Origin of the sequence: Curtobacterium sp. MCBA15_009 (assembly GCF_001864895.1) — a bacterium.
GTDB lineage: Bacteria > Actinomycetota > Actinomycetes > Actinomycetales > Microbacteriaceae > Curtobacterium.
In genome coordinates, this window is sequence record NZ_MJGO01000039.1 from 205,701 (window position 1) to 251,566 (window position 45,866).

Below are 45,866 nucleotides of genomic sequence, written 5' to 3' on the forward strand. Positions count from 1 at the left end.
GATCCGACCCGCTGGCGGACACCGGATGGATACCGCTGACCGCGGCATCGGGCCTGACCGGGACGAACTTCGCGTACCGCATCAAGCAGGGACGGGTCGAGTTCACCGGCCAAATCAAGATCAACTCCGGATCGTTCCCGAATGGCTACACAACCCTCGTGACGATGCCTGCCGGGGCCCGACCGCAGAACTACTTGCGCACCCCGATCGGGATGTTCAACGGCTACGTCGCGCTCCTCATCGTCAACACGAACGGCGCTGTGCAGCTCGGTGCTTCCGGCGACCGAACCGCCGACACCGTCTACCTCGGCGGGTCTGGATATCCCGCCGACCGATAGGAGATACATGGCCGACACAGATCCGGTCCCGGACGACCTCGAGTGGTCTGAGAGTAGCGAACCCGAAGCGCCTCCGGAGTACCCGGAAGGACCGATCGGCGACCTCATGCGGCAGCGTGATGCGGCACAAGCCGAAGCGGAACGCTATCGAGGGCTCGCGGCTATCTACGAGCAGCAGGCTGGCGTGAATCAGGCCACGGCCGACCAGCTACAGACAGCGATCCATATCCTCTCCCGCACCTGACCGACCGCCCCGCCAACCATCCACGCCGTCCCAGCCGGGGCGGCGTTCGTCGTCTCAGGAGACTTCATGCAGTGGAAGTTCAGCAGCATCTACAGCGTCGGCCCGTCGTCGTACGGGGACCGCCGCGGCCTCGAGCAGTTCGTCACGAGCGCCCGCGTCGCGCTGCAGGTGCTCACGATCGTCATCAAGTTCAACGCCTACCTCCGCCAGAAGGGCCGCTCCGGCTCCCTGTCGGTCAACGAGGGCAAGCGCACCCGGGTCCGCCAGTCGTACCTCTGGGTGAACCGCTTCGTGCTCGGCGTCGTCGTTGCGGAGCCGTTCACCTCCCCGCACGACGAGGTGAAGCACGGCAACGCGATCGACTTCGGCATCACCGAGGCGAACGGGTCGAACCGTGCGCTCAGCCCCGACGAGTTCACCGTCCTGCACAACCTCGTCGCCGCGCACGGCGGCATCTGGACCGGCGTCAACTTCGGCGAGCCCTGGCACCACGAGATGGCGACCGCCGCCGAGCGTGAGCTGCCATTCTTCGACGCCCGTGAACGGCTCGCCGGCACCCCGCCGCCGGGCAAGCCCAAGCCCACCCCAACCCCACCGCCGGCACCCGCGCCGGCACCCACCATCGAGGAGGACGACATGCCCCAGAAGGTCGAATCGAACGAGACGGGCAGCCGGTACCTGATCTGGCCGCTCAGCCTCAACACCATCCGGAAGACCGACAAGGACGCCGACGAGAAGGCCCGCGCCGCGTCGCAGGCGGACGGTGTCCCGTTCGTGAAGATGAGCTCGCCGCGGATCAAGCTGCTCCTCGCGATGCTCGACGAGCGCATCGACGCCGCGAACGCGTCCGACAAGGCGATCGTCAAGCGCGCGGTCACCGAGGCGATCCGGGCGGAGGGGGCGAAGTGACCGGGGACCACGAGGCGACCACGCCCAAGAAGCTCGACGTCGACACGATCTGGCACAAGGGCCAGCGCGTCCTCCGCACCGCGTTCACGACCATCCTGACGGTCCTGCCGATCATCCCGCAGATCGTGCAGATCGTGCAGGGGCAGTGGCCTGCGGCGACCGGCCTGACGGTGGTCGCCGTGCAGGCCGTCGCGATCAACGCCGCGCTCACCGCGATCATCGCGATCCCGACCGTGAACACGTGGCTCACCGCGATCGGCCTCGGGTCCGTGACCCGGAAGGCGGCGAAGCAGAACGCGGCCGCGAAGTCGCGCGAGCTGCAGCCGGCGCAGCACGAACCGTCCACCGTCGACTACCGGCTCGAGCAGGGCACCGCCGAGACGGAGAGCTGATGGTCGCGACGGATCCGAGGCTGAACCAGCGCCGTCTGTGGTGGGAGCGGGGCCTGTGGCTCGTCGACCTCGCCGCGTACGCCGTCGTCGGCGTCTCGGGCATCCTCGCCCTCGGCAACGTGTCGGACTACGTGTTCGACACCCTCCTCGGGTGGACGTGGCTGATCCGCCTGTTCGCATGGCTCATGATCGCCGGCGTCCTCGCGCTCGTCGGCCGCGCCACCAGGGTGTGGGCGCTCGAGTACGTCGGGAACGTCGCCGCCGGCTGGGGGGCGTTCGTCTACGCCGTCGTCCTCTGGCCGGGTGCCGCGTCCGGCGACGCGACCTTCGCCGCATTCGGCATGACCACCGTCGCCACCCTGTTCCTGATCCGCCGGTACGTGGAGCTCAAGATCTTCACCTCCGAGCCCGGCGACACTGACCGGGGCTGGTGGCGGACCGTCCTCGGCCGGCGAACGAAGAACGTCGTGCCGAGGCGACACTACTGAGGGGGCACGGAGTGAGCCAGATCGACCCCATCGTCCTCCTCGCCACCCTCGGCGGCGGCGCGGGCCTCTCGGCGGTCATCACGTCGCTTGGCACCGTCATCGCGAAGATCCGCCGCGGAGTCTCCCCGCGAGAGGGCAAGCGCCGCGTCGACATCGTCCAGCAGCGCGACGAAGCACTCGCCCGCCTCGAGCAGGCGAACGAGCGCGCGGACTGGGCGGACGCAAACCGGCAGGTCGCGGTCAACAACGAGCAGCGCGCCCGCGAGCACGCCGCCGAGCTCCGCGTCCAGCTGATCTCCGCCGCCGGCATCACCCGGGACGAGCTGCCCGACTGGCCGGACATGGACCACACCATCCCCCGCGACGAGTTCCGCCAGCTCCGCCGCGACGGACAAGCCTGACCCCGCCCGCCCGGTGGCGAGCGCCGCCAGTACGAACGAAGCCCCGCAGACCATCACGGTCTGCGGGGCTTTTCGTCGTTCTGTGGGTCAGCGGTTGGTGGGGGCGACGCCGGCCTTGTGGTTGATCTCGGCGATCTGCTTGTCGAGGGTGAAGACGTCGACGAGGGTGCCGATGCCGAACAGGCCGGCGGTGAAGGTGTAGAGGATGCCGGTGCCGATCTTCCCCATGTAGTAGCGGTGCGCACCGATGATGCCGAAGAAGTAGATCCACTTGTACGCGGTGCCGATGTGCTTCTGGGGCCGTGCGTCCGAGTAGGTCGGCGCTGCGGCGGGTGCGGTCTGCTGGTCGGTCATGGTGTTCCCCTCGGATCCTGCTGTGGACCGCCTGAGCGTATGGGCAGCGACCGCTTGGCCGCGACCCTCGAACGGGTCAGAACAGACGGAACGAGAACCCCTTGCCGAGCCGGATCGTCACATGCCCACGCGACGACACCGAGAACGGGCCCTTCCGTGCCGACACGGACGCACCGCAGCCGGAGACGTTCAGCCGGACACCGCGGCCGAGCTTTTTGCTACGGCGGAACAGGAGACCCATGCACGAAGTGTGCGCCTCATCGCCGGCAGATGCGAAGTCCCCGAACGGGGCATGGCGGCGTTCAGGCCCCGCCCCCTCAACCAAGGCTGGCGGAGCGTTCTTCGTCGTTGTGGGTGCGGCTACCAGTCTTTGATCACTGCGCAGGCGGTGATGAACTCGGCGTCCGGCATGCTCTGCGGAGGCGCTTCTGCAAGAGCCAGCTGGCGGAACCCGGCGGGCTGGTATAGGTGCTCGAAGACCTTCCGTTGCGCGTCCACCACGAGGAAGCGGCCAGCGATGAGCTCACGGCTGAGGCGGATAATTTGCTTCGCCTCATCGAGGATCACCGAGCCTGGAAGTTGCGCGCTCGTGTACCGGTCCGAGCGCGCGAGCTCTGCGATCGTGTACGCGCCAGTGTGATGAATCGAGATCTGCCCGCTTAGCTTGTTCCGAACACCCTTCGATGCGCTGCTGAGGTCCAGGCTCGTCATGCCGACGGTGAAGAAGGCTGGCACGTCGATCCCCTCGTCCTCATCAGCGCAGACGAGGACGTAGGTACGGCTGTGCCCGTGGTCCTCCCACTTACGCACTTGCCCTCGCGCGAAGTTCTCGAGGTGAGGCGAAAGCCGACAGTCAAACGCTGCAAGACGCTCCTCGACTGCCTCGCGGAGCGAGCTGTACTTCTCGTCCTTCAGGTCTGCTAGGGCGAAGACGGAGTAGTCAAGTCGGTCAGCGCTCTCCGTGCTCACTTCCGACGAGCGCCGGAGACCAGCCTCTGAAGTTCCGTCAGGCGGCGGTCACGCGACGCCTCGTCGACGGGGCGAGCGGACACGAACCCGGGGGTTGCAACCGGTGCGCTCCCGCGCGACTGGAGATCTGCGAGCTGAGCGACGCCTTCCGTGGAGAGTACGTAAACACTTCCGAGCGCAGCGGATGCCATGGCTTTCGGGTCCTTCGTGTGGCGGCGTGGTGGTGGTGCGTGCGAACTTGGGGCTCGTACGACCTTGCACGGGATGCTACGTCATTAACTATGAACGCGTCATTAACGCTGTTCGGTATCCACAAAATTGTGGGGATCCTTCGTCTGTCGTCTCCGATGAGCCTGTTGGGCGCTGTCCCGGAGATGTTGTTGTCCTCACTGAGGCCGAATCGCGTCGCGCCACACCCACGCGCAGTCCGCCGCCTGCCCGCGCCCCCATTCCACGAGCACGGCGCGCTCCGTGTACGCGATGACGTGCGCCTCGACCTCGAGGATCCGATCGGGGAACTGCACCCAGGCGAGCACGGGATCGGGCGACGGCAGGTCGAACACGGGGCCGCCGTGCGCCGCCTCCGGCAGCCCCAGCGCGGGACCGAGCGACCACCGGTCGCGGCGGCGTCGCGCCATCAGTCCCGCCGCGGCTTGAGCGTGCGCCGCGTGACGGTTGACCGCGGCACCCAGGCACGCTGCAGTCGCCCCTGCCACGCGATCTCCACGCACACGGCGACGTCGGACCGGGCGACAGCGAACGCCTTCACCTGGGTGAGCACGCCGATCTCCTCGAAGCGCAGGTTCGACACCCAGACGGGCTCCGGAGCGTCGAGCTCCTCAGGCTCGCCGATCTCCTCGACGGGCAGCGAATCGGCGACGTGGATCAAGACGTCCTGATGCTCGGGCGGTGCCCAACGGTGCTGAGGCATGGCCAGCAGTGTTGCGGGAGCGACCGACATTGCATCACGTCAACTCGAAGCAGGGTCCGCCCATCGCAGGCCGCACCTAGCGCACACCCGCTCGTCGTCCGGTTCGAGGCCGGCAGGTACCCATACATGCGCGCACTGCTCACGCAGCCGCCAGAGGTCGAAACGATCCTTGACCTCCCGCGCCTCGTGCCACCGGATCTCTTCGCTGATTGCCTCACGAGTGGACATCTCGTTCGCCAGCGCGAGGCTCGCCCGGAGCTTCCCAAGCGCCTCCAGGGTGATGTCGAGTTGCAACCGGGCGTTCGACAGCGGGGTAGTGAACACTGAGCTTCTCCGTCCCTGTCCGGAGCGCCCGGACTCAGTACCTACTATCGGCTCGACAGGCGAAGAAGTGGCCCGATCCAAGAGTTCGTGTGTGTACTGCTGTGTGCACCCGCCAACGAAAAATCCCCGGTTGACTCACTCTTGATGCGAGTCTGACCGGGGATTTTTGTGGAGCCGCCTGTCGGAATCGAACCGACGACCTATTCATTACGAGTGAATCGCTCTACCGACTGAGCTAAGGCGGCGGACGCTCCGTCTCCGGAGCGGCACGGTCAATGACTATACAGGCTCAGACGAGCGAACGCGAAACGAGCACGCCGAGCTCCGCGAACGAGCGCTCGAGCTCGTCGACGAGGTCCGTACCCGCCTCGGAGGCCGACCACTCCCACCACGCGTGCCGCAGCGCGGCCAGGGCGACGGACGACACGAGGCCGGCCCGCCGCCGCAGCGCGTCCGCGTCGGCGGCGAACCCCGGGTCGTCGCGTTCCAGCCGACGCGCGACCGCGGCCTGGATCGCTCCCTGGAACTCGCGCATCGACTCCATGCGACGGCTGAACAGCTCGGGGTTGGCCCGGAGCACCTGCTGCCGCTCGGCGATGAGCCCCCGCTCCTCGATGAGCTCACGCGCCGAGTGCACGAGCAGCGCCCCGAGGTCGGCCAGCACGTCGCCGACCGGCCCGCCGTCGACGAACGTCCGCAGCGACTCGTCCTCCGGCAGCCGTGGGTCGTCGCCGAGGATCGCCTGCTCCTTGCTCGGGAAGTAGTTGAAGAACGTCCGCGAGGACACGTCCGCACGCCGCGAGATCGCCTCCACGGTGACGGCGCCGAGCCCGTCCTCGAGCGCGATGCGGAGCGCGGCCTGCTGGATCGCACGGCGGGTGGCGCGGCGCTTGCGCTCGCGCAGGCCGGGTTCGGCATCGGGCATGCCGGAATTGTCGCACGCGGTGTTCGCCGGTCACCGTCCGGTCGGCCGGGAGGCCCGTCCAGCGTCCGCCACGCACCGTCACGTCCGGTGGTGTCACCGCCCATCGTGCGGTCCGGCGGATGATGGCGCTCGGGACCGATCCGGCGCGTCTGCCGGATCGGACCCGTCGGTCAGCGCGCTGCGCGGACGATGGTGACGAGCAGCGCCTCGAGCGCCAGCAGCGCCGCCACGTTCGCCGCGATCCGCTGCCGGGCGAGGGCGATCGCATCGAGCACCTCGAGCGCGGCCGCCGGCGAGACGGTCTGCAGGGCCTGGTCGAGCTGCTCCCGCATCGCCAGGTTCACGGGTTCCGCCGGTGCGCCGAGTCCGAGCAGCAGCAGGTCGCGGTACAGCGACGACACGTCGACCAGGATGCGGTCGAGCCCGTCGCGCAGGCTCCTGGTGGCGCGACGCTTCTGGTCGTCCTCGAGCGCGCGCAGCTGCGAACGCAACGCCGGCGGGACGGTCCCACCGGGTTCGACCCCGAGCGAGCGGAGCGCGGCGTCGCGTTCTTCGGCGTCCCGTTGCTCGGTGATGGCCTTGGCGTCCTCGTCCGCGACGGCGAGCAGGTCGGCCGCCGCCATCACGGCGTCGCCGACGCTGCGGACCCTGAGCACCGTCATGAGCGTCCGGCGGCGGCGGTCGCGGGCGTCAGCGCTCGTGGCGAGGCGCTGTGCCATGCCGATGTGGCTCTGCGCCTGGCGTGCGGCGTCCATCGCGAGCACCCGGTCGACGCCGGTGCGGGCGACGAGCAGGTCCGCCACGGACTCGATGCCGGGTACCCGGAGCCGCACCGACCGCACGCGCGACCGGATCGTCGGCAGCAGGTCGGCCTCGCTCGGGGCGCAGAGGATCCACACGGTGCGCTCCGGGGGCTCCTCGAGCGCCTTGAGCAGCAGGTTCGAGGTGCGCTCGGTCATGCGGTCGGCGTCCTCGACGATGACGACGCGGTACCGCCCGACCGACGGCGAGTAGTGCGACGAGGTCACGAGCTGCCGGATCTCGTCGATCGTGATGATGACGCGCTGCGTGGTCAGCACCGAGACGTCGGGATGGGTCTTCGCGACGATCTGCCGCAACGTGTGGTCGTCGTCGGGGCCGTTCCCGACCAGCGCCGCGGCGAAGGCGGTCGCGACGTTCGAGCGGCCGGACCCGGGCGGGCCGGTGATGAGCCACGAGTGGGTCATGCCGCCGGTGCCGTCGGTCGACTCGGCCGCGTTGCGGAGCGACGCGACTGCTTCTTCCTGGCCGGTCAGGCCGTCCCACACGCTCACGGCACCATCCTGTCAGCGACCACCGTCATGCGCCGTCGATGCCGACGAGCGGCGCGACGGCAGCACGGATGACGTCCTGCACGTGGTCGGCGGGTGCCGCGGCGTCGACGACCAGGAAGCGGTCCGGCTCGGCCTCGGCCATGTCGAGGAACGCCCGGCGCACCGTCTCGTGGAACGCCGCGGCCTCGGACTCGAGGCGGTCGAAGGTGTCCCCGCGCGCCGCGGCCACCCGTGCCCGGCCGACGGTGACGTCGAGGTCGAGCAGGACCGTCAGGTCGGGGCGCAGGCCCTCGGACGCCCAGTCGGACACCGAGCGGATCTGTTCCGCTCCGAGGCCGCGCGCGACGCCCTGGTAGGCCACGGACGAGTCCGTGTAGCGGTCCTGCAGCACGACCTCGTCACGGGCCATGGCCGGACGGACGACGGTCTGCACGTGGTGCGCACGGTCGGCCGCGTAGAGCAACGCCTCGGCGCGGGGCGAGACGTGGCCGCGTTCGTGCAGCACGATCTCGCGGATCCGCTCGCCGAGGGCGGTCCCGCCGGGTTCACGGGTCCGCACCACGGTCCGACCGTGCTCGCCGAGCCACGCCGTGAGCATCTCGGCCTGGGTCGTCTTGCCCGCGCCGTCGCCGCCCTCGAGCGTGATGAAGCGACCGGTCACTTCTTCTTGGCCGGTGCCCGCTTGGCCGGCGTCTTCTTCTTGACCGGTCCCTTGGCACGCTTGTCGGCGATGAGCTGCACCGCGCGGGCGTGGTCGACCGCCTCGACGTCCTCGCCGCGCGGGATCGTCGCGTTCGTCTCGCCGTCCGTGACGTAGGGGCCGAAGCGACCGTCCTTCATCTTGATCGGCTTGCCCGACACGGGGTCGGCGTCGAACTCCTTGAGCGCGGCGCTCGCGGTGCGGTTGCCGCCGTACTTCGGCTGCGCGAAGAGCTCGAGCGCCCCGGGCAGGTCGATGTCGAAGATCGCGTCCTCGCCCGGCAGCGTGCGGGTGTCGGTCCCCTTCTTCAGGTAGGGGCCGTACCGCCCGTTCTGCGCGGTGATGTCGTTGCCGGTCTCCGGGTCCTGCCCGACGACGCGCGGCAGGTCGAGGAGCTTCAGCGCGGTCTCGAGGTCGACGGTCTGCGGGTCCATCGACTTGAACAGCGAGGCCGTGCGCTCCTTCGGGGCGGCGGGCTTCTTCGTCGTCTTCTTCGCGGGCGCCTTCTTGGCCGGTGCCTTCTTCGCGGCGGCCGTGCCGTCGCCCGTGGTGTTCTCGGGCACCGCCTCGGCGGCCGGGGTGGACTCGACGATCTCGCCCGTGGACGGGTCCGCGGTGGGCTCCGGCTCCGGCGTGCGCTCGGTGACGTAGGGGCCGAACCGGCCGTCCTTCGCCAGGACCTCTTTCCCGGTCTCCGGGTTGATGCCGACCACCCGGTCGCCGAGCACCGGGGCGTCGACGAGTTCCTTGGCCTTCTCGGCGGTCAGCTCGTCGGGGGCCAGGTCCTCGGGGACGTTGACGCGGCGCGGCTTCTCCGGGTCGTCGCTGGGGACCTCGATGTAGGGGCCGTAGCGGCCGATGCGCAGGGTCAGCCCCGGTGCGAGCTCGACGGAGTTGATCTCGCGGGCGTCGATCTCACCGAGGTTGTCGATGACCGTGCGGAGCCCGCGCTGGTCCTCGGCTCCGCCACCGAAGTAGAAGCCCTTGAGCCAGTCGACCCGGTCGGCGTCGCCGCGGGCGATCCGGTCGAGGTCCTCTTCCATCTCGGCGGTGAAGTCGTACTCGACGAGTTCGCCGAAGTACTCCTCGAGCAGGCGCACCACGCTGAACGCGATCCAGTTCGGCACGAGCTGGGTCCCGCGCAGCGAGACGTACCCGCGGTCGATGATCGTCGGGCTGATCGTCGGGTAGGTCGACGGACGCCCGATCCCGAGCTCTTCCAGCGTCTTGATGAGGCTCGCCTCGGTGAAGCGCGGCGGCGGCGTCGTGTCGTGCCCCTTGGCCTCGACGTCGTGGACCTCGAGGTGCTCGCCCTGCTTGACGTCCGGCAGGGCGACGTCCTGCCCGGCGCGGTCGGAGGACTCGTGGCGGTCCTCGTCGCGGCCTTCCTCGTACGCGCTGAGGAAGCCGCGGAAGGTGATGACGGTGCCGGACGCGGTGAACTCGGCGTCGGTGCCGTTCGCGGTGACCGCGAGGCCCTCGACGGACTCCCCCGACGCGATGCCGAGGACGATGGACGCCGTCGAGCCCTTGGCGTCCGCCATCTGCGACGCGATCGTGCGCTTCCAGATGAGGTCGTAGAGCCGCCACTCGACGCCGGTCAGCGTGCCCTCGAGCTGCTGCGGCGTGCGGAAGGAGTCACCGGCGGGGCGGATCGCCTCGTGGGCCTCCTGCGCGTTCTTGCTCTTGCTGGCGTACAGCCGCGGCTTGTCCGGGACGGTCGCCGCGCCGTAGAGGTCGGCCGCCTGCTTGCGGGCGGCGTTGATCGCCTGCTGCGAGAGCGAGACCGAGTCGGTACGGATGTAGGTGATGTACCCGTTCTCGTACAGCGTCTGGGCGGCACGGGCGGTCTGCCGCGGCGACAGGCGGAGCTTGCGCGCGGCCTCCTGCTGCAGGGTCGACGTGGTGAACGGCGCCGCGGGACGACGGGTGTAGGGCTTCGACTCGACGCTGCGCACGGTGGCGTCACCGGCGCGCTCGAGCACGGTGGTCAGCGAGGCGGCGGCCGCCTGGTCGAGCCGGACGACGTCACCGCTCAGCGTGCCGCGGTCGTCGAAGTCGCGGCCGGAGGCGACGCGGGTCCCCTGGATCCGGGCGAGGCGTGCGGAGAACGCGGACTCGCCGGTCCGCTCGAAGCGGGCGGACAGGTCCCAGTAGTTCGCGGAGACGAACGCCAGGCGCTCGCGCTCGCGGTCGACGACGAGCCGCGTGGCGGCGGACTGCACGCGACCGGCGGACAGGCCGGGGCCGACCTTGCGCCACAGGACCGGCGAGACCTCGTACCCGTACAGGCGGTCGAGGATGCGGCGGGTCTCCTGCGCGTCGACGAGGGCCGTGTCGAGCTCACGGGTGGCCTCCTGCGCGCGCTGGATGGCCTCCTTCGTGATCTCGTGGAAGACCATCCGCTTGACGGGGACCTTCGGCTTGAGGACCTGGAGCAGGTGCCATGCGATCGCTTCGCCCTCGCGGTCTTCATCTGTTGCGAGGTAGAGCTCGTCGGCGTCCTTCAGGGCGCGCTTGAGTTCGGAGACGGTCTTCTTCTTGGCGTCGGACACGACGTAGTACGGCTCGAAGCCGTTGTCGACGTCCACCGAGAACTTGCCGAGGGAGCCCTTCTTCAGCTCGGCCGGCAGGTTCTTCGGCTCGACGAGGTCGCGGATGTGTCCGACCGAGGCCTGGACGTCGTATCCGTCACCGAGGTATTGCGCGATCGTCTTCGCCTTCGCGGGGCTCTCGACGATCACGAGCTTCTTCGTGCCTGGCACGTGTCTCCTTGATCGATGGTGCTGGTCGGCCCCGGCCACGATCGTGTCCGGGTCGCCCGGGACATCGGTGACCGGTGGCCGACAGGCACACCATACACACAGTGTCCGGGCTGCTCGTCCGCCGGACCGGCGACCGCGTCCGCGTCGACGGCGAACGGTCCGGACCCCACGCGGACGTGGACCCGGACCGTCGCGGAACGGGTGTCGCAGCCGGTGAGGACGGAGTCGTCCGCCGCGGTGACCCGGGCGGCGACGGCGCACGGCGCGCCGGGCACGAGTCCGACGACCGCGGCGGCGGCCGAGGTCGCAGCGGCGTCGGCGACCCCCTGCGCGTGCACGACCTGACCGCGCGAGCCGGCGGCGGCGAGCGCCGCCGAGGCGACCGACACGCCGAGCGCCAGCACGACGGCCAGCACGACGGTCGCCGAACCCGCCTCACCGGCCCCCGTCGACCGTGCACGTCGTCGCGTGCACGGCGACCGCCGCGAACGGCCCGGTGCCGGCCCGCGTTGCGTCGACGCACACCAGGCCGTCGGAGCGGCTGACCCGCATCGATGCGCCGGGAGCGATCCGGTCGACCGCTGCCCGCGCCGCGGTCTCGTCACCCCGGCCGAGCGCCCGGACCGCCGTGGCGGCCGCCAGTTCGAGTCGGCCCCGCCCGTCGACGACGAGCACGGCCGCGACGAGCGACGTGAGCACGAGGGCCACCGCGGGCAGGACGACCGCGAACTCGACGGTGACCGCCCCGCGCTCACGGTGCGAGGGCACCGCGGACGAGGTCGGTCAGGAGCGTCTGGACCTCGCCCGAGCGCATGACGGCGACGAGCACGCCGGCGAACGCGACGGCGGCCAGGATGACGACGGCGTACTCCGCGGTCGCCGAGCCCTGCTCGTCGCGCAGGCGCGGAGCGAGCCGGGGGCGACGGCGCGGTGGGGTGGGAGTGCTCATGGGTTCGTTCCTCTCTGTCGTGTGCCACCAGCGTCGCGGAGCACGGCGGTCCGTCGTGGTGGGCAGTGGACATCTGTGGAGAGGTCACCGGATGCCGGTGACGGTGGAGGAGAGGACACCGACCACGACCGGGACGACGCCGACCAGGACGAACGCGGGCAGCACGCAGACGCCGAGCGGCAGCACGAGACGGACGGCGAGCTGCTCGGCCCGGACGAGGCCCGCCGCGGCCGCCTCGTCACGGACGTCCTCGGCGGCCCGTGCCAGGAGCGCTCCCGCGGGGACCCCGGCACGCTGCGCCAGGTTGAGGACCTCGCGCAGGCGCACCACTTCCGCCGCAGGCAGGGGCGTCCCGTCCGTCGCGGCCGTCACGGCTGCCCCCGCCGCGGTCCAGGACCCGCCGCCGGAGACGGCGACCGCCCAGGCGTCGAGCAGGGTCCCGGGCACGCGGCCGTCCGGCGTCGCCGCGCGCACGAGCCGTGCGGTCCAGGTCCGTCCGACGGACACGAGCACGACGGCGAGCGCCGTGCAGGCCCAGCCCGCCGGCGACCACACGAGCACCTGTACCGCCCCGGCTCCCCAGGCCGCTCCGAGGGCGAGGCCGAGGAGCGGGAGCGCGAGGACCACGCGGGCGCTCGTCCGCGGCCCGGCGAGCGCGACGCGGACCGCCCGGTCCGACGCGGCCGTCCGTCGGAGCGCCGCGGCCAGGCGGCGGAGCGTCGGGGCGACCGGGGCTCCGGTGCGTTCGGCGACCCGGAGCACGACGAGGACGTCGCGGGCGGCAGGGGTGCCGGGGTCCGGCAGGCCCCCGACCAGTTCCCAGGCCCGCGGCTGCGGGACGCCGGCGGCCGCCAGCGTCGCGACCTCGTCGAGCGTGCCGGCGGCGCGCGCGGGGTCGGGTGCCGGCCGCCTGCTCACCCGGTCGGGTCCTCGGGGCGCACCACGAGCCTCCCGTCCGGACCCACCCGCAGGACGCCGACGCCGGCGAGCCGCCGTCCGCCGGCACGGCGTTCGACGTGCAGGACGAGGTCGACGGCGCTGACCGCCTGGCGGGCGAGCGCCTCGACACCCAGGCCGGCGAGTGCGCCGAGCGCCTCGAGGCGTGCGGCGACGTCGTCGAGCCCGTTGGCGTGCACGGTGCCGGCGCCGCCGTCGTGGCCGGTGTTCAGCGCGGCGAGGAGCTCCCGGACCTCGGCGCCGCGGCACTCCCCCACGACGAGGCGGTCAGGCCGCATCCGCAGGGCCTCGCGCACCAGGCGGTCGAGACCGAGCGCTCCGGCGCCCTCGGCGTTCGCCTGCCGGGCCTCGAGCGCGACGACGTGCGGGTGCGCGATGCGGAGTTCGGCGACGTCCTCGACGGTGACGATCCGTTCGTCGGTCGGGACCGCGCCGAGCATCGCCGCGAGCAGGGTGGTCTTGCCGCTGCCCGTCGCGCCGGTGACGAGCACGTTGCGGCGCGCCGCGACCGCCCGGTCGACGCAGGCCCGGGGCACGTCGTCGAAGGTGCCGCTGCGTTCGAGGGCGTCGAGGGTGGGCGGCTCGGGGTGGGGCAGGCGGACGGAGAGCGCGGTCCCGCCCACGGACACGGGCGCCAGGACGACGTGCACCCGCACGCCGTCGCCGTGCCGGACGTCCGCGCACGGGGTGGTCTCGTCGACGTGCCGCCCGCCGAGTGCGACCAGGCGGGTGGCGAGCTCGCGCGTCCGTGCTTCCGGCAGCACGGGCTGCACCGCCAGCAGGCCGGCACCGCGGTCGACCCAGGTACCGACGCCGCCGAGCACCAGCACGTCGGTGACGGCCGCGTCGGAGACGAGGTCGGCGAGTTCCTCGAACTCGAGGACCGCGTCCGCTCGTCGTCGCGACGGCGGTGGGACGCCGGGCAGGAACGGCACCACGGCGGACGGGGTGGGAGCAGGTGCGGCACGGAGGCGGTGCATGCCGCCCGACCGTAGGGGTCCGCGGTCCGTCACCGAGTCCGCAGGCACAGGTTTGTGCACGACGGAGCAGCGCACGAGCCGTGCTCCGTTTTGTCCCCCGGAACGGAATCCCGTACCCCGTTCGGCGTTCCCGCGCTGGAGGTCCCCGGCCACCCCAGGATCGTCGCCGGGTCGAGCATGCGTTTGCATCGCAACCGCTATGTCAACGACTGACACACCGCACGTGATCGTGGACCGTTCTGTCCACCGACCCGCGTGCCCATGCGGATCCGAGGGTCACTCGACAGTCTGGCGGGACGGTGTGCCGCGAGCCGGACCCCGGGCAAAAGAAGAGGCGGCACCGGTTGGGGGGAACAGGTGCCGCCTGGACATCGGAGGATTGGGGGGAATCCGATTCGATGCCGCCGGAAACGAGTCCAGCGGGATCTACTGTACCCCACGAACCCTCGGGAGGGGCAACCCCCGACGCGCCGTCCGGGCGCGCCGCCACGCGGGGCAACAGCGCCGCACCCCGGTCCGGCCGAGGGGTAGCATCCGTTCCGCACCCTGAGGACGCAACGACGCGAAAGGACATCGATGTCCACTCCGACCCAGACCGACCACCGCGAGGACGACGGCGCGACCTTCCCGCCGCCGCCCGAGTTCGTCGCCGACGCGGTGGCGAATGCGGACCTGCACGAGGCCGCCGCCGCCGACCGCGAGGCGTTCTGGGCGGAGCAGTCCCGCACGCTCCTCGACTGGCGGACCCCGTTCACGCAGACCCTCGACTGGTCCGGCGCCCCGTTCGCGAAGTGGTTCGCCGACGGCGCGCTCAACGTCGCCGAAAACTGTCTCGACCGGCACGTGCGCGCCGGCAACGGGGACCGGGTCGCGATCCACTTCGAGGGCGCCCCCGGCGACACCCGCCGGATCACGTACGCCGAGCTCACCGCCGAGGTGCAGCGCGCCGCGAACATGCTCACCGACCTCGGCGTCGGCCAGGGCGACCGCGTCGTCGTGTACCTGCCGCTCATCCCCGAGGCGGTCGTCACGATGCTCGCCGTCGCCCGCATCGGCGCCGTGCACTCCGTCGTGTTCGGCGGGTTCAGCGCGGAGAGCCTGCGCGCCCGCATCGAGGACGCCGGCGCGAAGCTCGTGGTCACGGCTGACGGCGGCTGGCGCCGTGGGGCGGTGTCCGCGCTCAAGCCCGCCGTCGACGAGGCGCTCGAGGGCGACGGCACCGACAGTGTCGAGCACGTCCTGGTGGTCAAGCGCGGCGGCAACGAGATCGCCTGGAACGACCGCGACCTCTGGTGGCACGACGAGGTCGCGAAGGCCGCCCCGGAGCACACGCCCGAGGCCTTCCCCGCCGAGACCCCGCTCTTCATCCTGTACACCTCGGGCACGACCGGGAAGCCGAAGGGCATCGTGCACACCTCCGGCGGGTACCTGACGCAGGCGGCCTACACGCACAAGAACGTGTTCGACATGCACCCGGAGAAGGACGTCTACTGGTGCACGGCCGACATCGGTTGGATCACCGGGCACTCCTACGTCGTCTACGGACCCCTCGCGAACGGCGTGACGCAGGTGCTCTACGAGGGCACGCCCGACGAGCCGAAGCCCGGCCGCTGGTGGGACATCGTCGACTCGTACGGCGTCACCGTCCTGTACACCGCCCCGACCGCGGTCCGTGCGGCGATGAAGGCCGGTCGCGAGATCCCCGAGGCCCGCAGCCTCGAGACCCTGCGCCTGCTCGGCAGCGTCGGCGAGCCGATCAACCCCGAGGCCTGGAACTGGTACCGCCAGGTGATCGGCCACGACCGCACCCCGATCGTCGACACGTGGTGGCAGACCGAGACCGGCGCGATCATGATCTCCGCCCTGCCCGGCGTCACGAAGCTCAAGCCCGGCGCCGCGCAGACGCCGCTGCCCGGCATCGTCGCGGAGATCGTCGACGACGACGGCAACCGCGCCGACCCCGGCGAGAGCGGCTACCTCACCATCACCGAACCGTGGCCGTCGATGGCCCGCGGCATCTGGGGTGACCCCGACCGCTTCGTCGAGACCTACTGGTCGCGGTTCCCCGGCCGCTACTTCGCCGGCGACGGCGCGCGGCTCGACGGCCAGGGCGACATCTGGATCCAGGGCCGCGTCGACGACGTCATGAACGTGTCGGGACACCGTCTGTCGACGGCCGAGATCGAGTCCGCGCTGGTCGGGCACGAGGGCGTCGCCGAGGCCGCGGTCGTCGGTGCCGCCGACGAGACCACCGGACAGGCGGTCGTCGCGTACGTCATCCTGACCGCCGAGGCCGCCGCCGACGTCGACCGCGAGTCCGCCGCGACCGAGCTCCGGAACTGGGTGGGCAAGCGCATCGGTGCGATCGCCAAGCCCCGCCAGGTGGTCATCGTGCCGGAGCTGCCGAAGACGCGCTCCGGCAAGATCATGCGACGCCTGCTGCGCGACGCGGCCGAGGGCCGCCGCATCGGCGACACGACCACGCTGGCCGACCCGACGATCATGGCGACCATCGCGGAACTCATGTAGTCCCGGGAACGCGAGCAGGGCCTCCCGTCCGTCTCGGACTGGAGGCCCTGCTCACGTCGGTCGCGCCGGTCGCCGCCGTCAGGCGGTCAGCTCCACCACCAGCTCGACCTCGACCGGCGCGTCCAGCGGCAGCACCGCAACGCCCACCGCGCTGCGCGCGTGGACGCCGGCGTCACCGAAGACCTCGCCGACCAGGGTGGAGGCACCGTTCGCGACCCCGGGCTGGCCCGTGAAGGACGGCTCCGACGCGACGAACACGGTGACCTTGACGACCCGGGCGACGCGGTCGAGCGATCCGGCGACCGACTCGACGGCGGCCAGCGCGTTGAGCGCGGCCACGCGGGCCTGCGCAGTGGCGGTCTCGGCATCGACCGACGCCCCGACCTTGCCGGTGACGGGCAGTGCGCCGTCGACGAACGGCAGCTGCCCGGCCGTGTAGACGTACTGGCCGGTGACGACCGCGGGGACGTAGGCGGCGACGGGGGCGGCGACCGGCGGGAGCGTCAGCCCCAGCTCGGTCAGTCGGTCCGCGACGCTCACGCGTCGGCCTTCGGGCGCTTCAGGTAGGCGACGAGACCGCCTTCGGGCCCGGTGACGACCTGGACCAGCTCCCAGCCCTCGTCCCCGTAGTTGTTGAGGATCGCGGTGGTGGTGTGGATCATCAGCGGCGTGGTGAAGTACTCCCAGCGAGTCATGCGGTTCCTTGCCAGCCTTTCAGTCGTGGGTGTCGTTTAGGCTGCATCCTATGTCTGCCCAGAAGACGTCTGCCTCGCGGACCAAGCCCGTCTCAGCAGTCGGCGCCTTCATCGGTTTCGTCGGGTTCAGTGCCCTCGCCGGCCTGCTCGTCACGATCGGCGTCACCCCGGCCATCGCGGTCGCCGGCGTCACGACGACTTCGACGATCGGTGTGTTCGAGTCGCTGCCGGAGTACATCGAGATCGGTGACCTGCCGCAGCGCAACGAGCTGTACGCCTACCAGGGCGGCAAGTCCGTGCACTTCGCGACCCTGTACGACCAGAACCGCGAAGAGCTGAAGTTCGACCAGATCAGCGAGCAGCTGAAGAACGCCGCCATCGACGGCGAGGACAAGCGCTTCTACGACCACGGCGGCGTCGACATGACCTCGCTCGTCCGCGCCGGTGTCGGCAGCATCGCCGGTGGCCTCGGCGACTCGGGCGGTGGGTCGACGCTGACCATGCAGCTCGTCCGCAACATCAAGATGCAGCAGGCACTCGACCTCCCCACGAAGGAGGAGCAGGAGAAGGCCTACAAGGAGGCCGTCGAGCAGACGATCCCCCGCAAGCTCGAGGAGATGAAGCTCGCGATCGGCCTGGCGAAGAAGTACTCCAAGAAGGAGATCCTCACCGCCTACCTGAACATCGCCTACTTCGGCGACCAGACCTACGGCGTGCAGGCCGCAGCGCAGCACTACTACAACAAGAGCGCCACGGACCTGACCCCGGCCGAGGCCGCCTCGCTCATCGCGATCGTGCAGTACCCCGAGGCCCGCAACCTGTCGACCCCGAAGAAGTACGACGCCAACGTCGCCCGCCGCAACGTCATCCTGCGGTCGATGTACGCGCAGAAGAACCTCTCCGAGGACGAGTACCGCAAGGCACGTCTCGCGAAGCCCGCCGACTACGTGCACCTGACGCAGCCGTCGCAGGGCTGCCGGGCATCCGTCGGTGACGGGTCGCAGTTCTTCTGCGACTACGCCAAGAAGGTCGTGCTCGAGATGTCGCAGCTCGGCTCGTCGCAGAAGGCCCGCGACAAGGCCTGGCGCAACGGCGGCTACAAGATCCAGACGACGCTGAACCTCGACCTCAACGCGCAGCAGAAGCAGCTGCTCAACACGTACGACAACAAGGCCGAGACGAACTTCGCGCTCGGCGCGACGCTCAACTCGATCGAGGCTGGGTCGGGTCGCATCATCACGATGGCGCAGAACAAGGACTTCGACGAGTCGTTGAAGTCGGCGCCGACGTCCACGTCGCTGAACTACAGCGTCGACCAGAGGTACGGCAGCTCAACGGGCTTCCAGACCGGCTCGACGTACAAGCTGTTCACGCTCCTCGACTGGGTGAAGACGGGCCACGGGCTGAACGAGACCGTGAGCGGTGCCGAGCGCACGATGTCGCCCTGGACGATCTGCGGCCAGACGGACTACACGCAGTTCGAGGTGACGAACGACGCCCCCGGTGAAGGCCACAACTGGAGCGTCCTGGGGGCGACGGCCGGGTCGATCAACGGCGCGTTCGCTTCGATGGCGCAGAAGCTCGACCTCTGCGACATCCGCGACATCGCGAAGTCGCTCGGGGTCCACCGCGCCGACGGCAACGAACTCACCACGAACCCCTCGGCGATCCTCGGCACCAACGAGATCGCCCCGATGACGATGGCCGCCGCCTACGCCGCGGTCGCGAACAACGGCATCTACTGCAAGCCGATCGCCATCGACCAGATCACCTCGCCGTCCGGCAAGCAGCTCGGCGGGCAGCCGAAGGACTGCCAGCAGGCCGTCGACCCGGCGTTCGCGCAGGCCGCGGTCTACGCGATGAAGGGCACGATCCGGAGCGGCACGGCCGTCGGCGCGCAGACGGCGGACGGCACCCAGATGTTCGCGAAGACCGGTACGACCAACGAAGCCGAGCAGATCTGGCTCGTCGGAGCGAGCTCCCGCGTGGCGACCGCCTACTGGCAGGGCAACACGGACGGCGGCAAGACGAACCTCCGGCACTTCAGCAACGGTGTCAACGGGACGTACGCCGGTGCGCGCGCGGACGTCTGGCGACAGGCGATGACCCCGATCAACGCCCTCTACCCGGCCGGCGCGTTCACTGACCCGGGTCAGGGTGCGATCCGGGGCAACAGCAGCCCGGTCCCGAACGTCGCCGGCAAGAGCGCCGACGAGGCACGCTCGCTCATCTCCGGCGCCGGCTTCCGCTACGTCGACGGCGGCCAGCGCCCCGGTACCGGCCAGCCCGGCTCGGTGGAGTCCACCTCCCCCGCCTCCGGTGCGCTCCTGTCGAGCGACTCGACCGTCACCGTCTACACGTCCGACGGCACCCAGGCGAACGTCCCCGACGTCGCCGGCGCGTCCCTCGACGGTGCGCGATCGGCCCTGGAGGACGCCGGGTTCTCGAACGTGGCCGTCTCCGACGACTACGCGAAGGGCGGGGGCAAGAAGGCCTGCCGGGTCGCTGCCGTCGACCCCGCTGCCGACGCCGCCGCAGCCAAGGACTCCACCGTGACGATCCAGCTGTTCGGCGACAAGAACGGCAAGGCACCGGAGCGCTGCAAGTGACCCGCGGTCGCACCGCGCTCGGGGTCCTCGCAGCCGGTGCGGCCGCCGGCGCCGCCTCGGCGGCGTGGGGGTCCCTGGTCGAGCGGCGACGTTTCGGGCTGCGCTGGGAGACCGTCCCGGTGCTCCCCGAGGGTTCGCGTGACGTCACCGTCCTGCACCTGTCGGACATCCACATGGCGCCGTGGCAGGCCGACAAGCAGCAGTGGCTCCGCGACCTCAGCCTCGTCGAGCCGGACTTCATCGTGAACACCGGCGACAACCTCGGTCACCCGACCGCGAACGCCGCCGTCGAGTACGCCCTCGAGCCCTTCCGGGGCGTCCCCGGGGCGTTCGCGTACGGGTCGAACGACTTCTACGCCCCCTCCCCCCGCAACCCGCTCCGGTACTTCTCCGGTCCGAGCCGGATGGGCCACGCTGCGGAGCCCGTCGGCCTCGATGTCGACCGGCAGACCGCGTTCTTCGAGTCGCTCGGCTGGCTCGACGTGAACGACCACGCGCACGCGATCGAGCTCCGCGGGTCGCGGTTCGAGCTGTTCGGCACCTCGGACGCGCACCGCGACTGGGACCGCCTCGACCTGCTCCCGACGAACGTCGACGAGATGCGGAGCGACGTCCCGTGGTCGGAGGACGAGGACGGTCCCGCCGCCGTCGCCCTCGGCATCACCCACGCGCCGTACCGTCGGGTGCTCGACGCGTTCGTGACCCAGGGTGCCGACGTCATCTTCGCCGGGCACACCCACGGCGGCCAGGTGGCGGTGCCCGGCGTCGGCGCACTCGTCACGAACTCGGACCTGCCCCGGCGCTTCGCCAGCGGCCTGCACAAGTGGGAGCACCGGAACCACTGGTCGTGGCTCGAGGTCTCGGCGGGGATCGGTACGTCGATCTACGCCCCGGTCCGCTTCGCGTGCCGCCCCGAGGCGGTCGTCGTCACGCTCACCGCACGGACCGTCTGAGCCGACGCGCCCGGCGTGCAGCGCATGGTCGTGAGCACACCCCATCGTCGGGTAGACTTCTGGGGTTGCTCCGGTACGGAGTGATCACACCGCGGGGTGTGGCGCAGCTTGGTAGCGCGCCTCGTTCGGGACGAGGAGGTCGCAGGTTCAAATCCTGTCACCCCGACACTGTGTTGAGACAGTACGAAGAAGGCCCTGGTTCTCCGGAACCGGGGCCTTCTGCTTTCCCCACAGCCGTGTGTCCGACGACCCACCCGGTCGGTTCCCGTCCGTCGTCGGCCGCGGCTCCGGCTACGCTCACGAACGACATGCCGAACGACCGCTCCCTCGCCCACGTCCTCGCCGAGATCGGCGCGCAGTTCCCCGAGTTCGCCGAGGACCCCGCGCTGGCCGAGAGCCTGACCGAGAACATCACGTCGATGATCGCGGACGCCCACGAGCGGTACGCCGCCGGCGCCGACGGCAGCGTCGTGAGCAACGCCTACCTCGACCCGGCGCACCTGGCGACGGGTGCCCTGCACGCTGAGCACGCGCAGCACCCGGCCGGCGCGATGCTCGCGGCCGAGATGCTCTTCGACGCGTACGTGCCGGTCTTCGTCGACGAGGTCGGCGCCGTCACCACCGCCGAGGTCATCCGCGCCACCCGCGCCCTGCACTCGGGCATCTGGAGCCGGTTCCCCGCCGGCGCCGTCGCCTACACCGAGGCGCTGCGCCAGCGGGTCACCACGGCGCACCTCGACTCGCGGACGCAGATCGCCCGGGACCTGCACGACCGCGTGGCGCACGGGATCCTCGCCGGACTGCAACGGCTCGACCTCGTCCTGCTCACCGATCCCCCGGCGGCGGAGCGCGCAGAGCAGCTCGACGCCGCGAGCCGTCTGCTCCGGTCGGCGCTCGGCGACGTGCAGGACCTCGCCGTGAGCCTGCACGCCCGGGTCGGTGACGCGCTGCTCGACGACGCGCTGGCCCGGCACGCGAAGGACCTGTTCCGCGACGACGAACGACTGACGGTGCACTCGACCGGCACCCCGGCACGGCTGCCGGTCTGGCAGGCCGAGGAAGCCCTGACGATCCTGCTCGAGGCGCTCACGAACCGGGCGAAGCACGCGCCCGGCTCCACCGCGACGGTGGACTTCGCCTGGGGCAGGCGGGCCCTGGTGGTGACGGTGTCCGACGACGGGCCCGGGTTCGCACCGGAGGACCACGCCGACGGCCGGCTCGGTCAGCAGACGATGCGGGAGCGTGCCGCCGTCATCGGGGCGCGCTTCGACGTCGAGAGCGCTCCGGGCACGGGGACGACCGTCCGGCTGACCATCCCGAGGGGGACCCTGTGACCATCACCCACGTCGCGATCGTCGACGACCACCGGCTCTTCCGCGAGGGCCTGGCTACCATCCTCGGCGCCGTCCCGAGCATCCGCGTCGTGTCACACGGTGAACGTCCTGCCGACGTCCTCGACTCCCCCGAGGCCGCGGCGATCGACGTGCTGCTGCTCGACGTCGAGCTCGACGGTCCCCCGGCGCGGACGACGATCGCGACCGTGCGACGCACCCGGCCGGACATCCACGTCGTCGTGCTCACCATGCACCGGGACGCCGTGCTCCGACGGACGCTCCTCGACGCGGGCGCGGTCGACTTCGTCACGAAGGACACCCCGAGCCGCGAGCTCGTCGACCGCATCGCCCGGGCTGCGCACGCCGACGCGGCGCCGGTGACGTTCCCGGTCGACCTGGTCACCGAGGCCCGTGCGGGCGCACCGCTGAGCGACCGCGAGCTCGAGGTGCTCCGCCTCGTCGCGGCCGCACGCACGAACGCCGAGATCGCCGCCGACCTGCAGCTCGCGATCGGCACGGTGAAGCGGCACGTCTACAACGTGTTCCGGAAGCTCGACGTCGGTTCGCGGGTCGCCGCCGTGGCCGCCGCGACGCGCCTCGGCCTGCTCACCTGAGGCACCGCCGCACTCCGCGAGCAGCAGTGGTCGAGTGCGCGTCGTCGACCCGACCACTCCTGCTCACGAAGTTAACGAGACCGCGTGGACAGGACCGCGTGGACGAGACCGCGTGTGCGGGACCGCGCTGACTAGACCGCCGCGGCCGCGCCGGCGGGCACGAGGCGCCCCTCGCCGTGCAGGCGCGCCACGACGTCGAGCGCCTGGTGGCGGTACCGGGCCTGTGCCGCACCGGGCGACACGATCACGCCGTTCGCCCCGGTCGACGCCACCAGTGCGTTGATCTTCTCCGCGACCTGCTCGGCGTTCCCGTAGGCCTGACGCTCGGTGCGGGCGGCGATGAACCGACGCTCGAGGTCGGTGAACTCGTACGCACGCGCCTCGTCCATCGAGACCGGTTCGGGCTTCCGGCCGGAGCGCATCCGGATGAAGGAGATCATGCCGGGAGCGCTCTGCTCGTCCACGACGGCGGGGTCCTCGTCGGTGACGACCTGCACGCCGATCAGCGCGTTCGGCGTCTGCCGGAAGCGCGACGGCCGGAACGAGTCGCGGTACAGGGCGAGCGCCGCCTCGGTGTTGTCCGAGGCGAAGTGGTGCGCGAAGGCGAACGAGACGCCGAGCGCACCCGCGACCTGGGCGCTGTAGCCGGAGGACCCGAGCAGCCAGAACTCCGGCACGTCGCCGTAGCCCGGCACGGCGCGGATGCCCGCGAGCGGGTTGCCCTCGTCCATCCCGGTGAAGAACCCGATGAGGTCGGCGAGCCGCTCCGGGAAGTCGTCGACGTCCAGGCGGTCGGTGCGGCGGAGCGCCATCGCCGTCGCCCCGTCGGTGCCGGGCGCACGCCCGAGGCCGAGGTCGACCCGGTCGCCGTACAGCGCACGGAGGGTGCCGAACTGCTCGGCGACGACGAGCGGCGCGTGGTTCGGCAGCATCACGCCGCCGGAGCCGATGCGGATGGTCGAGGTGGCCGCACCGACGGCGCTGAGCAGCACGGCGGGAGCCGACGACGTGATGCCGGGCATGCCGTGGTGCTCGGCGACCCAGAAGCGCTCGTAGCCGAGCTGCTCGGCGTGGACGGCCATGTCGATCGAGCCCTGCAGGGCCTCGGTGTTGGACTGGCCGTACTCACGGGTGGCGAGGTCCAGGACGGACAGGTGCAGGGTGTCGTCGGTCATGTGTGCACCAACGCCCGCCGTCCTGCGCGCATTCCACCGGAGACCGGTCACGACGTGCCGTCGCCTGGTCGGCGGGCGGTCGCCGGGCGTCACCCGGCGATCGCGGGGGCGACGGTTCGCGACTACTCGGCGGAGCTGCGTGGCGCGCCCTGGAACCGCGTCGCGGCGGCCGGGAGGCGCGGGGCGGGGCCGTGCCGCGCCTCCCGGCCGGCGTCCGGTCACGTCTCGGGCGCGCACCGGTCACGACGTGCCGTGCGCACCTCGCGGACCGGTCACGTCCGGTGGCCCGACGGGCGCACCGACGACGGAACGTGACCGCTCGGCGGACCCGAGCGGGGTGTCGTGACCGGCGGACCCGAGCGGTCAGTTGCCGTCGAGGCGACCGCCGGACTCCGTCAGGTAGCAGTTGGCGCAGAGCGACTCGTAGGCGACGTCGACGCCGTCGATCGCGACCTGCGAGCCGTCGAAGACGAAGCGGCTGTCGACGGTCCGCGCGTTGAAGACCGCCTTGCGGCCGCAGCGACAGATGGTCTTGAGCTCCTCGAGGGAGTGCGCGACCTCGAGCAGACGGGCGCTGCCGGGGAAGGCCTCGGTGCGGAAGTCGGTGCGGATGCCGTAGGTGATGACCGGGACCTCGTCGAGGACGGCGATCCGCAGCAGGTCGTCGACCTGGCGCGGGGTGAGGAACTGCGCCTCGTCGACGAGCACGCAGCTGACCGGCCGGACCATGCCGTCGAGCCGGTCGGACCCGGGGTCGGTCGCCCCGGCCGTCGTCACCGCGTCGCGCACGTCGGCGTCGGGGGCGAACACGAGGTCGACGGTGCGGGTCACGCCGAGTCGCGAGACGATCTCACGGTCACCCTTCGTGTCGACGGCGGGCTTCGCCAGCAGTACCCGGTGGCCGCGCTCCTCGTAGTTGTAGGCGGCCTGCAGGAGCCCGGTGCTCTTGCCGCTGTTCATCGCGCCGTAGCGGAAGTAGAGCTTCGCCACTACGCGAGGAACCCGTCCTCGGCGGCGCGACGGATGAGGTCGGACTTCTTCGACGCGGGCCGACCGACCTTGCTGTACTTCTCGCGCACGCGGCGCAGGTAGGTCTTCGCGGTCTCGTACTGCACGTTCATCTGCGCGGCGACCTCGTTCGTGGAGTGGCCGGAGACGTACAGGCGCAGCGCCTCTTCCTCGCCGGCGCTGAGCTTCGGGCGCTGGTGCGCCTGCGCGCCCGTCGGCAGCGGACGCCACTCGCGCGGCTGCGGGGTCTCGCGGGCGACGCCCATGATCTCGCGGGCGACGTCCATGACCTCGCGCATCGGCAGGGACTTCGACAGGAACGCCGCGGCGCCTGCGGCGAGGGCACGGTCGCGGGACTCGCGGCTGTCGACGCTCGAGAGCACGATCACCTTCGCACCGGCGGCGCGGCAGGTACGCACGCGGGCCTCGATCGAGACCGGCTCCTTCAGCTGGAAGTCGAGGAACACCAGGTCGGTCGGGAAGCTGTCGCTGTGGACCATCTCGAGCCAGGTGTGCGCGGTCAGGGCCAGGTCGAAGTCGAACGCGTTCACCGCGATCCAGCTGGACAGGCTGTCGAGCAGCACCTCGTGGTCGTCGAGGATGGCCAACCGCACGCGTCGTGCTCCCGGGTTCGGCAGGGACGGCAGACCTTCCGAGAGCCGGTTCGGGTCAGTGCTGGTCATAGGAGAACCTTAGTGCGAGGGCGGAGGGGCGGACCGCGACGTCGAGGTCGGGGAACGTCACGCGGAGGACGGCGAGGTAGGGGTCGAAGGTGCGGTGGATGCCGACGTCGGAGTCGTCCACGGCGAGGTCGAGCGTGAGGACGGCCCGGTCGGCGGAGGCGTCGGTCGTGTGCCCGGTCGCCTCGTCCGCCCGGCGGACCGTCGCGTGGAACCCGGCCGGGTCGACGGTCCTCGCCTGCAGTGCGGCCCGGACGAAGGTCCGGACGACGGATCGCTGGTCGGCGTCGAGGCGTGCGATCAGCCCGTCCGGGTCGTCGACCGTCGGTGTCTCGCCGCCGTCGGTGCGGACGGCCTGCTCGAACCAGGTGCGGTCGGCGTCCGCCACCATGGACCGGCGGATGCCGTCCGCGATGCGGCGGGCCCGTGCACGGTCGGTGTCGGTGATCGTGTCGCGCGTGCGGAGCTCGGCGAAGAACGGCGCGACGTCACGCGCCAGGATCGTCGAGCGGTCCTGCTGCACGCTCGCGGCGATGCCGTCACGCTCGGCGCGCTCCACCGAGTACGACCCGGCCCGGATCTGCACCCGCTCGGCGAGCCCGGCGAAGGTCCACGCGAACACCGCGGCGGCGGCCGTCAGCACGAGCGTCGGCGCCGCGGCCAGGTAGCCCGCCACCACGACGGGCACCTGGTTCGGGAACACGGCGGCCCCCGCGCCCCAGGTGACCGCGTTGACGGCGGCGAGCACGAGCCCGCCGACGGTCAGGTCGGTCCACGGGCGGTACGGCGCGACCATGACGATCCCGGTCGCGGTGATGAGGGACATGAAGTCGTTCAGGGCGCTCTCGTCCGGCCCCCACTGGGCGGCGACGCTCGCGACCGAGGCGGCCGCGAGCAGGCCGACGTGCGCGACGAACGCCGAGCGCGGGAACGGCGCCCGGAACGGACTCGACGCCGCGAACACCACGCCGGCGGACGCCGCGACCAGGATGACGGTGAGCGCGCTCAACGTCGGGCTGCCGACCACGTCACGGTCGAAGAGCGACACGAGCAACGCCCAGAGCACGCTCGCGGCCCCGATGACGATCGCCAGCGGCCGCGACCCCATCGCGCCGAGCGGGTCGTACTGCTGCGCCGTCCGCCTGGCGCCGGACACGGGCCTCACCCGCGCCGCCCGGAGTCGTCGTCGCCGGACACCGGCACCGCGATCGCGCCGGTGGCGGGCGCGTAGGGCACGGACATCATCACGCTCGTCCCCGAGCCGGGCGACGACCACACCTGGACGTCACCGCCGACGCGACCGATGCGTTCGCGCACCGAACCGCGGAGTCCCATCCGGTCGGTACCGGTCTCCTGCTCGTCGAAGCCCCGGCCGTCGTCGACGACCATCACCGTGCACGAGGCACTGTCGTCGAAGACACTGACCTCGGCGGCGTCGGTGCCGGCGTGCTTCTGCACGTTCGCCAGGCACTGGCCGACGGCACGGACCACGGCGGTGAGTGCCCGCTCGTCGAGCCCGTCGAGCGCGGACGGGTCGCCGGAGACGGTGACGTCGAGGCCGCTCGCCCGGTGCTCGTCGAGCATCCGCTCGAAGGCGTCCGAGGCGGCACCCGGCCGCGGACCGGTCTGCGGCGCGAGCCACTCCTTGCCGGTGAGCACGGCGAGGTCGGCGTCGACCGTCGCGGCGAGCTGGCGGTCGATGGGGCCGTCCGGGGCCAGGGCGATCGCCCCGAGGTGGTTCAGCACGGTGTCGTGCAGGATCGCGGACGCCTCGGCCTCGACCCCCGCGCGGTACGCCGACACGTGTTCCTCGCGCGCGGAGCGCAGGAGTTCCGGCTGCACCCGTTCGGACCGCCCGGTCGAGCGGCTGGTGACGAGCACGAGCGCGACGACGAAGACCACCGTGACCCAGGCCAGCACGAGGGGTCGGGCGGGACCACCGGTCTGCAGGACCGCGACCGCCGAGGCCGCACGACCGACGACGAAGCCCGCCACCGACCAGAGCGCGACACGCCCCGGGACCGCACCGGCCCCGCCGACGAGGATGAGCGGGATCACCGAGAGCGACAGCAGGTAGGACGCCACCCAGCCGGTCGGGACCTCACGCGAGACGACGAGCGCGAACCACCAGGCGCACACCCCGCCGACGGCCAGGAACGCGACCGCCGACCGCCACGTGCCGAACTGCACGTGCACCGCGACCATGCCGAGCATCGGGACGAGTGCGAGCACCGCCCCCGCGATCCGGATGTCCGGCTCGGCCACCCGGTAGAGCACGAGCGCCAGCGCCGCGGCGACGATCGACCCGATGGCCGCCGCGTGGAAGGCGCGCACCGTCGACCACGCGTTCACTCGCGGAGCGAGGTGCGTGGGGATGCCGAGCACGAGGGAGTCCTTCCGGGCGGCGACGGGAACGCCGACCACGATCCAACCACCGGGACGGTGACCGTGTACCCCGAATCGGGATCGGTCCGGTGGCCAGGTCGATGATACCGGCACCTCGCGGGTCCCTGCTGTCCCCCGAAGGCGGACCGGTGCGATCAGAACAGCGTCTGTGCCGCCACCGGGCGGAGGAGCCGGCGGTCGAAGCCCGGATCGGCACGCTTCAGGGGCGACACGGCCGGGATCGACTGCTCCTGCGGCAACGTCCGCGGTTCCGAGAACCCCATCGACCCCGTCGCCGGGTCGACCCGGCCGAGGCCGACGCCGTGCGCGGCCAGGATCGGGCGGATGCGCTCGGACAACCACCGCCGGTACTCCTTCGGCGCGTACGTGTTGTCGAGGTACATCGCCCGGTACCGCTGCGCCAGGTCGGGTCGCTCCCGGCCCAGCCACTCGAACCACCACGGCTTCACGCCCGGGCGCAGGTGCAGCGCCGAGTACGCGATGCTCGTCGCCCCGGCGGCCGCGGCCCGACCGACCGCGTCGTCGAGGTGCGCCTTCGTGTCCGTGATGTACGGCAGCACGGGCATGAGGAAGACGGCGCAGTCGAGCCCGGCGTCGCGGACGGCCCGCACGGTCGCGAGCCGCGCCGAGGTCGTCGGGGTCCCGGACTCGACCGACTGCTGCAGGTCGTCGTCGTACACCGCGATCGACATCGCCAGGTCGACCGGCACCACCTTCGCCGCCTCGACCAGGAGCGGCAGGTCACGGCGGAGCAGCGTGCCCTTGGTGAGGATGCTGAACGGCGTCCGTGACGCCGCCAGCGCCTCGATCACCCCGGGCATCAGGCGGTAGCGGCCCTCGGCGCGCTGGTAGGGGTCGGTGTTCGTGCCGAGGGCGACCGGGTGGCGGTCCCAGGTGGGCTTGGTGAGCTCCCGGTGCAGCACGTCGGCCACGTTCGTCTTCACGACGATCTGCTGGTCGAAGTCCGCTCCCCCGTCGAACTCGAGGTACGTGTGCGTCGGACGGGCGAAGCAGTACACGCACGCGTGGCTGCACCCGCGGTACGGGTTGATCGTCCACCCGTACGTCCCCGACCCGTCGGCGCTCGGCACCCGGTTGAGCGCGCTCTTCGCCAGGACCTCGTGGAAGGTGACCCCGGCGAACTCCGGCGTCGTCACGCTCCGCACGAACCCGCTGTTCGACTCCATGCCCGGGAGCGCGTCGTCCTGTGCCGCGTCGATCGCCTGTCCACTCCACCGCATGCCGACATTCGAACACATGTTCGAACCAGCCGCAAGCCGTGCCCGGTCGTGGCGGCCGTCAGTGGTGCAGGCCGAGCACCTTCGCCGTGCGCTCGAGCGTGGCGTCCGCCAGGGCAGCGTCGTCGCCGAGGTCCTGCCCGTAGGTGGGGACCATCGTGCGGACGTCGTCCTGCCAGCCGTCCCAGCGGTCCGGGAAGCACCGGCGCAGCAGGCCGAGCATGATCGGCACCGCCGTCGACGCCCCGGGCGACGCTCCGAGCAGCCCGGCGATCGACCCGTCGGCCGAGGTGATGACCTCGGTCCCGAACTGCAGCACGCCGCCCTTGTCCTTGTCCGGCTTGATCACCTGGACGCGCTGCCCGGCGGTGATGCGGTGCCAGTTCTCCGGCTCGGCGTTCGGCATGAAGTCGCGCAGGGCGTCGAACTTCGTCTTCCGCGACGCCAGCAGCTGGCCGATCAGGTACCGGACCAGGTCGAAGTTCGAGAACGCCACGCTGAGCATCGGCCGCAGGTTGTGCGGACGGACCGAGCGGACCAGGTCGAGCAGGGAGCCCTGCTTGAGGAACTTCGGGCTGAAGCCCGCGTACGGCCCGAACATCAGCGACGCCGTGCCGTCGACGATGCGGGTGTCGAGGTGCGGCACGGACATCGGCGGTGCGCCGACGCTGGCCTTGCCGTAGACCTTGGCCGCGTGCTTCTGCACGACCTCGGGGTCGTCGGTGCGCAGGAACTCACCGGACACCGGGAAGCCGCCGTAGCCCCGGATCTCCGGGATGCCGGACTTCTGCAGCAGGTGCAGCGCACCGCCCCCAGCGCCGACGAAGACGAACTTCGCGGCGATGCGCTGGGTCGATCGGCCGATCTCGTTGCGGACGTCGACGACCCAGCCCTCGCTGACCGTCGAGCGGGAGAGCTTCGTGACCTGGTGCGACGGCTCGAACTCGACCCCGTCGACCTCGAGCTGGTCGAACAGCTGGCGGGTCAGCGAGCCGAAGTCGACGTCGGACCCCGCGGCGGAGTAGGTCGCCGCGATCGGCTGGTCCTTCTTGCGCCCGGGGATGAGCGCGGGCGCCCACTTGCGGATCTGCGCCGGGTCGTCCGAGAACTCGATCCCCGCGAAGAGCGGGTGGCCCTGCATCGCCTCGTACCGCTTGCGCATGTACTCGACGTTCTCCGCGCCCCACACGAACGAGATGTGCGGCGTCGGGTTGATGAAGTCGGAGGGGTTCGGCAGCGCGCCGGTCTCGACCAGGTGCGCCCAGAACTGCCGTGAGACCTGGAACTGCTCGTTGACCGTGACCGCCTTGGCGATGTCGACGCGACCGTCCGGCAGCTCGGGCGTGTAGTTCAGCTCGCACAGGGCGGAGTGCCCGGTCCCGGCGTTGTTCCACGGGTTCGAGGACTCCTGCGCCACGCTGCCGAGCCGCTCGTACACCCGGATCTTCCACGACGGCTCGAGCCGGTGGATGATCGCGCCGAGCGTGGCGCTCATGATGCCTCCGCCGATGAGGACGACGTCGATGGGGTCCACCTGCTTCACTGCCACGCGTCGATCCTACCGGCGCGCGCCGACAGGCCGATCAGCGCGACAAGCCGGTCACCGCGACAGGAGGATCAGCTCGGCTGGCCGGTCAGCTCGGCTGGCCGGGACGCCGTGGCCGCTCGGGAGGCCCGGCGCGCGTCCGGCGGACCGGTGACCCGCCGCCGGGCCGCCAGGACCGCTGCCGGTGCCGGGCGGGCAGGGACGGTCGCCTCGCGCTCGCCCTCGCCCTCGCCCCTGTTTTCGCCGCCGAGCGCGCGCGGCGCGCCACGCGGCTGCGCCTCCGCCTGCGCCTGCGCCTGCGCCTGCGCCTGCGAACGGAGCGTGCCGCGGCGCCAGCCCCGACCGGCCCCCGTACGACGCGAGGCCCGCCCCGCTGACGCGGGACGGGCCTCCAGGCCGGGCTGCTGCTACGCGGCGACCGCGCGACGCGCGACGATCGTCTCGGCGATCTGCACCGCGTTGAGCGCTGCGCCCTTCCGCAGGTTGTCGTTGCTCACGAAGAGCACGAGGCCCCGCCCCTCGGGCGCGGACTGGTCGGTGCGGATGCGGCCGACGAACGCAGGGTCCTTGCCGGCCGCCTGCAGGGGGGTCGGGACGTCCGAGAGCTCGACGCCCGGCGCGCTCGCCAGGATCTCGGTCGCGCGCTCCGGCGACAGCGGCTGCGCGAACTCGGCGTGCACCGAGATGGAGTGCCCGGTGAAGACCGGCACGCGCACACAGGTGCCCGCGACGAGCAGGTCGGGCAGCTCGAGGATCTTCCGGCTCTCGTTGCGGAGCTTCTTCTCCTCGTCGGTCTCGCCGAGGCCGTCCTCGACGATGCTGCCGGCGAGCGGCACGACGTCGAAGGCGATCGGGCGGACGTACTTGACCGGCTCCGGGAACGTCACGGCCGTGCCGTCGTGGGTGAGCGCCGCGGTGTCCTGCTCGAGCGCGGCCTTCGCCTGACCGAGCAGCTCGTCGACGCCGGCGAGCCCGGAGCCGGACACGGCCTGGTAGGTCGTGGCGACGAGTCGGCGCAGCCCGGCCTCGGTGTCGAGGACCTTCAGCACCGGCATGATCGACATCGTCGTGCAGTTCGGGTTCGCGATGATGCCCTTCGGCGCCTGGTCGATGGCGTGCGGGTTCACCTCGCTCACGACGAGCGGGACCTCGGGGTCCATCCGCCAGGCGCTCGAGTTGTCGACGACGAGCGCTCCCGCAGCGGCGAACTTCGGCGCGAGGGCACGCGAGGCGGTGGCCCCTGCGGAGAACAGCGCGATGTCGATGCCCGAGGGGTCGGCGGTCTCGGAGTCCTCGACGACGATCTGCTCGCCACGGAACGGCAGCGTCGTGCCGGCGGACCGGGCGCTCGCGAAGAAGCGGACCCGGTCGGCCGGGAACGCGCGCTCCTCGAGCAGGCGGCGCATCACGGCGCCGACCTGGCCGGTGGCGCCGACGACGGCGACGGTGAGGGTGCTCATGCGGTGCTCCTGGTGGTTCGGCAGTTCTGCGGTGCGGTGGGCGTCAGCGGCCGGTGCCGGCGTAGACGACGGCCTCGGCGTCGGCGTCCAGACCGAACGCGCTGTGGACGACGCGCATCGCCTCGTTCAGGGTGTCGGCGCGGGTCACGACGGAGATGCGGATCTCCGACGTGGAGATCATCTCGATGTTGATCGAGGCGTCGTGCAGGGCGCGGAAGAGCTGCGCCGAGACGCCGGCGTTCGTTCGCATGCCGGCCCCGACCAGGGCGAGCTTGCCGATCTGGTCGTCGTACTGGATGCTCTCGTAGCCGATGTCGGCCTTCGCGACCTCGAGCGCCGTGAGCACGGTCTGGCCCTGGTCCTTCGGCAGGGTGAACGAGATGTCCGTCCGCCCGGTCGACGCGGCCGACACGTTCTGGACGATCATGTCGATGTTCGCACCGGCGCGCGCGACGTTCGTGAAGATCTCGGCGGCCTTGCCGGGCTGGTCCGGCACGCCGACGACGGTGATCTTGCCCTCGGAGAGGTCTCCGGCGATCCCGGTGATGATCGGTTCTTCCACGGTTTCCCCCTCGACAGGGTTGTAGACGATGGTGCCCTCGTTGTTGTTGAACGAGGACCGGACGTGCAGGGTGACGCCGTGCCGTCGGGCGTACTCGACGGCACGGATGTAGAGGACCTTCGCGCCGGAGGCGGCGAGCTCGAGCATCTCCTCGCTCGTGACGCGGTCGACCTTGCGGGCCTTCGGCACCACGCGGGGGTCCGCGGTGAAGATGCCGTCGACGTCGGTGTAGATCTCGCAGACGTCGGCGTCGAGCGCGGCGGCGAGGGCGACGGCTGTGGTGTCGGACCCGCCGCGGCCGAGCGTGGTGATCTCGCCCGTGGTGCGGTTGAAGCCCTGGAACCCGGCGACGATCGCGACGTGGCCGGAGTCGAGCGCCTCGCGCACGCGCTTCGGGGTGACGTCGACGATGCGGGCCTTGCCGTGCTGGGCGTCGGTGAGCATGCCGGCCTGGCTGCCGGTGTACGACGACGCTTCGACCCCGAGGCTCTTGATCGCCATCGCGAGCAGCGCCATCGAGATGCGCTCCCCCGCCGTGAGCAGCATGTCGAGCTCGCGTCCGGCCGGGATCGGCGTCACCGAGTGCGCGAGGTCCACGAGCTCGTCGGTGGTGTCGCCCATCGCGGACACCGCCACGACGACGTCGTTGCCGGCCTTCTTCGTCTCGACGATCCGCTTCGCCACGCGCTTGATGCTCTCGGCGTCCGCGACGGAGGATCCACCGAACTTCTGCACGATCAAGGCCACTGGCTGGTACTCCCGGGGACGACGACACCGCGAGGTCTCGCGGTGTCCCAATGCTAGAGGGTGATCCGGGGATGTTGCGTGCGGGACGCCCCTGACGCAACGATCCTGCGCGGCGGTCAGCCGCCGACCACGCGCCGTCCCTCGAACGCACGGCCGAGCGTGACCTCGTCGGCGTACTCCAGGTCGCCGCCGACGGGCAGGCCCGAGGCCAGACGCGTCGTCCGGATGCCCATCGGCACGAGCAGGCGACTGAGGTACGTCGCCGTCGCCTCGCCCTCGAGGTTCGGGTCGGTGGCGATGATGACCTCGTCGACGGTGCCGTCGGCCAGCCGGGTCATGAGCTGCTGGATGCGCAGGTCGTCGGGACCGATGCCGTCGATCGGACTGATCGCGCCGCCGAGCACGTGGTACAGCCCGCGGAACTCGCGGGTGCGCTCGATCGCCGCGACGTCCTTGGCCTCCTCGACCACGCAGATCACCGCGGGCGAGCGCCGGGGATCGCGGCAGATGCTGCACTGCACGTTCTCGGTGACGTTGCCGCAGATCTCGCAGAAGCGGACCCGCTGCTTGACGTCCGCCAGCAGCTCGGACAGCCGCGTCGGGTCGAAGGACTCGGTCTGCAGGATGTGGAACGCGATGCGCTGCGCCGACTTCGGACCGATGCCGGGCAGGCGGCCGAACTCGTCGATGAGGTCCTGGACGATGCCGTCGTACATCAGGCACCGTCCTGGTGGAGAGCGGTTTCCTCGATGAACTGGGCGTTGAGGATCTCACGCACGACCGCCTCGCCGTAGCGACCGGCGACCGGGGCGCGACGCGCGGGCGGCGCGGTCCGCGGTGCGGCTGCCGCGGCGGGCTGGGCCGGAGCGGCCTGCGCCGGGGCTGCCTGCGCCGGAGCGGGTCGACCCGGCGCCTGCCGCTGGGGCGGGGACGAGCCGGCGGCGGGGTCCGGGAAGGGTGCGCCGTCGTCGTACGGTTCGTCGTCGAGCGGGTAGTCGTCGACCGGGACGCCGGGTGCGGCAGCCGGTGCGGTGCCCGTGGGCTGCCGGGCACCGGACTGCGGCGCGGCGGCGGCCGGCTGGCCCTGCGGTTCGACGACCTCGGCCGGGGCGACGGGCGCCGAGGCCGGGACGGCCCCGAAGGGTGCCGCCCAGCTCGGCTCGACCGACTCCGGCACGGCGTCGGCGGTGGGGTCGGCCGCCGGGATCGTCGCGACGGCCCAGTCCGTCACCGGCGCCCCCGACGACTGGGGAGCAGGAGCGGATGCGGCGGAGGGTGCGGATGCGGGCGCCGGAGCCTCGGGGTCCGGCGTCGGGGCCGTCCGTCCCGAAGCGGACGAGGTGGCGGGCGCAGCGGCGGCCGGAGCCGGAGCCGGAGCCGGAGCCGGAGCCACGGGTACCGCGGCCTGAGGCGCGGCGGCCTGAGGCGCGGCGGCTGCGTCGGCCGGCGGTGCCGCGGGCGTCGGCGTGCTCGGCGTGGCCTGCGGGGCGGGGGCCGGCGCCGACTGCTGCTGCTGCTGCTGCTGCTGCTGCTGGCGAGGCTGCCCGGCACCGCCCGGACCGCGCGCGACGAACTTCACGCGGAGCCCGATGACGTCCATGATCGCGGACCGCAGGAGCTCGCTGACGCTGTCGTCCGGGTCGGACATCTCCTTGAAGGACACGACGTCCTGCTGGCTCGGGAAGGTCAGGGTGAGCACGTCCTCGCGCAGCGCGGTGACCTGCGCCGTCACCACGACGGACCACGCCGAGCGCTTCGCGCGCTGGACGTGCTCGACGATCTGCGGCCACGCGTCGCGCATCTGCTGGAAGCCGACCGCACCCACGGTGCGGACCGCCGGCTCGTCGCCGATGGTGGTGCCCTGACCGGTCGACGAGGGGCTGACTGGGCTGGCCGGGGTCGCCGACGTCGACCCGGTCTGCGCGGCCGGTGCCTCGGTCGGCGCCTGGGCCGGGATCGATGCCGTGCCCACGCCGCTGGACTGCGACCGGCCGTCCGACGGTGCTCCGGGAGCGCTCGGCGCGACCGCGGCCCACGACGCGGCGGCGTCCCGGGCGACCGCGCCGGCGTCGGCCTGCGGCGCGGCGGCGGGAGCACCGGTCGCAGCAGCAGGAGCAGCGGTCGGAGCAGGAGCGGCAGGAGCGGCAGGAGCAGCGGTGCGCGTCGGCGCAGGAGCCGCGGCGGCCGGCTGCTCGCGTCGCGGCGCGGCCGGTGCGTCCGGTTGAGCCACGACGGGGGCCGCCGCGACGCTCGAGGTCGCCTGGTGACCACCGGCGTCGCCGACCCCCACCCGTCGTTCGAGCCGCTCCACGCGAGCCAGCGCACCGCGCTGGGTGTCGTCGGCCTCGGGCACGAGCATGCGTGCCGTCATGAGCTCGAGGTGCAGGCGCGGCGAGGTCGCGCCCGTCATCTCGGTGAGCGCCCGGTTCGCGATGTCCGCCCCGCGGGAGAGACCGGTCGCGCCGAAGACGCCGGCCTGGCGGGTCATGGTGTCGAGCTCTTCGGGTGAGACCCCGCGCAACACGGCCGCGGCGCTCTCGTTCGTCGCGGCGACGACGATGAGGTCGCGCAGCCGCTCGAGCAGGTCCTCGACGAAGCGCCGGGGGTCCTGCCCCGTCTGCACCACGCGGTCGATCGCGGCGAAGGCGGACGCGGGGTCTGCCACGGCGAGCGCGTCGACGACGTCGTCGAGCAGGGCCGCGTCGGTGTACCCGAGCAGCGCGACGGCTCGCTCGTAGGCGATCGCGCCGTCCTCGCTGCCGGCCATCAGCTGGTCGAGCAGGGACAGGGTGTCGCGGACCGAACCGCCACCGGCGCGGACCACGAGCGGCAGCACGCCGGGGGCGACGCCCACCGACTCCTGCGTGCAGAGCTGCTCGACGTACTCGAGCATCGCCGCGGGCGGCACGAGCCGGAACGGGTAGTGGTGCGTGCGGGAGCGGATCGTGCCGATGACCTTCTCGGGCTCGGTCGTCGCGAAGATGAACTTGACGTGCTCCGGCGGCTCCTCGACCAGCTTGAGCAGCGCGTTGAACCCCTGCGGGGTGACCATGTGCGCTTCGTCGAGGATGAAGATCTTGTAGCGGTCACGTGCCGGTGCGAAGACGGCGCGGTCGCGGAGGTCACGGGCGTCGTCGACACCGTTGTGGCTGGCGGCGTCGATCTCGATGACGTCGAGCGAGCCGCTGCCGTCGCGGGCGAGCTCGACGCAGCTCGGGCAGACACCGCAGGGGGTGTCGGTCGGACCCTCGGCACAGTTCAGGCAGCGCGCCAGGATGCGGGCCGAGGTCGTCTTCCCGCAGCCGCGCGGGCCGCTGAACAGGTAGGCGTGGTTGACACGGTTGGTCCGGAGCGCGGTGCGCAGCGGGTCGGTGACCTGCGACTGCCCGATGAGCTCGGCGAAGTTCTCGGGCCGGTAACGGCGATACAGGGCGGTGACCACGCAGCAAGGGTAGCCGGGACGGCCGACACCCGCGTGCCCGTCCACAGGTCGGTGCGGTGCTCCCGGACCACCTCGTCGAGGCGCGTCGCACGCCGGGGACGCACCGCGCCTCCCGTCCGTGCGGAGACGGGCGGGAGGCGCGGTGCGGACGGGGCCTAGCCGCGGGTGCGGTGGCCACCCCTGCGGACGCGGCGTGCCAGGCGGGACAGGCCGAGCAGCAGGACCCCGAGGAGGAGCAGACCGGTCGCCGTCCCGGCGATCGGCGCGACGTCCGCGCCGGTGAAGGCGAGGCCGCCGGTGACCGGGCCGGCCCCGCTCCCGTTCCCGCTGCCGCTGCCGGGGAGGCCGCCGGTGCCGGTGCCGGGGAGGCCGCCGGTGCCGGTGCCCGGCCCCGCCACCCCGCCCGGCGTGCCCGGTGTGCCCGACGCAGCGGCTGCGTCGACCGTCACGCTGACCGTCTGCGGCGCCGAGGTCGCGGTCCCCACCGTCTCCGTCACGCGGATCGTGTGCGGCCCGACCGCCATCCGGACCACGACCGACCACGCGCCGGTGTCGTCGGCCGTCGTCGTGACGGGGTTCCCGTCGTCGACGACGAGCGTCACGACCGCCCGCGGTTCGGCGGTCCCGGTGACGCGCCACGCCACCGTGCCGTCGGCCGAGGCCGTGCGGTGCTCGCCCGGTGCCGGCGACGTGATGGCCACCGGTTCGATCGCGTCCACGACGATCCGCACCGGCGGAGCCGTCGAGGTCGTGCCGTTGACGGACTGGCTGGCGGTGATCATCCAGTCCCCCTCCGGCACGCGGTCGAACACGACGGTCCAGTCGCCGTCGTCGTCGGCGGTGGTCGTCCGGACCTGACCGTCGGACAGCGTCACCCGGACGGCGACCCGCGGCGTGGCGTGCCCGGTCACCCGGAACGTCCCCGTGTCACCGGGACCGGTCGCCGGGACGAGCTGCCCCGGGACCGGGCTCGTGATGGTGATCGCCGTCGGCTGGGCGACGACCACGGTGATGCCCGTCGTGACCGGCGCGGAGGTCCGGCCGCCCACGGTCTCGGTCACCGACACGGTGTGGTCGCCCGGCGGGACGTCGCCCACCGTGACGGTCCACGAGCCGTCGTCGCCGGCGGTCGTCGTCACGGTGTGCCCGTCGACGTCCACCGTGACGACCGCGCCCGGTTCCGCGGTGCCGCGCACCGGCACCGAGGCCGTGGTCCCCGTGGTCGGGATCCGCTGCCCGTCGGTCGGGCTGGTGACGGTGACCGGCGCAGCGGCCGTCACGGTGAACCCGACCGCCGCGGCGTCCGTGGTGTCGCCGTCGACGGTCTGCCGGGCCGTGACGCTGTGCGCGCCCGTGCCGACGTCGGTGACCGTGACCGCCCAGGTGCCGTCGTCGTCCGCGACCGTCGTCACGGCGGTGCCGTCGTCGACGCGGACCGTCACCGGTGCGCCCGGTGCGGCCGTGCCGACGACGCGGACGTCCGTCGTCCCGCCGAGGACCCGGTAGGCGGTGCCGTCGACCGGTCGGGTGATGACGACCGCGGCGGCGGGCGCCACCGCGACGGTGACGGTCCGGACCACCGGGTCCGACGTGGTGCCGCCGACGACCTGGGTGACGGTGACCGTGTGGTCACCGCGGCCGACCGCGGGCAGCACGGCCGACCAGACCCCGTCCGGGCCGACGGTCGCGGCGACCGCGTCCTCGTCGTCGCGGACGATCCGGACCGTCGCGCCCGGCTCGCCGCGACCGCTGACCGGGACGGTCGTGGTCGGTGCGCTCGCCGGCACGGTGAACGTCGTCCCGTCGGTCGGCGCCGTGACGGTCAGCGCCGCGCCCGGTGCCACCGTGAAGGTGCTCCGGACCGGGCCGGACGTCGAGTCCCCCACGGTCTGGGTGGCCCGGACCGTGTGGTCGCCGACACCGAGGTCGGTGAGCCGCGCACTCCAGGTGCCCGCGTCGGTGGCGGTCACGGAGCGTGCGTCACCGCCGTCCACCGACACCCGCACGGCGGCACCGGCCTGCGCCGCCCCGGACGCCGTGACGGTCGCGAGCGAGTCGCGCTGGGCGACGCGGACCGTCGACCCGTCCGCCGGGGTCGCGATCGTGATCGGGTCGGCCACGACGACGCGGACGGTCACCGTCTCCGGCGAGGACTCGGTGTCGCCGACGCGCTGCGTCACGCTCACCGTGGTGGTGCCGGCCGGGACGTCCGGGACGGAGACCGTCCACGCGCCGTCGCCGTCCGCCGTGGTCGACGCGGTGTGCCCGTCGCCGAGGTCGACGAGCACGGTCGCTCCCGGCTCGGCCGTCCCGCTCACCGTGATCGTCGTGGTCGCGTCGCGGTCCGCGACCGTGACCACCTGACCGGCCGTCGGCGAGTCGATCTCGACGGGCGCCGCGGCCTCGACCTCGAACGGCACCCGGACGGGCTCGGTCGAGGTGGATCCGCCGACCGTCTGGGTCACCTGCACGGTGTGCGGGCCGACGCCGAGCCGTGGGACGTCGACCGTCCACGAACCGTCGTCCCGCGCCGTGACCTCGACCGGGTCGCGGCGGTCGACGGTCACCGTGACCGTCGCACCCGGCTGGGCGTCGCCGGCCACCGTGACGGTGGTCGTCGCCGCGTCGTCGGCGACCGTGATCGGGTCGTCCCCGGGCTGCCGGACCGTCAGGGGTGCGGCGGCGAGCACGGACACCGGTCGTTCGACCGCCACGCTCGTGGTGCCGCCGACCGACTGGGTGACCGAGGCGGTGAACGATCCCCTGGGCACGTCGCGGACGGTCGCCGACCAGTCGCCGTCACCGTCCACCCGAGCCGTGGCGCTGCCGCCGTCGCCGAGGTCGACCGTGACGGTCGCGCCCGGCTGACCGGTGCCCGCGAAGCGGACGTCCGTGGTCGCGTCGGCGTCGGCGACCGTGACCGTCGTGGCGTCGGCCGGGGTCGTCACCGCGAGCGGCGCACCGGCGCGCACCGACACCGCGGCGGAGACCGGTGCCGAGGTCCCGCCGCCGACGAGCTGCGTGGCCGTGACCCGGTGGTCGCCGACCGGGACGTCCCGGAAGGTCACCGCCCAGTCGCCGTCCGCGGTGGCTGCGGTCGTGCGGGTCTCCCCCGTCGACAGGCGGACGGTGACCTCCGCACCGGCCTGGGCGCGGCCGCTCGCCCGCACGTCCGCGGTCCCGGACGCGTCGGCGACGGTCAGGACCGCGCCGTCGGCCGGGGTCACGAGCGTCAGGCGGGTGCCGGCCCGCACCGTGACGGTCTGCGCCGGAGCGGAGGCGGTGGTGCCGCCGACCGTCTGGCTCGCGGTCAGCGACACCGCGCCCACCCCCACCCCGGGGAACGTGACCGTCCAGGCCCCGTCGCCGTCGGCGGTGGTCGTCATGGTGGTGTCACCGAGCCGCACGGCGACCGGGGCACCGGCCGAGGCCGTGCCGGTCACGGCGACGTCGCGCGTCGCGTCGGCGTCCGGCACGAGCAGCACGGCTCCGGCGTCGGGTGTGCTGACCCGCACCGGCGGGGCCGCGTCGAGCTCGATCGTCCGGTCGACGGGGTCGGAGGTGCGCGGGTCGGAGACGGTGCCCGGCAGGGTCTGCGTCACCGACACCGGGTGCGACCCGACGCCGAGGTCCGGCAACGACACCGTCCAGGTGCCGTCGTCGCCGATCGTCGTGCGCTGGTCGGCGAACCCGTCGCCGGTCACCCGGACCGTGGCGCCGGGCTGGCCGGCGCCGGTCAGGGTGACGTCGCGCTGCACGTCCGGACCGGCGACCAGGATCGGGTCCGTCCCCGGTCCGGTGACCGTCAGGGCGCTCGCCGTGTCGACGGTGAACGTCGTCGGGACCGCGGTCGTCGTCACCCCGTCGACCTCCTGCGACGCCGTCACGGTGCGGTCGCCGGTCGGTGCGAGGCCGTCGAGGACCACCCGCCACGCGCCCGCTGCGTCCGCGGTCGTGGTGGCACGTATGCCGGGTCCGGCGGAGACCACGACGGTCGCACCGGGCTCCGCGGTGCCGGTGACCGGGACGGTGGCCGTGGCGTCGCCGTCGACCACGACGAAGCGGGAGCCGCTCGCCGGGGAGTCGATCACGACGCCGGTGCCCGGCACGACGGTGAAGTCGCGCGTGACGACCGGGCCGTCGGTCCCCGTGACGGTCTCGACCGCGCGGACGGTGTGCTCGCCGATGCCGAGCGGGCTGCTCGGGAGCACCCAGTTGCCCTCGGTGTCGACCACGACCCGGACCGGGTCGCCGTCGTCGACGGTGACCGCGACGGTCGCGCCCGGTTCCGCCGTGCCGCGGACCACGACGTCCGCCGTGCCGTCGGTGCCCGCGGGGACCTGCTGCGCGGCCCCCGGTGCCTCGACGACGAGCGCGGCGCCGGCGGCGACGGTCAGGTCGCGCTCGACGGGAGCGGACGTCTCGCCGTCGACCGTCTGGGTGACGGCGGCGGTGTGGTCGCCCGTGGCGACCGACGGCAGCGTGAGCGACCAGTCGCCCTGTGCGTCGGCCCGGGTGGTGCGGGTGTCGCCGTCGTCGAGGACGACGTCGATCCGTGCCCCCGGCTGCGCGGTGCCCCGGACGGTGACGTCGACGACGGAGTCGTCGGTCGCCACCCGGACGGTCGCGCCCTGGGTCGGCGTGGTGACGGCGAGCGGAGCACCCGCCTGCACCGTCACGACCTGCCGGACCGCCGACCCGGTGGTCCCGCCGACGGTCTGCGTCGCGGTGACGGTGTACCGCCCGACGGGGACGTCCTCGACCGTCGTGGCCCAGGACCCGTCCGCCAGCGCGGTGGTGGTCGCGGTGAGACCGTCGCCGAGCGACACCCGGACCGCGGCGCGCGGCTCGGCCGTGCCCGTCAGGTCGAGGTCGGTCGTCGTGTCGGCGTCGAGGACCGTGACCACGTCGCCGTCGTCGGGCGACGTGACCACGAGCGGGTCGCCGGCGGCGACGGAGAAGGTCGAGGTGACCGGCGCCGAGGTGGCGCCGTCGACGGTCTGCCGCGCCGTGACGGTGCGGTCGCCGACCGGCACGCCGACGAAGGTCGTCGTCCACCGGCCGTCGCCGTCCGCGTCGACGTCGCTCGTGAACGAGCCGCCGATGCCGACGTGCACCCGGGCGTCGGGTGCCGCCGAACCGCTCACCGTGACCGGCGTCGTCGACGAGTCGTCCGCGACCGTGACGGTCGAGCCGTCGACCGGTGCGTCGACGGTGAGCGCCGGTGCGGCGGTGACCGTGACCGTGCGGTCGACCGGTTCGCTCGTCGAGCCACCGGTCGTCTGGGTCACGTGGGCCGTCCAGCGCCCGGCGGGCACGTCCGCCACCGTGGCCGACCACGAGCCGTCGCTGTTCGCGGTCGTCGTCGCGGTGCGGCCGTCGCCGAGGTCGACGTCGACCCGGGCACCGGCCTGCGCCGTGCCGGAGAACGCGATCGACCGGATGTCGCCGACGAGCGGGAGGTCCTGGCCCTCGGTCGGACGGTCGACGGTCAGGTCCGCGGCGGCGACGACCCGGAAGGCCCGGGTGACGGCTGCCGACGTGCTGTCACCGACGGTCTGGGTCACCCGTGCGGTCTGGTCCCCCACCGGGACGCTCGGGACGGTGACGCTCCACGCGCCGCTGCCGTCGGCGGTGCCCGACGCGGTCAGGCCGCCGCCGAGGTCCACGTCGATGCCCGCGTTCGCGGTCGCCGTGCCGGTCAGGGTCACCGGGGCGGTGGTGCCCGTGGTGGTGAAGGTCTGGCCGGCCGTCGGGCTGGTGACCACCAGCGCGCGCTGGGCGACCACGGAGAAGGACTGCGTCGTCGTCACGGCCGCCGCACCGGCGACGGTCTGCGTCGCGGTCACGGTCTGGTCGCCGGTCGGCACGCCGGGGACGGTGGTCGTCCAGCTGCCGTCCGCGGCCACCGTGGCGGCGCCGGTGCGGCCACCGCCGAGGTCGAGTGCGATCGAGCCGCCGGGTTCGCCGGTGCCGCTCACCCGGATGGTGCGGGTCGACGTCGCGGACGGGACGCTGAACTGCTGGCCCGCCGTCGGGGCGGTGATCGTCGGCGGCGTGACCGCCGCGGCGCGGACCGTCGAGGTGGCGAGGTCCACGGTGGCGACGTCCGGTCCGGGCAGCACCGAGAGCCGCAGCGCGTGCACGCTCCGCGCTCCGGGGTCGTACCCGCGCGGGTCGCGGAAGCCGGTGGTGGCGTCCTGGGCGTTGACGGTCAGGTCGATCACCTGGCGGAGCAGCAGCACCACGGGTGCGAGTGCCGTGGAGACCCCGGTCGTCGTCGCGGTGAGCGTCGTGCCGAGGCCGGTCAGGGCGTCCCCGGTGACGAGCGGCCGCACGATCGTCTGCAGTGCGGGGACGACGACGGAGTTCACCGCCGGGGCGAGCAGGGTGGCCAGCGTCGTCAGGCCGAGCGGTCCGCGCGTGGCGGTGACCGTGGCCGTCGCGGCGCCGGTGCCGGCGAGGTCCCCGAGCGTGGTGTCGGCGCGCAGTGCGAGTCCGGTGAGGGGCGCGCCCGCGAGCGAGACGTTCGCGGTGACGTCGACGGTCACCGGGGTCGCGTTGATCGTGCTGACGACCGCGGTCTGCAGCGCGGCCGGCAGCCGCGTGCCGAGGATCGTCGTGATGCTGCGGTTGATCGAGTCGACGGCCGCCGCGGTGAGCACCGGGGTGTTCGCGGGCTGCCCGTTCAACGTCGTCAGGTCGTCGAGGTCGACCGTGATCGAGCCGGTGGACGGGGTGATGGTGACCGCCCCGTCCGTCAGCGGCTGCTGGAGCACGCGGGTGAGCGTGTCGCGCAGGTCGAGGTCGACGGTCGCCCGGACCGTCGTGCCGTTCACGGTGACGAGTCCGAGGGCCGTCCCCCGCAGCAGGCGCTGCAGCTGGGCGGTCAGCGCGGTCGTGGTGCCCGCCAGTGCCCCGTCGGCTCCGACCGTGGCGTCCACCCGGTCGGAGAACGTGCCGAGGTCGCTCCCCAGCGACGTGGTGAGCGCCGCCACCGCGGGGCTCGTGAACCCCAGGCTCGCGTCGGCGATGCGGTAGTCGGACGTGGTCTCGACCGTCGCGCCGCGCGTGGTCTGCAGGCGCGAGGCGAGCGCACCGACCCGCAGCTGCGACCGCGACAGCAGCGTCGCGTCCGCGCCGACGCGCGAGAAGAGCGGCTGGAGGTCGAGGGTGGCCGCGCCCGTGCCGGACCCGGTGCCGACCCCGATGCCGCCGTCGTTGGTCAGCAGGCCGGACGACGCCGTCGCCCCGCCCGCCGCCGTGGTGGCGTACTGCCCGTCGACCCCGAGGGTGAGCAGGCCGTTCGGTCCGAGCAGGTCGACGTCGTTGCCGAGGTCGACGCCGACCGTGCGCAGGGCTTCGAGGTCCAGGGGCTGGTTCGCCGTCCCGCCGCCTCCGGTGGCGCTGCGGTTCGAGTAGGCGCCGCCGAGCTGCACGATGCCGTCGGCGTCGACGATGCCGGATCCGCTGAGCAGCACCCCCTCGGCCTCGGCGACGTCGTTCTGCGCCGCCGCCGCGGGCTGGATGACCGCGAGTGCCGCGACGAGCGCCGCCACGGTGGCGACGACCCCTCCGCGCAGCAGCAGTCGCCGATCGCCCGGTGCTCGTCGTCGAGCCCGGCCGTCGGTGCCGATGATCCGTCGTGTCCGTTCGTCCGCTCGTGTGGGTACGGAGGTACCACGGAGCGACGCGTGCCTGCGCATGCGTGTCTCTCATCCTGGCGGGCGCACCCGCCACCTGATCCGGATTCCCCCGCTGGTGAGACGGGAGAGGTCGGGACCCTGGTTGGGGGTCCGTGGAGGGATCGTCGCACACGGACGGCCGGCTTGTCAGCCCCCTGCGTTACCCCTACAGGGGGCACAGCCCGGATGGCCCCCGGAGCGAGGAGGACCAGGACGCGAGATCAGCGCAGCCCCGGTCACCCACCCCCGGAACGAGAAGACTCCTCACGCACCCGCTCTCGAGATGAGCGCAGCCCCGGTTACCCCCCGGAACGAGAAGACTCCTCACGCACCCGCCAGAGCCCGGTTACCCTTGCTGCGTTTCCGCCCTGGGGGAGTTGGCCTGGATGGCGTCACGTGAGGAGCCGCAGAGCAGTCTACCGGATGGCAGGAGCAGGATCGGACACATGAAGATCGCCATCGCCGGAGGACACGGCCAGATCGCCCTGCTCCTCGCCCACCAGATCACCGACGCCGGACACGACGCCGTCGCCATCGTCCGCAACCCCGCGCACGTCTCCGACGTCGAGCAGCAGGGCGCCCGGGCGATCGTGGCGGACCTGGAGCAGCTCGGCGACGACGAGCTCGCGTTGCGGCTGCGCGGTGTCGACGCCGTGGTGTTCGCCGCCGGTGCCGGGCCGGGCAGCGGCGCCGAGCGCAAGCTGTCCGTCGACCGCGACGCCGCGATCCTGCTCGCGGACGCCGCCGAGCGGGCGGGCATCGAACGCTACGTGATGGTGTCGGCGATGGCGGCGGACACGTACGACCCGGAGCTCGCGGTCGTGCCGGCGAAGGACGACGACGCCGTGTTCCAGGTCTACCTGCGGGCGAAGGCCGAGGCGGACGCGAACCTGCGCGCACGCCGCCTGCGGTGGACGATCGTCCGGCCGGGTGCGCTCGTGGACACCCCGCCGCAGGGCACGGTCGACGTCGGTCGGACGGTCCCCCGCGGGTCGGTCACGCGGGCGGACGTCGCCACCGTCGTGCTGCACGCGCTGCTCGACGACACCGCGGTCGGCGTGCAGTTCGAGGTCACGAACGGCAACACCCCGATCCCCGCGGCGCTCGACGCCCTGCGCTGATCCTCCGGCCGCGCCCCGGTACGGTCGTCGCGCCCCGGTGCGTCGGGGCGCGATGACCGCACCGGGGCGCGAAGCGACGGCACGGCGCGGCACCGCGAAGCGGCGCGCCCGCCTGGACGGCCG

41 protein-coding genes, 2 tRNA genes and 1 other RNA gene (1 of these 44 only partly in view) are annotated in these 45,866 nt (G+C 72.4%); 13 read left to right on the forward strand and 31 right to left on the reverse strand.

All coding sequences use genetic code 11. From position 1 onward, the window contains the following. The 6 genes from BIU97_RS14195 to BIU97_RS14220 form a co-directional block, all read left to right on the forward strand. A protein-coding gene (locus BIU97_RS14195) for a hypothetical protein (RefSeq protein ID WP_071298005.1) crosses the window boundary here: on the forward strand, positions 1-338 show its 3' portion. 1,921 nt of this gene lie to the left of the window's left edge; only the last 338 of its 2,259 coding nucleotides appear in the window; its start codon lies beyond the left edge, outside the window; it ends in the stop codon at positions 336-338. Between the two features lie 7 nt (positions 339-345). Further along, positions 346-582 carry a hypothetical protein gene (locus BIU97_RS14200; protein ID WP_071298006.1) on the forward strand — a complete coding sequence of 79 codons (237 nt, stop codon included), beginning with the start codon at positions 346-348 and terminating at the stop codon, positions 580-582. 66 nt (positions 583-648) lie between these two features. Further along, on the forward strand, positions 649-1,491 hold the full coding sequence (locus tag BIU97_RS14205) for a hypothetical protein (protein WP_071298007.1): 843 nt from the start codon (positions 649-651) through the stop codon (positions 1,489-1,491). Continuing rightward, positions 1,488-1,883 (forward strand): hypothetical protein, encoded by a 396-nt coding sequence (locus tag BIU97_RS14210; RefSeq protein WP_071298008.1) that lies wholly within the window; start codon positions 1,488-1,490, stop codon positions 1,881-1,883. Before BIU97_RS14205 ends, BIU97_RS14210 begins: the two co-directional genes overlap by 4 nt. Beyond that, positions 1,883-2,371 (forward strand): hypothetical protein, encoded by a 489-nt coding sequence (locus tag BIU97_RS14215; RefSeq protein ID WP_071298009.1) that lies wholly within the window; start codon positions 1,883-1,885, stop codon positions 2,369-2,371. Before BIU97_RS14210 ends, BIU97_RS14215 begins: the two co-directional genes overlap by 1 nt. An 11-nt stretch (positions 2,372-2,382) precedes the next feature. Continuing rightward, positions 2,383-2,772, forward strand: a complete 390-nt coding sequence (locus BIU97_RS14220) for a hypothetical protein (RefSeq protein WP_071298010.1) — start codon at positions 2,383-2,385, stop codon at positions 2,770-2,772. Between the two features lie 87 nt (positions 2,773-2,859). Here the strand turns inward: BIU97_RS14220 and BIU97_RS14225 are convergent, their stop codons facing one another. From BIU97_RS14225 to BIU97_RS14295, 16 genes are all read right to left on the reverse strand, one after another. Next, complete coding sequence (locus tag BIU97_RS14225; RefSeq protein ID WP_071298011.1) at positions 2,860-3,126, reverse strand: TM2 domain-containing protein; 267 nt, start codon at positions 3,124-3,126, stop codon at positions 2,860-2,862. Between the two features lie 76 nt (positions 3,127-3,202). Then, positions 3,203-3,367, reverse strand: a complete 165-nt coding sequence (locus BIU97_RS17375) for a DUF4236 domain-containing protein (RefSeq protein ID WP_083420972.1) — start codon at positions 3,365-3,367, stop codon at positions 3,203-3,205. 119 nt (positions 3,368-3,486) lie between these two features. Continuing rightward, positions 3,487-4,095: a hypothetical protein gene (locus BIU97_RS14230; RefSeq protein WP_071298012.1), complete on the reverse strand. Its 609-nt coding sequence runs from the start codon at positions 4,093-4,095 to the stop codon at positions 3,487-3,489. 386 nt (positions 4,096-4,481) lie between these two features. Further along, entirely contained in the window at positions 4,482-4,733 is a 252-nt protein-coding gene (locus BIU97_RS14235; RefSeq protein WP_071298013.1) for a hypothetical protein, read from the reverse strand. Beyond that, positions 4,733-5,056 carry a hypothetical protein gene (locus BIU97_RS14240; RefSeq protein WP_139196057.1) on the reverse strand — a complete coding sequence of 108 codons (324 nt, stop codon included), beginning with the start codon at positions 5,054-5,056 and terminating at the stop codon, positions 4,733-4,735. Before BIU97_RS14240 ends, BIU97_RS14235 begins: the two co-directional genes overlap by 1 nt. A 9-nt stretch (positions 5,057-5,065) precedes the next feature. Next, positions 5,066-5,350, reverse strand: a complete 285-nt coding sequence (locus BIU97_RS14245) for a hypothetical protein (protein ID WP_071298015.1) — start codon at positions 5,348-5,350, stop codon at positions 5,066-5,068. Between the two features lie 169 nt (positions 5,351-5,519). Next, a tRNA-Thr gene (locus BIU97_RS14250) sits at positions 5,520-5,595 on the reverse strand. A 44-nt stretch (positions 5,596-5,639) separates the two neighbouring features. Next, a complete protein-coding gene (locus BIU97_RS14255) occupies positions 5,640-6,275 on the reverse strand; it encodes a TetR family transcriptional regulator (protein WP_071261346.1) in 636 nt (211 codons plus the stop codon). Between the two features lie 170 nt (positions 6,276-6,445). Further along, the gene (locus BIU97_RS14260) at positions 6,446-7,588 is read right to left on the reverse strand and encodes a DNA polymerase III subunit delta' (RefSeq protein ID WP_071261344.1); all 1,143 of its coding nucleotides are present in this window, start codon (positions 7,586-7,588) and stop codon (positions 6,446-6,448) included. A gap of 25 nt (positions 7,589-7,613) precedes the next feature. Further along, positions 7,614-8,249: a dTMP kinase gene (tmk, locus tag BIU97_RS14265; RefSeq protein WP_071261341.1), complete on the reverse strand. Its 636-nt coding sequence runs from the start codon at positions 8,247-8,249 to the stop codon at positions 7,614-7,616. Beyond that, positions 8,246-11,053: a type I DNA topoisomerase gene (gene topA, locus BIU97_RS14270; RefSeq protein ID WP_071261339.1), complete on the reverse strand. Its 2,808-nt coding sequence runs from the start codon at positions 11,051-11,053 to the stop codon at positions 8,246-8,248. Before topA ends, tmk begins: the two co-directional genes overlap by 4 nt. After that, positions 11,029-11,469, reverse strand: coding sequence for a hypothetical protein (locus tag BIU97_RS14275; RefSeq protein WP_071261336.1), 441 nt, complete (start codon positions 11,467-11,469; stop codon positions 11,029-11,031). The genes topA and BIU97_RS14275 overlap by 25 nt, the downstream gene beginning before the upstream one ends. Before the next feature lie 19 nt (positions 11,470-11,488). Then, on the reverse strand, positions 11,489-11,821 hold the full coding sequence (locus BIU97_RS14280) for a TadE family protein (RefSeq protein WP_071261334.1): 333 nt from the start codon (positions 11,819-11,821) through the stop codon (positions 11,489-11,491). After that, entirely contained in the window at positions 11,805-12,002 is a 198-nt protein-coding gene (locus BIU97_RS14285; RefSeq protein ID WP_071261325.1) for a DUF4244 domain-containing protein, read from the reverse strand. Before BIU97_RS14285 ends, BIU97_RS14280 begins: the two co-directional genes overlap by 17 nt. An 84-nt stretch (positions 12,003-12,086) precedes the next feature. Beyond that, the gene (locus tag BIU97_RS14290) at positions 12,087-12,920 is read right to left on the reverse strand and encodes a type II secretion system F family protein (protein WP_071261323.1); all 834 of its coding nucleotides are present in this window, start codon (positions 12,918-12,920) and stop codon (positions 12,087-12,089) included. After that, positions 12,917-13,939 carry a CpaF family protein gene (locus tag BIU97_RS14295; RefSeq protein ID WP_083404842.1) on the reverse strand — a complete coding sequence of 341 codons (1,023 nt, stop codon included), beginning with the start codon at positions 13,937-13,939 and terminating at the stop codon, positions 12,917-12,919. Before BIU97_RS14295 ends, BIU97_RS14290 begins: the two co-directional genes overlap by 4 nt. Before the next feature lie 576 nt (positions 13,940-14,515). Between BIU97_RS14295 and acs the strand changes: the two genes are divergently transcribed. After that, positions 14,516-16,468, forward strand: a complete 1,953-nt coding sequence (gene acs, locus BIU97_RS14300) for an acetate--CoA ligase (RefSeq protein WP_071261321.1) — start codon at positions 14,516-14,518, stop codon at positions 16,466-16,468. 78 nt (positions 16,469-16,546) lie between these two features. Here the strand turns inward: acs and BIU97_RS14305 are convergent, their stop codons facing one another. Further along, a complete protein-coding gene (locus tag BIU97_RS14305) occupies positions 16,547-17,008 on the reverse strand; it encodes a RidA family protein (RefSeq protein WP_071261319.1) in 462 nt (153 codons plus the stop codon). Then, entirely contained in the window at positions 17,005-17,163 is a 159-nt protein-coding gene (locus tag BIU97_RS17790) for a DUF4177 domain-containing protein (protein WP_139196058.1), read from the reverse strand. The genes BIU97_RS14305 and BIU97_RS17790 overlap by 4 nt, the downstream gene beginning before the upstream one ends. A gap of 50 nt (positions 17,164-17,213) precedes the next feature. Between BIU97_RS17790 and BIU97_RS14310 the strand changes: the two genes are divergently transcribed. The 5 genes from BIU97_RS14310 (at position 17,214) to BIU97_RS14330 (ending at position 22,673) form a co-directional block, all read left to right on the forward strand. Continuing rightward, positions 17,214-19,772 (forward strand): transglycosylase domain-containing protein, encoded by a 2,559-nt coding sequence (locus tag BIU97_RS14310; RefSeq protein WP_071261312.1) that lies wholly within the window; start codon positions 17,214-17,216, stop codon positions 19,770-19,772. Then, on the forward strand, positions 19,769-20,725 hold the full coding sequence (locus tag BIU97_RS14315) for a metallophosphoesterase (RefSeq protein WP_071261310.1): 957 nt from the start codon (positions 19,769-19,771) through the stop codon (positions 20,723-20,725). Before BIU97_RS14310 ends, BIU97_RS14315 begins: the two co-directional genes overlap by 4 nt. 92 nt (positions 20,726-20,817) lie before the next feature. Further along, positions 20,818-20,891, forward strand: a tRNA-Pro gene (locus tag BIU97_RS14320). 142 nt (positions 20,892-21,033) lie between these two features. Further along, positions 21,034-22,059, forward strand: a complete 1,026-nt coding sequence (locus tag BIU97_RS14325; RefSeq protein WP_071261308.1) for a sensor histidine kinase — start codon at positions 21,034-21,036, stop codon at positions 22,057-22,059. After that, the gene (locus BIU97_RS14330; protein ID WP_071261306.1) at positions 22,056-22,673 is read left to right on the forward strand and encodes a response regulator transcription factor; all 618 of its coding nucleotides are present in this window, start codon (positions 22,056-22,058) and stop codon (positions 22,671-22,673) included. Before BIU97_RS14325 ends, BIU97_RS14330 begins: the two co-directional genes overlap by 4 nt. 131 nt (positions 22,674-22,804) lie before the next feature. Here the strand turns inward: BIU97_RS14330 and BIU97_RS14335 are convergent, their stop codons facing one another. The 13 genes from BIU97_RS14335 to ffs all read right to left on the reverse strand — a co-directional run bounded on the left by BIU97_RS14335 (position 22,805) and on the right by ffs (position 45,031). Next, positions 22,805-23,848 (reverse strand): LLM class flavin-dependent oxidoreductase, encoded by a 1,044-nt coding sequence (locus BIU97_RS14335; RefSeq protein WP_071261296.1) that lies wholly within the window; start codon positions 23,846-23,848, stop codon positions 22,805-22,807. Positions 23,849-24,211: 363 nt separating this feature from the next. Continuing rightward, positions 24,212-24,838, reverse strand: a complete 627-nt coding sequence (locus BIU97_RS14340) for a thymidine kinase (RefSeq protein WP_071261290.1) — start codon at positions 24,836-24,838, stop codon at positions 24,212-24,214. Further along, positions 24,838-25,539 (reverse strand): response regulator transcription factor, encoded by a 702-nt coding sequence (locus BIU97_RS14345; protein ID WP_071261287.1) that lies wholly within the window; start codon positions 25,537-25,539, stop codon positions 24,838-24,840. Before BIU97_RS14345 ends, BIU97_RS14340 begins: the two co-directional genes overlap by 1 nt. Continuing rightward, positions 25,526-26,692, reverse strand: a complete 1,167-nt coding sequence (locus BIU97_RS14350) for a hypothetical protein (RefSeq protein ID WP_071261282.1) — start codon at positions 26,690-26,692, stop codon at positions 25,526-25,528. The genes BIU97_RS14345 and BIU97_RS14350 overlap by 14 nt, the downstream gene beginning before the upstream one ends. Positions 26,693-26,697: 5 nt before the next feature. Beyond that, positions 26,698-27,921, reverse strand: a complete 1,224-nt coding sequence (locus tag BIU97_RS14355) for a sensor histidine kinase (RefSeq protein WP_139196059.1) — start codon at positions 27,919-27,921, stop codon at positions 26,698-26,700. 155 nt (positions 27,922-28,076) lie between these two features. Then, positions 28,077-29,183 (reverse strand): Rv2578c family radical SAM protein, encoded by a 1,107-nt coding sequence (locus BIU97_RS14360; RefSeq protein ID WP_071261278.1) that lies wholly within the window; start codon positions 29,181-29,183, stop codon positions 28,077-28,079. A 58-nt stretch (positions 29,184-29,241) separates the two neighbouring features. Beyond that, positions 29,242-30,729 carry a malate:quinone oxidoreductase gene (locus tag BIU97_RS14365; RefSeq protein ID WP_083404841.1) on the reverse strand — a complete coding sequence of 496 codons (1,488 nt, stop codon included), beginning with the start codon at positions 30,727-30,729 and terminating at the stop codon, positions 29,242-29,244. A gap of 404 nt (positions 30,730-31,133) precedes the next feature. Further along, the gene (locus tag BIU97_RS14370) at positions 31,134-32,186 is read right to left on the reverse strand and encodes an aspartate-semialdehyde dehydrogenase (RefSeq protein ID WP_071298016.1); all 1,053 of its coding nucleotides are present in this window, start codon (positions 32,184-32,186) and stop codon (positions 31,134-31,136) included. Positions 32,187-32,229: 43 nt separating this feature from the next. Further along, on the reverse strand, positions 32,230-33,495 hold the full coding sequence (locus tag BIU97_RS14375; protein WP_071261273.1) for an aspartate kinase: 1,266 nt from the start codon (positions 33,493-33,495) through the stop codon (positions 32,230-32,232). A 116-nt stretch (positions 33,496-33,611) separates the two neighbouring features. Next, on the reverse strand, positions 33,612-34,211 hold the full coding sequence (recR, locus tag BIU97_RS14380) for a recombination mediator RecR (protein WP_071261271.1): 600 nt from the start codon (positions 34,209-34,211) through the stop codon (positions 33,612-33,614). Continuing rightward, positions 34,211-36,937 (reverse strand): DNA polymerase III subunit gamma and tau, encoded by a 2,727-nt coding sequence (locus tag BIU97_RS14385; RefSeq protein WP_071298017.1) that lies wholly within the window; start codon positions 36,935-36,937, stop codon positions 34,211-34,213. Before BIU97_RS14385 ends, recR begins: the two co-directional genes overlap by 1 nt. Positions 36,938-37,092: 155 nt before the next feature. Next, positions 37,093-44,496: a choice-of-anchor G family protein gene (locus BIU97_RS14390; RefSeq protein WP_071298018.1), complete on the reverse strand. Its 7,404-nt coding sequence runs from the start codon at positions 44,494-44,496 to the stop codon at positions 37,093-37,095. 438 nt (positions 44,497-44,934) lie between these two features. Continuing rightward, positions 44,935-45,031: signal recognition particle sRNA small type (ffs, locus tag BIU97_RS14395), an RNA gene on the reverse strand. A gap of 37 nt (positions 45,032-45,068) precedes the next feature. Here ffs and BIU97_RS14400 point away from each other — a divergent pair. Beyond that, on the forward strand, positions 45,069-45,743 hold the full coding sequence (locus tag BIU97_RS14400; RefSeq protein WP_071298019.1) for an NAD(P)H-binding protein: 675 nt from the start codon (positions 45,069-45,071) through the stop codon (positions 45,741-45,743). Positions 45,744-45,866 lie beyond the last annotated feature (123 nt).

Coding starts and splice junctions, on each gene's coding strand:
- BIU97_RS14200 (WP_071298006.1), top strand. CDS start 346: ATGGCCGACACAGATCCGGTCCCGGACGACCTCGAGTGGTCTGAGAGT.
- BIU97_RS14205 (WP_071298007.1), top strand. CDS start 649: ATGCAGTGGAAGTTCAGCAGCATCTACAGCGTCGGCCCGTCGTCGTAC.
- BIU97_RS14215 (WP_071298009.1), top strand. CDS start 1,883: ATGGTCGCGACGGATCCGAGGCTGAACCAGCGCCGTCTGTGGTGGGAG.
- BIU97_RS14225 (WP_071298011.1), bottom strand. CDS start 3,126: ATGACCGACCAGCAGACCGCACCCGCCGCAGCGCCGACCTACTCGGAC.
- BIU97_RS17375 (WP_083420972.1), bottom strand. CDS start 3,367: ATGGGTCTCCTGTTCCGCCGTAGCAAAAAGCTCGGCCGCGGTGTCCGG.
- BIU97_RS14235 (WP_071298013.1), bottom strand. CDS start 4,733: ATGGCGCGACGCCGCCGCGACCGGTGGTCGCTCGGTCCCGCGCTGGGG.
- BIU97_RS14240 (WP_139196057.1), bottom strand. CDS start 5,056: ATGTCGGTCGCTCCCGCAACACTGCTGGCCATGCCTCAGCACCGTTGG.
- BIU97_RS14255 (WP_071261346.1), bottom strand. CDS start 6,275: ATGCCCGATGCCGAACCCGGCCTGCGCGAGCGCAAGCGCCGCGCCACC.
- BIU97_RS14285 (WP_071261325.1), bottom strand. CDS start 12,002: ATGAGCACTCCCACCCCACCGCGCCGTCGCCCCCGGCTCGCTCCGCGC.
- BIU97_RS14295 (WP_083404842.1), bottom strand. CDS start 13,939: ATGCACCGCCTCCGTGCCGCACCTGCTCCCACCCCGTCCGCCGTGGTG.
- acs (WP_071261321.1), top strand. CDS start 14,516: ATGTCCACTCCGACCCAGACCGACCACCGCGAGGACGACGGCGCGACC.
- BIU97_RS17790 (WP_139196058.1), bottom strand. CDS start 17,163: ATGACTCGCTGGGAGTACTTCACCACGCCGCTGATGATCCACACCACC.
- BIU97_RS14310 (WP_071261312.1), top strand. CDS start 17,214: ATGTCTGCCCAGAAGACGTCTGCCTCGCGGACCAAGCCCGTCTCAGCA.
- BIU97_RS14325 (WP_071261308.1), top strand. CDS start 21,034: ATGCCGAACGACCGCTCCCTCGCCCACGTCCTCGCCGAGATCGGCGCG.
- BIU97_RS14335 (WP_071261296.1), bottom strand. CDS start 23,848: ATGACCGACGACACCCTGCACCTGTCCGTCCTGGACCTCGCCACCCGT.
- BIU97_RS14345 (WP_071261287.1), bottom strand. CDS start 25,539: ATGACCAGCACTGACCCGAACCGGCTCTCGGAAGGTCTGCCGTCCCTG.
- BIU97_RS14360 (WP_071261278.1), bottom strand. CDS start 29,183: ATGCGGTGGAGTGGACAGGCGATCGACGCGGCACAGGACGACGCGCTC.
- BIU97_RS14370 (WP_071298016.1), bottom strand. CDS start 32,186: ATGAGCACCCTCACCGTCGCCGTCGTCGGCGCCACCGGCCAGGTCGGC.
- recR (WP_071261271.1), bottom strand. CDS start 34,211: ATGTACGACGGCATCGTCCAGGACCTCATCGACGAGTTCGGCCGCCTG.
- BIU97_RS14400 (WP_071298019.1), top strand. CDS start 45,069: ATGAAGATCGCCATCGCCGGAGGACACGGCCAGATCGCCCTGCTCCTC.